The sequence below is a fragment of the Streptomyces sp. NPDC090106 genome (genome assembly GCF_044747265.1).
Classification (GTDB): domain Bacteria; phylum Actinomycetota; class Actinomycetes; order Streptomycetales; family Streptomycetaceae; genus Streptomyces.
Genome location: NZ_JBIVDS010000001.1, coordinates 1,152,737 through 1,209,892, shown reverse-complemented (window position 1 = coordinate 1,209,892; position 57,156 = coordinate 1,152,737). Strand labels below are relative to the sequence as shown.

Here is a 57,156-nt window from a genome sequence, read left to right as displayed (position 1 = left end):
CGAGCCGGGTGCTGCGCTGGTCCCAGCCCGTGGTGCTGCTGGCGCTGCTCGGGGTCGGGGCCGGGGAGTCTACGGTCGAACTCGGCGTCTCGCTCGCCGCGTTCGGGCTGGCCGTGGGTGCGCTCGACGCCTCGATGAACATGCTCGGGGTCAGCCTGCAACGGTCGTACGGGCGCAGCATCATGCTCAGTTTCCACGCGGTGTTCAGCCTGGGCGGGATTCTCGGGGCCTCGCTCGCGTGGGTGGGGGCGCACTGGGACCTGGCGCTGTTCGTGTCGTATCTGCCGGTCGTCGTCGTGCTGTTGCCGGCGGCGTTCGTCGGGAGCCGGTGGTACGTCGACGGGGGTGCCGCCGAGGACGCCGTCGAGAAGGACGGGGGTGAGGGCGGGGCCCTGGCCTTCAAGCTGCTGCTGCCGCTGTGCCTGGTGATGTCCTTCGCGTACATCGGGGACTCGACCGTCTCCAACTGGAGCGCCAAGTACCTCCAGGACGTGCTCGGGAGCAGTGAGCAGCTGGCCACCGTGCCCTACAACGTCTACATGGTCACCACGCTGATCGGGCGGGCCGTCGGGGACTTCGGGGTGCGGAGGTTCGGGGCGGCGGCCGTGGTGCGGATCGGTGCGGTGGTCGCCGCGATCGGGTTCGCCGTGGTCGCGGCGGCGCCCGGGGCGTGGGTCGGGATGCTCGGGTTCACCCTGCTGGGACTGGGGCTGTGTGTGCTGGTGCCGCAGACCTTCGCGGCGGCCGGGCGGCTGTTCCCGGGGGCCTCCGATGCGGCCATCGCCCGGCTCAACGTCTTCAACTATGTCGGGTTTCTGGTCGGTTCGCCCCTGGTCGGTGCGCTCGGCGACGCGTGGAGCTACCGCGGGGCGATGCTGGTGCCGATGGTGTTGGTGCTGGTGACGCTCGTGTACGCCAAGTCGTTCGCCGCTCAACCGGACCGATACGGTGGCGGGCATGAGCGGCCGCGCACAGCTGATGTGGGACGAGGCAGTAACGGGCTATGACTTCGGTCCGGACCATCCGATGGATCCGGTCCGGCTGGCCCTGACCCGGAGCCTGGTCGACGCCTTCGGGCTGGACCGGGGGCTGGAGGTCGTGGCCGCCAAGCCGGCCGGGGAGTCGACGCTTCGGCTGGTGCACCGCGAGGACTACATCGATGCGGTGAAGGCGGCGTCGGAGAATCCCGACGCGGCCGACCAGTCGTACGGTCTCGGGACCGTGGACGATCCGGCCTTCGCCGGGATGCACGAGGTGTCCGCGATGATCGCGGGGCAGTCGGTGGGGGCGGCGGAGGCCGTGTGGGCCGGGGACGCGCTGCACGCGGTGAACTTCGCGGGCGGGCTGCATCACGCGATGCCCGGGGGCGCCTCCGGGTTCTGCATCTACAACGACGCCTCGCTGGCCATCGCGCGGCTGCTGGAGCTGGGGGCCGAGCGGGTCGCCTACATCGACGTCGACGTGCATCACGGGGACGGGGTCCAGGCCGCGTTCTGGGAGGACCCGCGGGTTCTGACGATCTCGCTGCACGAGCATCCCCGTACGTTGTTCCCGCAGACCGGGTGGCCCGAGGAGACCGGGGCGGCGGGGGCCGAGGGGAGCGCGGTGAACGTCGCCCTGCCGGCGGGGACCGGGGACGCCGGGTGGCTGCGGGCGTTCCACGCCGTGGTGCCGGAGCTGATCGCGGACTTCCGGCCGCAGGTGCTGGTCACGCAGCACGGGGCCGACACGCACTTCGAGGATCCGCTGGCTCATCTCGCCGTGTCGTTGGACGCGCAGCGGGCCGTGCAGGTCGCCTGTCACGAGTTGGCGCATTCGTACGCCGAGGGGCGGTGGGTCGCGCTCGGTGGGGGTGGGTACGCGGTCGTCGATGTCGTTCCCCGGTCGTGGACGCATCTGGTGGCGATCGCCGCGGGGCGGGAGTTGGCGCCGGAGACGGTGATTCCTGAGAGCTGGCGGCAGGAAGTGTTCGCTCGGACGCGGCAGTTGGGGCCGGGGCGGATGACCGACGGGCGGTGGCCGGTGGGGTGGGGGGACTGGGAGGCGGGGTACGACCCTGCGGACCGGTTGGACCAGGCGGTGTTGGCTGCCCGGCGGGCGGCGTTTCCCCTGCGGGGGTTGCTGGCGTAGGGGGTACCGGCCTTGAGGTGGGTGGGCGTTGCTCGCCGCCGTTGGGCGGGTGCCGCTGCGCTCACCTGTGCCGCCCCAAGCGGCACGACTGCCCGCAGCTGGGTGAGTGGGTAGGTGGGTGGGGTGCGGCACGACTGCCCGCAGCCAGGTAGGTGGGTAGGTAGGCGGGGTGCGGGGAGCGTTACGCCAACCGTGGGGTGTTGGGGGGTTTCCCGGGTCGGTCGGGGTGGGGTGCGGCAGCATCGGGGGGTGGTGTCCGTCGGGGCGATGCGTGCTCATCTGCTGGCTGCTCGGCTTGCCGGGGTCGTGGCGACCTCGCGGGAGGAGAGCCTGCGGAGCTATCGGCTGTTCGCGGCTCGGGACCCCCGGATGACGATCGGGATCGATCCCGAACGGACATGGGGACAGCGGGACCTGATCGGTCTCATGGCGGACAAGTGCGGGGTTTCGAGCGATCCGCGGGTCACTTCGGGCCAGGATGTGATCGATCCTGAACGGACGTTGGCCGCCCTCGACGCCTTCGCCGGTCGGATCGCCGACGTCGCGCAGCGTGGCGCCCCCGTGCTGATCGGCACCGGGCACCCGCACCGGCTGCTCGGGTTCTACGCCGCGTTGGCGGACGCGCTGTCGGCGGCGGGATGTGCCGTCCTCACCCCCGCGCATGGTCGCTGTGTCGACATAACGACCCGGTTCGGTCTACGCACGTACAACCTCGACTACGTACGAGGAGTCGCGTTCGTGCGAGACGCCGACGCCGTGGGCGACGGTCGTGCGACCGGCGCACACACGCATTCACCGCTCCCGGTTCGGGTCGCCCTGGAGGCCGCGGCGGATGCCTGCGGGGTGCTGCCCGGGCTGGTGATCGGGGATCACGGGTGGGTCTGCGGAGCAGGTCAGCTGGGGTTTGAGGCCATTGGGCTGGCCGATACCGATGACCCCGCGCTCTTCGTGGGGGAGGCGGAGGGGGTCGTGTCCGTCGTCGTTCCACTTGATGACGCTGTGCGGTCTGATTACTACCGGCCGCTTACCCGCTACGTACTCAATCGAGCGTGTCTGTCACAGTAGGCCGTTGATGGGTGCACCTCTTCCCCACTCGCATCACCCGCCCCTACATTGGGGAGTGAGCACGCAGCGACGAAGAGTCACCGGAAGGGGAAGCCGGTGGCCGTCGAGTGCGGAAGGTTCAGGTGTGTGATGGCTGCAGCAGGCGAGAGGCCTCTGAACGAGGTTCAGTTCCTTACCGTGGCGGAAGTAGCCTCGGTGATGCGAGTGTCGAAGATGACCGTGTACCGGCTGGTGCACAGCGGTCATCTGCCCGCGATCCGGGTGGGGCGGTCGTTCCGTGTCCCGGAGCAAGCGGTCCACGAGTACCTTCGCGAGAGTTATGTGGGGGTGGAAACCGCCTGATCAACGGTCGGCGACGCCCTCGATTACGACCTCAGCGCTCGGGCGGGTAGGCTGGCCCCTTGTAGGTCGTATGGGCCCATGGCGCCCAGCACCGAGTGATGAGAAGTGAGCGAGGGTAGTCGTGGGCTCTGTTATCAAGAAGCGGCGCAAGCGGATGGCCAAGAAGAAGCACCGCAAGCTGCTCAAGCGCACGCGCGTTCAGCGTCGCAACAAGAAGTAAGCGACGCTGCGCAGGCAGTGTGACTGTGGCCCCCCACCGGACCCGGTGGGGGGCCACACGCATATCCGGAGCGGGTGTCCGTCCGGCGGGGAGCGAGCGGCCGGCCGGCCCGTCCGGGCCTCGCCGACCTGGCCGGCCGTCACATGCCACTGCACATGGCACTTCACATGGCCTGGTCTGGTCGTACGACTGTGGATGTCGTCACTTCGTGCATTGGGTGGTCATCACAGCGCAACATCGACCCGCTAGGTTGGCGGCAGGCGGGGAACCCGGCAGGGTACGCAGTGACGAGTGAGTGCTGGACGAAGGAAGGCGCTGATCTTGGGCAAGGTCGTGCTCGTGACCGGAGTGGCCCGTCAACTGGGGGGCCGGTTCGTACGACGCATTCAGCGTGACCCTCAGGTGGACCGGGTGATCGCCGTGGACGCGGTGCCGCCCGAGCATCATCTGGGCGGCGCGGACTTCGTCCAGGCCGACATCCGGCAGCCGGCCATAGCCCGCGTGCTGGCCGAGACGGCCGCCGACACCGTCGTACACCTGGACGTCACGGCGATGGCGCTCGGCAGCGGCAGCCGGACCACGGTCAAGGAGACCAACGTCATCGGCACCATGCAGCTGCTGGGTGCCTGTCAGAAGTCGCCGACGGTCAAGCGGCTGGTGATCAAGTCCAGTACGAACGTGTACGGGTCGGCGCCGCGGGATCCGGCCGTGTTCACCGAGGGCACCCCGCCCAAGTCGCTGCCCAGCGGCGGGTTCGCCAAGGACACCGTCGAGGTCGAGGGGTATGTGCGCGGGTTCGCTCGGAGGCGTCCCGACGTGGCCGTGTGCGTGCTGCGGTTCGCCAACATCCTCGGGCCGAGCGCCGATACACCGCTCGCCTCGTACTTCTCGCTGCCCGTGCTGCCGACCGTGTTCGGGTACGACCCGAGGCTCCAGTTCGTCCACGAGGACGACGTGATCGAGGTGCTGCGCCGGGCCTCGCACGACCCGGAGCGGTCCACGCTGAACAGCGGCACGTTCAACATCGCCGGAGACGGGGTGCTGTTGCTGTCGCAGTGCGCGCGGCGGCTCGGGCGGCCGACGGTGCCGCTGCTGCTGCCCGCCGTCAACTGGGCGGGCACGCTGGTCCGTACGCTGGGCGTGACGGACTTCTCGCCCGAGCAGATCCGGCTGCTCACCCACGGCCGGGTCGTGGCCACCGGGCAGATGCGGGAGACCCTCGGGTTCCGGCCCAAGTACACGACGGCGGAGACGTTCGCGGACTTCGTGCGGGGCCGCGGACCGGGGCTGCTGCCGCCCGAGGCCCTCGCGGGGGCCGTGGACCGGATCGCCGCGCTGCCCGTCCTGGGCGGCGGGCACCTCCCGACGCAGAGCGCCAACTGAGGAGCGCATCAACGATGGCGGACGCCAAGGTCATTCCGTTCGACGACGACCGGTCCCGTGGGGCTGCCGTGCAGCGGCCGTCGCGGCGCCGGGGTGTGGGGAGCAGGCGCAAGGCCGCGGAGCCCGCGGTGGTGCGCGAGGTCCGTGAGGTACGTGAGGTTCATGAGGTCCAGCCCCTGCCCACGGCGGGTTCGGGCCACGATGATGTTCAGGTGACCGAAAAGGAACCGGAGAGCGGTGGGCTCGAGCGGCGGATCGCCGGCGGCCTGTCGTTCCTGCGCCGCCGCCTCACCGGGGACTACGACGTCGACGACTTCGGGTACGACGAGGAGCTCACCGACCAGGTCCTGATGTCGCTGCTGCGGCCGGTGTACGAGAAGTACTTCCGGGTCGAGGTGAAGGGCATCGAGAACATCCCGGCGGAGGGCGGCGCGCTGATCGTCGCCAACCACTCGGGGACGATCCCGATGGACGGCCTGATGATGCAGGTCGCCGTCCACGACAACCACCCGGCGGACCGGCATCTGCGCCTGCTGGCCGCCGACCTGGTCTTCATGCTGCCGGTGGTCAACGAGCTGGCCCGCAAGCTGGGGCACACGCTGGCCTGCGCGGAGGACGCGGAACGGCTGCTCGGGCAGGGCGAGTTGGTCGGGGTGATGCCGGAGGGCTTCAAGGGCATCGGCAAGCCCTTCAGCGAGCGCTACAAGCTCCAGCGGTTCGGCCGCGGCGGCTTCGTCTCCACGGCTCTGCGCAAGGGTGCCCCGATCATTCCGTGCTCGATCGTGGGCGCGGAGGAGATCTACCCGATGATCGGCAACGCCAAGACGCTGGCCCGCGTCCTCGGCTTCCCCTACTTCCCGATCACCCCCACCTTCCCGTGGCTCGGCCCTCTCGGCGCGATCCCGCTCCCCACCAAGTGGACGATCCAGTTCGGCGAACCGATCCCCACGAACGGCTACCCGCCGGAGGCCGCCGAGGATCCCATGCTCATGTTCAACCTCACGGACCAGGTGAGGGAGCAGATCCAGCACACGTTGTACAAGCTGCTGGTGCAGCGGCGGTCGGTGTTCTTCTGACTGGTTCCGCCTGGTTCCGCCTGGTTCCGCGTGGTGGTACGTCGATGGGGCGCCCTTCCGAGAAGGGCGCCCCATCGGTGTGTCGCTGCTAGCCCGCGTCCTCGCTGTCGATGCCCAGGCCGGGGAGGAGGCCGGGGAGGAGGGGCGGGAGGGTGACGTCGGGGTCGGTCGGGTCGGTCGTCGCGGACGGCGTGGAGCTGGTGCCGCTGGTGGCCGGGGGGTCCAGGAGGCCGCCGGTGTTGCCGCCGAGGAGACCGTCGCCGGTGTCGGAGGACGCGGAGCTGCTGGGGCTCCGGGTGTCCGAGCCGGTGGTGTCCGGGGCGGAGTCGCTCGGCGGGACGGAACGGTCCGAGCCCGTGCTGCCGGGCGCGGACGTGCCGGGACCCTGCCGCCGGCCTTCGCCGCCCCGGGCGGGCGGCTGGGGGAGCAGCGACTGGAGCGGGGCGACCTCTTCGTCTATGGCGTCGAAGACCGAGCTGACCTGCTCGCTCACGTCGCCGAGCTGGACCGGCAGCCGGTCGCGCAGGGCGCCCCAGGCCTCGCGGTGCGAGTTGGAGAACGCGGAGAGCGCCTGGATGGGGCCGAGCGAGTCCGGGTCGCGCTCATAGGCGGCGTGCAGGAGACGGTGGCCCTCGGTGGCGTCGTGCTGTACCCCGGACAGGGTGCGGCGGATCTCGCCGAGGGACTCGTGGTCGAGGTGGCCGCCGCGCCCGCGGTCCATCAGGCGACGGGCCTCGTTGAGCCGGGTGGAGGCCTGGTCGAGGAAGGCCTCGCCGCGCTGGTCGTCCCCGTCGGACAGATAGTTGAGCTTGAAGTCCTCGATGCCGCGCTTGAGTCCGTAGAGCGAGTCACCGGGGAGTGCGTCGGAGCTGGCCGCGGCCACTCCGCCGAACGCGCCCGCGGCGACGCCGACACTGAGTCCGCCGGCCGCGAGGCCCTTGGTCAGTCTCGACTTCGGGCGCAGTTTGCCCAGCGCGGACGCCCGGTGGGCGCCTCGCGCGCGGTGCGAGCGCTGTTCGGGGACCGCGGGGCCGCCCGCCCCACCCCCGACAGCGCCTTCCTGGAGCATGGCCTCGAACGCGGCTACTAGCTGGGCCCGCTGGACGACCTTGACCTCGGGATCCAGCTTCGGCTTCGGCAGCTCGTCGAGACACTCCGTCAGGGCCAGCATGCGGCCCCGTTCGGAGTGTTCGGCGGCGGCCGGGTCGGGCGCCGGTCCTTCGGCCTCTTCGGCCGCCGTGCCCTGGTCGGACTGGTCCTCCAGGGCCTGGGCGAAGGCGTTCGCCCGCCGGTGCGCCGATACGTTCGCGATCACGGGCGGCACCTCCTCTCGTCATGACGGTCGACTCCCCAGGGGGTCCTGAGGGTTGCACGCCCCGACCACGTCCACACGATCGGGTGATCGACGTGGGTCAGGGAGTGACCACAGGGAGCCTGCATCCCGCACAACGAGCGGCGCGGCACTTGGGTTACGGACGGCGGATGATCGGATCGGGAAGTCAACGGACTTTAACCGAGCGCGAGTTGTTCGTCGCCCTGAGTCGCCGAGCGCTGCGGGGGTGCCGGGGTCAGCGGGCGTCGTCCGGGAGCAGCCGGGCGAGGGTGCGGACGGCCCGGTACTGCAGGGTCTTGATCGCGCCCTCGTTCTTCCCCATCACCCGGGCGGTCTCGGCGACCGAGAGGCCCTGGAGGAAGCGGAGCGTGACGCACTCCTGCTGCTGCGGGTTGAGCCGGCGCACGGCTTCGAGGAGCGCGGCGTTGGAGAGGGACTCCAGGACGGAGTCCTCCGGTGACCGCTCGACCTCGTTGGCGTCGAGCATCTCGCCGGTCGTCACCTCCAGGCGGAAGCGGCTCGACTTGAAGTGGTCGGCGACGAGGTTGCGGGCGATCGTCACCAGCCAGGCGCCGAAGTCACGGCCCTGCCAGGTGAACGTCCCGATGCGGCGCAGCGCGCGCAGGAACGTCTCACTGGTGAGGTCCTCGGCCGTCGCCTTTCCGCCCACCCGGTAATAGATGTACCGGTAGACGGTGTCGCTGTACTGGTCGTAGAGCCGCCCGAACGCGTCGGCCTCGCCGGCCTGGGCGCGTTCGACCAGATCCATCATGCGCGCGCTGTCGCTGTCCGCGGCCGGACGGCGTGCGGTGGTGGTGCCGGTCGAACGCCCTCGTCTGCCGACAGCCGCGCTGCCGTCGGCCAGTGCGTAGCACGGGCCGGCCGGTGCGGTGGCTACGGCGAGGGCGGGGACGGCGTACGCGGTGGGGACGAAGCGCAGGAGGTTGTGAACCGTTGCGCGCAGCGTAGCCAGGCCCGAGGCGTCAACCCCGACGTGTGCATACACGGGACTCCCAGAGGCAGAGCTTCCATCACGTGCAGTGCGGGACCGTTCACCCGTCGTAGCGACGGAGGGGTACCGGTTTGCGTCTGAGGAGAATAACGCTTCGTACAGGCCCTGCTACACCCAGTTGCTCTATTCATCGATTACGTCGCTTCTGTAACCGATTGAGACCCCATCAAGTGCCGGAGAGTGACCGCTTGTTGATCGATTCGGATCGAGATTCGGTCATGGTCGGGGCGTGTTGTGGCTGTGCCCCGACAAGATGAGTGCCGGGGCGGGGAGAGGGGTATCTCCTGAGTTTTGGGCGGCATCCGCCAGTTGGTGATCCGTCAGCGACGGCGGCGGTGCAGAGCGATCGCCGCCGCCGTGCCGCCGGCCACCGCGCCCACGCCCGCCGCGGCCGGGATGCCCACCTTGGCCGCCTTGCGGCCGGTGCGGTAATCACGCAAACGCCAGTCGAGTCGGCGCGCGTGCTTGCGCAGCTTGGCGTCCGGGTTGATCGCGTAGGGGTGCCCGACCAGGGACAGCATCGGGATGTCGTTGTGGCTGTCGCTGTACGCGGCGCAGCGCGAGAGGTCGAGGCCCTCCGCCGCGGCCAGGGCGCGTACCGCCTCCGCCTTCGCCGGACCGTGCAGGGGTTCGCCGACGAGCTTGCCGGTGTAGACGCCGTCGACGGACTCGGCGACCGTGCCGAGCGCGCCGGTGAGGCCGAGGCGGCGGGCGATCACCTGGGCGATCTCCACCGGGGCGGCCGTGACGAGCCACACCTTCTGGCCCGCGTCGAGATGGGCCTGCGCGAGGGCGCGGGTGCCCGGCCAGATGCGCTCGGCCATGTACTCGTCGTAGATCTCCTCGCCGATGGACATCAGCTCGGCGACGCGGTGGCCCTGGACGATGGAGAGGGCCGAGTCGCGGGCCTCCTGCATGTGCTCGGGGTCCTCGACGCCGGCCAGCCGGAACCAGGCCTGCTGCCAGGCGAACCGGGCGAGGTCGCGGGTCTCGAAGAACTTCCGCTTGTACAGACCCCGGCCGAAGTGGAAGAGGGCTGCGCCCTGCATCACGGTGTTGTCCAGGTCGAAGAACGCGGCTGCCCGGTCGTCGCCGAGCACCGGGAACTCCGGCTCCTGGTCCGGTGCCGAGGTCTCGGGGACCTCCTGGCCTTCCAGTTCCTGCGACGACTTGCGTGCGGCCTCCGCCGACGCCTCGCCTGCCAACACGCTCCGCGCCGTGGCGGAGCGCCTACGGGGAGTGAGCCATCCGAGAGCGGCCATGGCGTGAGCATAGCCAGTTTGTTCGGTGCCCTTGGAGCCGAGAGGTTCGGAGGGTGTGAACTCTCCGCGACCGCACCGTTAAAGCACTGCTGGAGAGCCCCTCGTGGCGCGGGGGAGAATGGCCGGTATGAGTCCTCTTTTCCGCCGGAAGCCGCCGGCGCCCCAGGATCGGCTGGTCACTCTCATTCGCAAACCCGGCTGTCATCTGTGTGATGACGCACAGACGGCGGTCGAAAAAGTCTGCGGCGAGCTCGGCGTGCGCTGGGAGCCGAAGGACATCACCGAGGACCAGGCCCTGCACGACCAGTACTGGGAGCAGATTCCGGTCGTACTCGTCGATGGTGAACAGCACACGTTCTGGCGGGTGAACGAAGATCGACTGCGGCAGGCACTGACCGAGTAGTCCAAACGGTCCGCAAACTCGCTTAGGATCGTTGGCGGCTTGGCCTTGGGGGTGGGAATCGTGAGGAGAGTGACCGGTTTTGCCCCCGAGACAGCAGTGCGTGACCCCGGTCACGTTGGCCGGGCAAATCGGACACCATCTTTGTGCACGCGTTCACAAAGACATAGCCTGCTTTCGACGGGGCGGTCTGGGTAAGTGTGACCGCCTGCAGCCCCGCTCTACCCGCAGGAGCACCGTGGCAACTGGCCGAACTCACCGACCGGCGACCCGTAGCCGAGGGATTCCCGAGGCCACCGTCGCCCGCCTTCCGCTGTACCTCCGCGCGCTGACCGGGCTGTCGGAGCGCTCGGTGCCCACGGTCTCCTCCGAGGAGCTCGCGGCCGCCGCCGGGGTCAACTCCGCGAAGCTGCGCAAGGACTTCTCCTACCTCGGCTCCTACGGGACCCGCGGTGTGGGGTACGACGTGGAGTACCTCGTCTATCAGATCTCCCGCGAACTGGGGCTGACCCAGGACTGGCCCGTCGTCATCGTCGGTATCGGCAACCTCGGCGCCGCCCTCGCCAACTACGGCGGGTTCGCCTCCCGCGGCTTCCGGGTCGCGGCGCTCATCGACGCCGACCCCGCCATGGCCGGGAAGCCCGTCGCCGGCATCCCCGTGCAGCACTCGGACGATCTGGAGAAGATCATCGAGGACAACGGGGTCAGCATCGGCGTCATCGCGACGCCCGCCGGCGCCGCCCAGCCCGTCTGCGACCGGCTCGTGGCCGCCGGGGTCACCTCCATCCTGAACTTCGCGCCGACCGTGCTGACCGTCCCGGACGGGGTGGACGTGCGCAAGGTCGACCTCTCCATCGAGCTCCAGATCCTCGCCTTCCACGAGCAGCGCAAGGCCGGTGAGGAGAGCGCCGCCGCCGCGGACGAGCGCGGCCCGGCCGCCGCCCGCAAGGAGTCCACCGAGCAGGGCCCGGACGGGGACGTACCCGCCGTGATGCCGGCATGAGTCTCCTCGTCGTAGGGCTGAGCCACCGCAGCGCTCCGGTGAGCGTGCTGGAGCGGGCCGCGCTGACCACGGACGCGCAGGTCAAGCTCCTCCAGGACACCGTCGCCGCCGAGCCGGCCGCCGAGGCCGCGCTGCTCGCCACCTGCAACCGCATCGAGCTGTACGCCGACGTGGACAAGTTCCACGCCGGTGTCGCCGAGCTGTCCACCCTGCTCGCCCAGCACAGCGGGGTCGGACTCGACGAGCTCACCCCCTATCTGTACGTCCACTACGAGGACCGGGCGGTGCACCACCTGTTCTCGGTGGCCTGCGGGCTCGACTCCATGGTCGTCGGCGAGGGGCAGATCCTCGGCCAGATCAAGGACTCGCTCGCCAGGGGCCAGGAGCTGCACACCGCCGGGCGGCTGCTGAACGACCTCTTCCAGCAGGCCCTGCGGGTCGGCAAGCGCGCGCACTCCGAGACCGGCATCGACCGGGCCGGGCAGTCGCTGGTGACCTTCGGCCTCGAACAGCTCGCCGCGGGGGCGGACGTCCCCGGGTGGGCCCGCGGCAGGAAGGCGCTGGTCATCGGCGCCGGTTCGATGTCCTCGCTGGCCGCGGCGACGCTGGCGCGGGCCGGGGTCGGCGAGATCGTGATCGCCAACCGCACCGCCGAGCGGGCCTCGCGGCTCGCCGAGATCCTCACCGAGGGCGCGGACACGGACGTGGTGGCCCGTGCGGTACCGATGGAATCGGTGTCGGACGAGCTGACACGTGCCGACGTCGTCGTGTCCTGCACGGGAGCCACCGGACTGGTGCTGACCGTCGACGCCGTCGCCGAGGCCGTGGGGGCCGAGCGGGGACCGGGCGCGCGGTCCGGCGCCGGACTGCTCCCCGCGCCCGCCCGCGCCGCCCAGGCCGTACGGCCGTCCGCGGCCCCGGGCGAGTCCGGGGACGAGAACTGTCCGCTCGACCTGTCCCCCGTGCCCGCCACCGCCGGGTTCTCCGTCCTCGGGGAGGCCGCGGTCGCCGGGATGGGCGCCGCCGAGCTGGAGCAGCACGCCGCCTGGGTGGACAACGCCCCCGGCCCGCAGCTCGTCGCCGACGAGGCCGAGGCGATCGCGGCGCTCGCCGCCGCCGTCGCGACCGTCGGACGGATCCCCGAGCGGCGCCGGCCCGAACCGGTCGCCACCGGGCCCGCGCCCACGTTCTTCCTGCTCGACCTCGCGATGCCCCGGGACATCGACGCCGCCGTGCACCGGCTGCCCGGGGTCCGGCTCGTCGACATCGAGTCGCTCGCCGAGGCGTCCGCCGACGCGCCCATGGCCTCCGACGTGGACCAGGTCCGGCGGATCGTCGCCGACGAGGTCGCCGCCTTCGGGGCCGCGCTGCGCGCCGCGCACATCACCCCCACCGTCGTCGCGCTGCGCACCATGGCCGCCGATGTCGTCGCCCTGGAGATCGCCCGCCTCGAAGGGCGGCTGCCCGGGCTCGACGACAAGCACCGCAGCGAGATCACGCAGACCGTCAGGCGCGTGGTCGACAAGCTGCTGCACGCACCGACCGTACGGGTCAAGCAGCTCGCCGCCGAGCCCGGCGGTGCCGGGTACGCGGACGCGCTGCGGACCCTGTTCGACCTCGACCAGGAGACGGTGGACGCCGTCTCGCGTGCCGAGGACAGCAACAGCAATGAGAAAGACCGAGGGCCGGCATGAGGGAGAAGGCGCTACGGCTCGGGACCAGGCGGAGCAAGCTCGCCATGGCCCAGTCCGGGCAGGTGGCGGACGCCGTGAGCCAGGTGACCGGGCGGCCCGTCGAGCTCGTCGAGATCACCACGTACGGAGACGTCTCCAGGGAGCAGCTCGCGCAGATCGGCGGGACGGGTGTGTTCGTCGCCGCCCTGCGCGAGGCGCTGCTCAGGGGTGAGGTGGACTTCGCGGTGCACTCGCTCAAGGACCTGCCGACCGGGCAGCCCGACGAGCTCGCGCTCGCCGCGATTCCGCTGCGCGAGGACCCGCGGGACGTCGTCGTCGCGCGGGACGCGCTGAAGTTCACCGATCTGCCCCGAGGGGCCCGCATCGGTACGGGTTCGCCCCGGCGCATGGCCCAGCTCAACGCGTACGCGCGGACGCACGGGCTTGATATCGAGACCGTACCGATTCGCGGGAATGTCGACACGCGGCTTGGGTTCGTACGCGATGGTGCGTTGGATGCTGTTGTGCTGGCCGCCGCCGGGCTGACCCGCATCGGCCGCATCGACGAAGTGACCGACTTCCTGTCGGTCGACACGGTTTTGCCCGCTCCCGGCCAGGGAGCACTCGCGATCGAGTGTGCCGCGGACAACGCGGACCTCATCGCCGCGCTCGGTGAGCTCGACGACCCGTTCACGCGGGCCGCCGTGACCGCCGAGCGGTCACTGCTCGCCGCCCTGGAGGCCGGTTGCAGCGCACCTGTGGGCGCGCTGGCCGACCTTCTGGCCGACGGGCAGATTGTCAAGGAAATGCGCCTGCGGGGCGTCGTCGGCACCACCGACGGCTCTCGCACGGTGCAGTTGTCAACCACCGGTCCCGTGCCCGAGACGTACGACCAGGCAATGTCGCTCGGCCGTGAACTCGCGGCCGAGATGCTTGCCCAGGGCGCGGCCGGTCTGATGGGGGAGCGAGCACAGTGAGCCCCACCGCCCTTCCTGCCGCCGGTCCTGAACACGGGCACGTCACCTTCCTGGGTGCCGGACCCGGAGATCCGGGGCTGCTTACCTTGCGCGCCGTGGAGGCGCTGGCGAGCGCGGACGTCCTCGTCGCCGAGCACGAGGTGCTCGACGTCGTACGCGTCCACGCCCGGTCCGGCGTCGCCGTCGTGAACACGGATCCCGGTTCCTCCGCGGATCCGGTTCCGGGCACAGGCACGCCTCAGCTGACGGTTGTTGACGGCACGTCAGCAACCGTGGGTGTCCCCGCCGTGAGGGATGCCGCACATCTTGTCATGGAGGCCGCGCGGGGCGGCAGGCGGGTCGTCCGTGCGGTGTCCGGGGACCCCGGGCTCGACGCGTACGCCGCCGAGGAGATGCTGGCGTGCGCCGCGGCCGGGGTGCCGTTCGAGGTCGTGCCCGGTGTCGCCGCCGCCGTCGGCGTACCCGCCTACGCCGGTGTCCCGCTGCGGGACGCCCAGGGCGCCGACGTCCGCTTCGTGGACGCGCGGACCGCTTCCGACCGGTGCTGGACGGAGGTGGGGGCGTCCGACGGGACCGTCGTCGTGTCGACCACCCTCGACTCCGTGGGCGCCGCGGCCGGAGAGCTGGTCGCCGCCGGGCGCAAGCCCGACACCCCGCTGACGGTCACCGTCGGCGGGACGACCACCCGGCAGCGCACCTGGACCGCCACCCTCGGGACCATCGCGCAGACCCTCAAGCAGGCCAAGGTGCTGCCCTCGCCCGAGGGCGGCCGGCCGGTGATAGCCGTGGTCGGTGAGCGTTCCGCCGCTGCCCAGCGCGAGCAGCTGTCCTGGTTCGAGTCCAAGCCCCTGTTCGGGTGGCGGGTGCTCGTGCCGCGGACCAAGGAGCAGGCGGCCTCGCTCTCCGACCAGCTGCGCTCGTACGGCGCCGTGCCGCACGAGGTGCCGACCATCGCCGTCGAGCCGCCGCGCACGCCCCAGCAGATGGAACGTGCCGTCAAGGGCCTCGTCACCGGACGCTACGAGTGGATCGCCTTCACCTCGGTCAACGCCGTCAAGGCCGTCCGGGAGAAGTTCGAGGAGTACGGGCTCGACGCGCGGGCGTTCGCCGGGATCAAGGTCGCGGCCGTCGGCGAGCAGACCGCCAAGGCGCTCATCGCGTTCGGTGTGAAGCCGGACCTGGTGCCCAGCGGTGAGCAGTCCGCGGCCGGACTCCTGGAGGACTGGCCGCCCTACGACCCGGTCTTCGACCCGATCGACCGGGTGTTCCTGCCGCGCGCCGACATCGCCACGGAGACCCTGGTCGCCGGGCTCATCGAGCTCGGCTGGGAGGTCGACGACGTCACGGCCTACCGGACCGTGCGGGCCTCGCCGCCGCCGGCGGAGACCCGCGAGGCGATCAAGGGCGGTGGCTTCGACGCCGTGCTCTTCACCTCCTCGTCCACCGTGCGGAACCTGGTCGGCATCGCCGGCAAGCCGCACAACGTGACCGTCATCGCCTGTATCGGGCCCGCCACGGCGAAGACCGCCGAGGAGCACGGGCTGCGGGTGGACGTGATGGCTCCCGAGCCGTCCGTGCACAGGCTGGCCGAGGCGCTCGCGGACTTCGGGATGAAGCGCCGGGCCGCCGCGCTGGAGGCCGGGGACGCGGTCACCCGGCCGAGCGAACGGCGACCGGGCGCCCGCAGACGGCGTACCACCACCTGAGGTGCCGGGGGCGGGCCGGCGGGGTTCACGGCGTTCGAATCCCCGCCCGCACCCGCCCCTCCGCGGGGGCCGCGGCTCCGACTTCCCGTCGGTAAAGGTGCCCCCGGGGCGGGCGTAGCCTCGGGGGTATGACGACGTACGGATCCTTTCCCGGTGCCCGGCCGCGGCGGTTGCGGACCACCCCCGTCATGCGGCGCATGGTCGCCGAGACCCGGCTGCACCCGGCCGACTTCATCCTGCCCGCGTTCGTGCGGGAGGGCGTGAGCGAGCCGGTGCCGATCGGCGCCATGCCGGGCGTGGTCCAGCACACGCGGGACAGCCTGAAGAAGGCCGCCGCGGAGGCGGTCGAGGCCGGGATCTCCGGGATCATGCTCTTCGGCGTGCCGGAGGACTCCAAGAAGGACGCCCTCGGCACCGCAGGGACCGACCCCGACGGCATCCTCCAGGTCGCCCTGCGGGACGTACGGGCCGAGGTCGGCGACGACCTCCTCGTCATGTCCGACCTGTGCCTGGACGAGACCACCGACCACGGGCACTGCGGGGTCCTGGACGCCGAGGGGCGCGTCGACAACGACGCCACCCTGGAGCGGTACGCCGAGATGGCCCAGGTCCAGGCCGACGCCGGAGCCCATGTCGTGGGGCCCAGCGGGATGATGGACGGGCAGATCGGGGTCGTCCGCGACGCCCTCGACCAGATCGGGCGGGAGGACGTCGCGATCCTCGCCTACACCGCCAAGTACGCCTCGGCGTTCTACGGGCCGTTCCGGGAGGCCGTCGGCTCGTCCCTGCGCGGGGACCGCAAGACCTATCAGCAGGACCCCGCCAACGCGCGGGACTCGCTGCGGGAGCTGGCCCTCGACCTGGAGGAGGGCGCCGACATGGTGATGGTGAAGCCGGCCGGACCCTACCTCGACATCCTCGCGAAGGTCGCGGAGGCCGTGGACGTGCCCGTCGCCGCCTACCAGATCTCCGGTGAGTACTCGATGGTCGAGGCCGCCGCCGAGAAGGGCTGGATCGACCGGGAGCGGGCGATCCTGGAGACCCTGACCGGGATCAGGCGCGCCGGGGCGCGGAACATCCTCACCTACTGGGCCGTCGAGGCGGCCCGGATGGTCACGGACGGCGGACGGTAGTCCCGCGCCGCGGAGGAGGGCGTCGCCGGGGAGGGCGTCCCGAGGGAGGCTGTCCTCGGTGAGGGCGGCTCCTGTCGCCCGCCCGACGACCGCGCGGGGCCCTCGTCCCTGGTGCCCGTCCCGTCCTCGCACGCCGTGAGGGCGAGAGCCGCGAGGGCGGCGCCCGCGGCGGCCAGGAGGCGGGGATGACGGAAGCTGCGCATGGTCGGACCTCGTGGGTAGGGGACGCGGCGGTCGTGATCGGCGGACGGGGACAGCTTGGTCCGGCCCCCGTCCCACGCGCAGCCCTCAGCTCCCCATCAGGGACGCCGGAACGCCCGCACCCCCTGCGACCTGCTCGGACGTCACCTCTCTGGAACGCCGGACGGGACGCCCCCGGGCCCCGGTCGGGTCCGGCACCGCGGAGTTCCGGCGCGACGCGTCAGCCGCTCGGGCTCAGTCCCACCAGAAGTGCCAGGCCGGCTGGGCGCGCACATGGCGCTCGGCGTAGGCGTCCAGGGTCGGGGTGCTGCCCTGCCAGAGGTTGTCCGGGCAGAACGCGAAGTGCTCGGCGGCGACCGCCCGTGCCTCGGCCCCGGTGACGGGCGGGACGGCCACCGACACGACCAGCTCGTCGAAGCCGAGGGCCACCAGCCGTATGCCGAAGCGGTCCTCCCAGGAGCGGAGCACCGCGCCGAGGCGGCCCGCGTCGTCGGCGTGGTTCACCGCGCCCAGCCAGCCCAGCGCCGCCGGGATGTCCGCGGAGCGGCGGGCGGGCACCAGGGCGAGGCGGGGTTCCTTCAACGCGCCGCCGGCGGAGAGGAGTTCGTCGGCGACCCGTTCCGCGACGGCGTCCGGGTCGTCGGCGTCCGAGTTGCCGACGGGCGAGCTGCCGGGGTCCGAGTTGCCGGCGGGCGGCGCGGGGGCGGCCAGGCCGGGCCAGTCGCCGCCCTCCTCCGCGCAGCACTCGTCCCAGAAGTCCGCGAGGACCTCCTCCGGGTCGTGGTCCCCGGGGTAGGACATCTCGTCGGGCGCCGACTCCCAGTGCTCCAGGGCGCCGTGCCGCGCGTCCAGGTCGAGGAGGACGGGGAGCAGGCCGACGGGGCGGGACACGGCCCGCAGCTTCGCGAAGGCCCCGGGCACCGGTCTGTCGGAGCCGAGCCACAGCAACGGGCCGTCGGAACCGACCAGTTCGCCCGGGGGCAGGTCGAGGCCGAGGGAGTGCAGCCGGGGCAGCGGATCGGGAAGTGTCGCCATGCCGGTGACTGTAGAGGCCGCCACTGACAGCGGCGCGGGCACCGGGCGCGTCCGGAAGCCGCCCTGGCGTGGTTGCGGGGGCAGGAGGCAGTCCCGATCCTGAGAGCGGGTCCTCACACGGCACGCGGGGCAGTGGTCCGGCGGCTCACGGGGCAGGGGGAGACGTGATGGCGGTCGACAAGAGGCTCGCCCGACGGCACGAGGAGACACCCTCCGGACCGCCCCGGTACCCCGGCCCGGAGAACGGGCCGCGCGAGGTCACGGCCGTCACCGGCGCCGTCCGTGCCCTGCGTGACGTGGCCCCGCGCGTGCGGCTCGCCGCCCGGCGGGACCCGCTGATCGCCGCCTGCGTCTCCGGTGAACTGCTCCGGCGGTCACTGGACGTCCTCACCGAGGTCTGCGCCGACGCGGGGCCCGGTGCCTCCTGCCACGCGCGTTACACGGACGTCCTCGTGAGCTTCGCCCGCGCACGGAACTTCACCGCGCGCCCGCCGACGGCTCCGCCCGGCGCCGCACAGGTACTGGAACTGGCCAACGTCCTCACCCGCGCCGTCGCCCACGATCTCGACGAGGCCGCGCTCGGCCACGATCTCGCCGCCGAACTGGTCGTGGTCCTCGACGAGGCCGCCCGCGCGCGCGATCCCGCCCGGGTCCTGAGCCTCGCGCCGGTCGCCGCCGTCCTCGCCGCGGACCTCGCCCGCGAGGCCGCCGACCGGCTCGGCCTGCCCTCGGCCGACGGACTCGCCGACGCCGTCCTCGACGGCGCCCTCGACGACTTCACCGACGCCGACCTCACCGACGTCGACCCGGCCGACTTCCGCCTCACGGGCATCCACTGGACCGAGGACGGCACCCGCTGGCCCCCCGGCACGGACCTGGACGCCCTGCGCCGACGCTCCCGGGAGACGACACCGCACTCGGGCGTGCGTGTCCTGGGGCGCCGGCGGTCCGTCAGAGACGCTCGGGGGTCCTGATGCCCAGCAGGGCCATGCCCTGGTGGAGGGTGCGGGCCGTCAGGTCGCTGAGGAACAGGCGGTTCTCCTTCTGCTCCTCCGTGTCCGCCTTCAGGACCGGGCACTGGTCGTAGAACGTCGTGAACAGGGACGCCAGTTGGTACAGGTACGCGGCCAGCTTGTGCGGGGCGTACTCGGCCGCCGCCTCGAAGACCGTGTCCCCGAACGTGTCCAGGTGCAGACCCAGCGTCCGCTCGGCCGGGGCCAGTTCCAGCTCCGGGTGGGCGACCGGGCCCGCGCCCTCCGCCTTGCGCAGGATCGACCTGATACGGGCGTAGGCGTACTGGAGGTAGACGGACGTGTCGCCGTTCAGCGAGACCATCTGGTCCAGGTCGAACTTGTAGTCCCGGTTCGCCGAGGTCGACAGGTCCGCGTACTTGACCGCGCCGATACCGACGTAGCGGCCGTTCTCGGTGATCTCCTCCTCGGTCAGGCCCACCTTCTCGGCCTTCTCGCGGACCACCGCCGTGGCGCGCTCCACCGCCTCGTCGAGCAGGTCCTCCAGCTTGACCGTCTCGCCCTCACGCGTCTTGAACGGCTTGCCGTCCGCGCCCAGCACGGTGCCGTAGCCCATGTTGTGCGCGGTGACCTCGTCGGTCAGCCAGCCGGCGCGGCGGGCCGTCTCGAAGACCATCTTGAAGTGCAGGGACTGACGTACGTCCACGACATAGATCAGGGACGTGGCATTCAGGTCCTGGACCCTGTCGCGGATCGCCGTCAGGTCGGAGGCCGCGTAGCCGAAGCCGCCGTCCGCCTTCCGCACGATCAGCGGGACCCTCTCGTCGTCCTTGCCGCGGATCTCGTCGAAGAAGACGACGAGCGCGCCCTTGGACTCCTCCGCTACGCCCATCTCCTCCAGGAGGCGGGCCGTCTCGGGCATGCCGTCGTTGTACGCCGACTCGCCGACGATCTCGTCGTCCCGGATCTCCATGTCCAGCTTCTCGAAGACCGAGTAGAAGTAGACCTTCGACTCGTCGACGAACCGCTGCCACAGGTCCAGGGTCTCCTTGTCGCCGGACTGGAGGGCGACCACCCGCTTGCGGGCCCGCTCCTTGAACTCCTCGTCCGCGTCGAAGACCGCGCGCGACGCCTTGTAGACCCGGTTCAGGTTCGACATGGCCTGCTCGCCGTCCGTGTCGGTCTCCGCGGACAGTTCGTCCGGGTTCTCGATCAGGTACTGGATGAGCATGCCGAACTGGGTTCCCCAGTCGCCGATGTGGTGGCGGCCGATCGTCCGCTCACCGGTGAAGTCCAGCATCCCGCGCAGGGCGTCGCCGATGACCGCCGAGCGGAGATGGCCCACGTGCATCTCCTTCGCCACGTTCGGCTGGGCGTAGTCGATGACCGTGAGGCCCGGGTCGGCCTTCGTGGGCACGCCGAGGCGGTCGCCGTCCTCGTACCGGGCGGCGAGGTTCTCGGTGATCGCGCGGTCGGTGAGGGTGATGTTCAGGAAGCCGGGGCCGGAGACCTCGATGTCCTCGATCACCTCACCGGTGGTGATCCCGGCGACGACGGTCGTGGCCAGCTCGCGGGGGTTGGCCTTGTTCTTCTTCGCGAGGGCGAGGATCCCGTTGGCCTGGTAGTCGGCCCGGTCGCTGCGTCGGAGCAAGGGGTCGACGTCGGCCTCCGGCAGTACGGCGGAGATCGCGGACGTGAGCTGCTGCTCGACGGTGGCGCTGAGGGGCTTGACCGAGGTCATGGGGTGGGAGCCGTTCTCCTCGTGGGTTGCTCGGGACGTGGCCAGTATCCCACGGGGGCGCAAAGGGGTTTCTCGGAGCGGGCCCTGGGCGGGGCCTGGGGTGATGATGCCGGGTGCGGGCCCTGGGCGGGGCCCGGGCGATGCCGGGTGCGGGCCGTGGGGGCTGCGCCGCCATGTCTCGGGTGCGGGCCGTGGGGGCTGGTCGCGCAGTTCCCCGCGCCCCCTTGAGAGGCGGCTGCGCCGCCATCGCCGGGTTGCCTCCCCTGGGCTGGTCGTGCTCACGCGGCGGGGCCGTATGCCGGGTGCGGCTCCGCGCCCCTTGGCAGGCGGCTGCGCCGCCATGTCTCGGGTGCCGTCTCTCGGGTGCGGGTCGTGGGGGCTGGTCGCGCAGTTCCTCGCGCCCCTTTGGAGGCGGCTGCGCCGCCGTCCCTCGGGTGTGGTCCCTCGGGCTGGTCGTGCTCACGCCGTGGAGCCGTATGCCGGGTACAGGCCCGCGCGCCGAATATGCGGCTGCGTCGCGTGGCGGGTCTGGGAGAATGGGGGTGGCCGTTGACCGTACGGCTGCCCCGTGTCAGAAAGAAGGACGTGCCGACGTGGCTCAGAGCACCGAGACCACCGACTGGGTCTCCCGTTTCGCGGATGAGGTCATCGAGGAGTCGGAGCGTCGGGCCCCGGGCAAACCGGTTGTCGTCGCGTCCGGGCTGTCGCCGTCGGGGCCGATCCACCTGGGGAACCTCAGGGAGGTCATGACCCCGCATCTCGTCGCCGACGAGATCCGCCGTCGCGGGATCGAGGTGCGGCACCTGATCTCCTGGGACGACTTCGACCGGTACCGGAAGGTGCCCAAGGGCATCGCCGGGGTCACGGAGGAGAGCCACACCCGGCACATCGGCAAGCCGCTGACCTCCGTGCCCGCGCCCGCCGGGTCGCCGTACCCGAACTGGGCCGAGCACTTCAAGGCCGCGATGGTCGAGGCGCTCGCCGAGCTCGGCGTGGAGTTCGACGGGATCAGCCAGACCGCGCAGTACACCGCCGGGGTCTACCGCGAGCAGATCCTGCACGCCATGCGGCACCGCGCCGACATCGACGCGATCCTCGCCCAGTACCGGACGAAGAAGGCGCCCGCCAAGCAGTCGCAGAAGCCGCTCGACGAGGCCGAGGTCGAGGCCGCCGAGGGGTCCGGCGCGGCCGGTGAGGACGACGGGTCCTCCGGGTCGGCCGGGTACTTCCCGTACAAGCCGTTCTGCGGCAACTGCGCGAAGGACCTGACCACCGTCACCGCGTACGACGACGACACCACCGAACTGGCGTACACCTGCAACGAGTGCGGCTTCGCCGAGACCGTCCGGCTCAGCGAGTTCAACCGCGGCAAGCTGGTCTGGAAGGTCGACTGGCCGATGCGCTGGGCGTTCGAGGGCGTCGTCTTCGAGCCGTCCGGTGTCGACCACTCCTCGCCCGGGTCCAGCTTCCAGGTGGGCGGGCAGATCGTCGGGATCTTCGGCGGGAAGCAGCCCATCGGACCCATGTACGCCTTCGTGGGGATCTCCGGGATGGCGAAGATGTCGTCCAGCAAGGGCGGGGTGCCGACCCCCGGCGACGCGCTGCAGATCATGGAGCCGCAGATCCTGCGCTGGCTGTACGCCCGCCGCCGCCCCAACCAGTCCTTCAAGATCGCCTTCGACCAGGAGATCCAGCGGCTCTACGACGAGTGGGACAAGCTCGACGCGAAGGTGGCCGACGGCTCCGCCCTGCCCGCCGACGTCGCCGCCCACTCCCGTGCGGTGCGGACCGCCGGCGGTGAGCTGCCGCGCACCCCGCACCCGCTGCCGTACCGGACGCTGGCCTCCGTCGCCGACGTCACCGCCGGGCACGAGGACCAGGCGCTGCGCATCCTCAGCGAGCTCGACCCGGCCGACCCGATCGGCGCGCTCGACCAGGCGCGGCCCCGGTACGACAAGGCCGAGGCCTGGATCAACACGCACGTCCCCGCCGACCAGCGGACCATCGTGCGCGAGGAGGCCGACGCCGAGCTGCTGAAGTCCCTCGACAAGGAGTCCCAGGACTCGCTGCGGCTGCTCCTCGACGGGCTCGCCGGGCACTGGTCGCTCGACGGGCTCACGCACCTCGTGTACGGCGTGCCCAAGGTGCAGGCCGGGTTCTCGGCCGACGCCGGGCCCAAGGAGCTGCCCGCCGAGATCAAGACGGCTCAGCGGACCTTCTTCGCCCTGCTGTACCGGCTGCTGGTCAGCCGGGACACCGGGCCGCGTCTGCCCACGCTGCTGCTTGCGGTGGGGCAGGAGCGGGTGCGGGTCCTGCTCGGCGAGTAGGCGACCAGGGTTCACGACGATGGGGGCGCCCGGCATCCGCCGGGCGCCCCCATCGTCGTACCGGATGGACCGGGTTACGCGATGTGGTCCTCCTCCAGCTCCGCGTTGTAGCGGTTCGTGAAGCGGTTGACCATGCGCTTGGCCTCGTCCGGCGCGAGCTGGATGCTGAACTCGGCCTCCGAGTTCTCGCCGAACTCGCGCGGCGTCGGGTAACCGCTGCCGCTTATCGACTTCTTGAAGACCTGGTAGTACGCCTCTTCGTCCGGCTCCGGGTTGCCGCCGCCCTCACCGAGCTCACGGGTACGGCCGGGGCTCACCGGGATCGGGAAGCTGCCCGTCTCCTCCGACGGCGACTCCTGGTACGGCTCCTCGTACTGCTGCGTGTACTGCTGGGCGTACTGCTCCGCCTGGAGCTGCTCCTGGTACCACTGCTCGTACTGCTGCTGCGGGTCGTAGGAGGGGTCGTAGCCGCCCTGGTAGTCGATCTGCCGGGGGTCGTTGAACCAGGGGCTCTGGTCCTCCTGCTCCGGGTCCGGCGCCTGCTGGGCCTGGGGCTGCTGCTGCGGCCGGGGCTCCTCGGTCGTCTGGCGCGGGAGGGGCGCGGCCTCGACGGCCGGGAGCGCCACCGGTGCCTCGACCTCCGCGCGGGGCGGGGACGGGGGCAGCAGCGCCGGTTCGATGCCGGCGGCGGCGAGGCCCGCCGGGGCCGTCTCCGCGAGGGGCACGCCGTAGCGGGCCAGGCGCAGCGGCATCAGGGACTCCACCGGGGCCTTGCGGCGCCAGGCGCGGCCGAAGCGGGAGTGCAGGCGGGCCTGGTAGATGAGGCGGTCCTGCTCCAGCTTGATGACCTGCTCGTAGGAGCGCAGCTCCCACAGCTTCATCCGGCGCCAGAGGAGGAAGGTGGGGACGGGGGAGAGCAGCCAGCGGGTGAGCCGGACGCCCTCCATGTGCTTGTCGGCCGTGATGTCCGCGATCCGCCCGATCGCGTGCCGGGCTGCCTCGACGGCGACCACGAACAGGATCGGGATCACCGCGTGCATGCCCACGCCGAGCGGGTCCGGCCAGGCCGCCGCGCCGTTGAAGGCGATCGTGGCGGCCGTCAGCAGCCACGCCGTCTGGCGCAGCAGCGGGAAGGGGATCCGGATCCAGGTCAGCAGGAGGTCCAGCGCGAGCAGCACACAGATGCCCGCGTCGATACCGATCGGGAAGACGTAACTGAAGTTCCCGAAGCCCTTTTTGATGGCGAGTTCACGGACCGCCGCGTACGACCCGGCGAAGCCGATACCGGCGATGATCACGGCGCCGAACACGACCACGCCGATGAGAATCCGGTGCGTCCGGGTCAACTGAACTGGCGCGGCCACTCTTGCTCCCCTCCCCTTGCGTGTTGTTGCGCGCAACAGAGTGGCACATGTGTGCGGCGCACGCGTTGCCGGTGGGGTCCGTCAGCTCTTCTGCGCAGCCGACTTGGACGCGGAAGCGGACGCCGAAGCGGACGGCGCGGACGACTTGGAGGGGGCCGGGCTCGCCGAACCGGAGCCGCCCGCGTTCGCCTTCGTCACCGATGCCACCGCCTCCTTCGCGGCGGACTTCACCAGCTTGACGAGGGTGTCGACGCTCGGGCTCTTCTCACCTGCGAGGCCCGCGCCGTTGTAGTCGATCGTCACGACGACGTTCTCGACCCGGGTGACGAGGGTCTGCTGCTTGAAGGAGCCCTCTTTCTTCTTCAAGTCGTAACGCACCAGGGACGCCTGGTCGCCCGTACCGGTCACCGGTTCCGTCTTGGAGTCCTTCGCGCCCTCCACCGCCTGGGCGTCCTGGACCTGCTTGTCGAAGTAGTCCTGCGCCAGCTTGTCGCCCTCGCCGCGGGTGGCGTCCGAGTCGAAGCGGAGCAGCGAGATGTTCAGCCAGCGGAACTGCGAGCCCTTGACGCCGTTGTTGTCGAGGCTCGACCAGGAGCAACTGCCGCGCGTCGCCACGTCGTCCGAAGAACCCTGCTTGCCGGACTTCGACGCCTTCGGTACGAGATCGGCCAGAGTGTCCTTGGTCACGGTGTCGCAGGCGTCCGGCAGCGAGTTGAACGCGGCGGCCTGGACGGTCGGCGACGCGCTCGCGGAAGGGCTGGCGGCCGACCCCGAGCCGGAGCTGTCGCCGCTCGCGCCGTCCGAGCCGGAGTCCGAGGAACAGCCGGCTGCCAGCAGGATCACGGGGACGGCGACCGCGCCCGCAAGGACACGGTTCATTCGCTGGGCTCGGTGGTCTCGCTGTGCTGCTCGCTGCATGGTTCCTTCGCTCTTCACGCTGCTCGTGCTCCTGCGGTCGGATCGGGTCCGAGGGGTCACGGTACGCGGTGAGGAAGCTGTGCGGTTCTGGTTCACGGGGACGGGAGAGACCCGCACAAGGGCCCCGTCACGTCAGCGCGTCGGCCAGTTCGGAGGCCAGTTTCCTTGCCCTGTCCTGCATTTCCTCGCTGTCCGGCACCGTGCCGACGGTCGCCGGCTGCTCCTCGTACTCGATCGTCACGATCACGTTGGACGTGCGGAACGCCACAGTCACGGTGCGCTGGCGGGCCGTCGAACCGGACGCCGCGAGCACGTCGTTCAGGAACGCCTGGTCGCCCAGATCGTCCAGGGTGCGCGGCTGGAGGCCGGTCGGGGTGGCGCTGGGGGAGGCGGACACGGACGCCGACGCGGAGGCGGACGCGCTGGGGGTGGCCGAGGGGCTCTCGCTCGCGTCGGAGGTCGCGGACTCCGACACGGTCGGCTCGGGGAGGTCGGCGGCCGTCTGCTTCTCGCTGAACAGGCTCTCCGCCCGGGTGGCGTCGCTGACGGTGTTGTCGTAGGACACGACCCGTTCGAGGTCGACGAGGAGGTGGTCGGTGGCGTCCGCGGACTCCACCTTCCACTGGCAGCCGACCTTGCGGTCCGTGTCGAACGTCACCGTCGGCTCGCCCTCGTACGCCTTCGCGCGCTGCGTCTCGTTCGCGATCTGCGGGATGCCGGGCAGGAGGGAGTCCAGCGTGGACTGGCCGACGGCGGCGCAGGGCTCCGGGAGCGTGCGGTACTTGCCGGGTTCGGCCACGGCGGAGGCGGTGCCCGCGTCGCCGGGGTTGCTGTTGTCCGTGCCGCCCGCGTCGTCCGTGCCGCTCGTGCAGCCGGCCGCGAGCGCCACCAGGAGCGCCGCGACGCCGGGTACATACGCCTTCCGCTGCACGGTCGGCTCCTCTCCTGCGCTGCTGTTTATTGCCTTGCCGATCAGGGGTGGTCCCTGGGTTCAATGTGTATCGCACGCACAGCCGTAAACGCCGGTCCGTCGTCCCTTTCGTTGACCTTGGCGATGGTTTTTGCGATTTGCGAATTCAGTGGTCCAGCGGGGGAATGAGGATTGCCATGTCGTACGTGGAGATGCCGGGCGCGAAGGTTCCGATCCGGATGTGGGCCGACCCGGCGAGCGTCGAGGAGGGCGCGCTCCAGCAGCTGAGGAACGTGGCCACCCTGCCCTGGATCAAAGGGCTGGCGGTCATGCCGGACGTGCACTACGGCAAGGGCGCGACCGTCGGGTCCGTCATCGCCATGCGCGGTGCGGTCTGCCCGGCGGCGGTGGGTGTGGACATCGGCTGCGGCATGTCGGCCGTCCGGACGTCCCTGACGGCCAACGACCTTCCCGGCGACCTGTCCCGGCTGCGCTCGAAGGTGGAGCAGGCGATTCCGGTGGGCCGGGGCATGCACGACGACCCGGTCGACCCGGGCCGCTTCCACGGCCTGCCCACCGGTGGCTGGGACGATTTCTGGGGGCGGTTCGACGGGGTCGCGGAGGCGGTGAAGTTCCGCCACGAGCGTGCCGGAAAGCAAATGGGGACGCTCGGCAGCGGCAACCACTACATCGAACTCCTGCTCGATGAGGCGGGTGTTGTGTGGCTCACGCTGCACTCCGGATCCCGGAACATCGGCAAGGAGCTGGCCGAGCATCACATCGGTGTCGCGCAGAAGCTTTCGCACAACCAGGGCCTGGTCGACCGTGACCTCGCCGTCTTCATCGCGGACACCCCGCAGATGGCGGCGTACCGCAACGACCTGTTCTGGGCGCAGGAATACGCGAAGTACAACCGCACGATCATGATGGCGCTCCTCAAGGACGTGATCCGCAAGGAGTTCAAGAAGGCGAGGCCGACCTTCGAGCCGGAGATCTCCTGCCATCACAACTACGTCGCCGAGGAGCGGTACGAAGGCATGGACCTGCTGGTCACCCGCAAGGGCGCGATCCGCGCGGGCTCCGGCGAGTACGGGATCATTCCCGGTTCCATGGGCACCAGTTCGTACATCGTGAAGGGTCTCGGCAACGAGAAGGCCTTCAACTCGGCGTCGCACGGCGCGGGTCGGCGGATGAGCCGTAACGCGGCCAAGCGGCGCTTCTCGGTACGGGATCTGGAGGAGCAGACGCGGGGCGTGGAGTGCCGCAAGGACTCCGGTGTCGTGGACGAGATCCCGGGCGCCTACAAGCCGATCGAGCAGGTGATGGACCAGCAGCGGGACCTGGTGGAGGTCGTGGCGAAGCTGAAGCAGTTCGTCTGTGTGAAGGGCTGATGTGAGGGACCCGGCGGCCTCGGGTCCCTCACGGTCAACCCTCGACCGGATCGCTCGACGGAACACAGGCTCCAGACGGCAGAGGTATGTGCCTCGGCGAAGTTCGTGGACCGGGTGCGCTCGGCGATGTTGCTGTAGTACGGCGTCAGTTTCTGGAACCGGCGCAGGATGTCGATGTCGATGTCGTGGGCGTGGAGATCGACGGTCAACTTGCCCTTCCGGCCCGCCCCTTGGCCCGGACGGCCGCGATCGATGTCGTTCGCTCCTCCGGGCTAGTCCAGCCGCTTCTCCATGAGCGTCACCGCGTACGGGCTGCCCGAGCCGTCCCGTTTCGCGGGCTGTTCGCCGACGGCCCGGTAGCCGGCGGACTCGTAGTACGCGCGCAGGCGGGGGTTGGTGGAGAGGCAGTCCAGGCGGGTGTAGGGGCGGGTGGCGGCTCTGGTGCGGGACTCGGCGTGGGTCAGGAGGGACGCGCCGGTGCCGGGCGGGGACAGGTGCGGGGTGGTCATGAGGCGGTGGATGTAGGCGGCCTCGGGGGGACGGGGGCCCCAGGCCGCCTCGTCGCTCCACCAGAGTTCGTAGGCGCCGGCCAGGGTGTCCCCGGCGTGGGCCAGCCACACCTCGCCCTCCTGCACCCGGCGGACGAAGTGGGCCTCCGTCTTCTCGCCCGGCTTCCACTGGTCGATCCCCCGCGCCAGCATCCACAGGGCGCCGGAGTCGCGGAGCCGGACCAGGGCGGGGGCGTCCTCGGGGGTCGCCTCGCGGTACGTCAGGGGCGGCCAGGTCGCGGGGGAGGGTTCCAGGAGGCGTTCGCGCAGGGTGGCGGCGAGGGCCTCGGGGTCCAGGCCGAGGGCGTCGCGCACGTACGCGTCGACCGAGCCGTACCGGGATTTCAGGAGCGTGAGGAACGCGCGCATCGCGCCCGCCGGGGCGCGGCCGAAGGCGGGCCAGTCCGGGGCGCGGCCGTCGTTGCGGCGTGTCCAGTCGGCGAGGAGGGACGCGGTGGCGAGTTCGGTCAGGCTGAAGTCCTCGGCGATCGTCGGCTCGTCGACGCCGAGCAACGACAGGATCAGGGCCGCCAGTTGGCCGGTGCGGTCCTTGCCGGACGCGCAGTGGAAGACCAGGGGAGCGGTCGCCGAGGACACCAGTTCCAGGGCCTCGCGCAGTTCCTCCGTGCCGTCCTGCGCCACCTCCATGTAGCGGTCGGCGAGATACGGCACCGGGTCCGTGTCCGGGCTCAACCCGGCCTGGTGGTAGGGGCGGTGCTCGACGCTGAGGTTCGTGTAGGTGAAGGAGCCGGCCGCCGGGATCCGGCCCCACTTCGCGATCTCCGCCGGGTAGCGCAGGTCGATCACCGTGCCGATGCCCAGCGACAGGAAGCGGGACCAGTCGGCCGTGCCCTCGTCCAGCCTGCCCAGGGAGTCCGAGCGGTACAGCAGGCCGGGGCGGACCCGGCGGCCGTCCGCCGTCGGATAGCCGCCCAGGTCACGGAAGTTGTGCAGGCCGTCGAAGGTCAGATGTCTGTCCACACCGGGTGACCCTACGGTCCCGCCGCGGCTCACAGGTCGCGGTGCACCTTGGTGTTGGACGCCTGCGCACGGGGGCGCAGGACCAGCAGGTCGACGTTGACGTGGCTGGGGCGGGTGACGGCCCAGGTGATCGTCTCGGCGACGTCGTCGGCGGTCAGGGGCTCGGCCACGCCCTGGTAGACCTTCGCCGCCTTCGACTCGTCGCCGCCGAACCGGGTCAGGGCGAACTCGTCCGTCTTGACCATGCCGGGGGCGATCTCGATGACACGGACCGGCTGGCCGACGATCTCCAGGCGGAGCGTCTCGGCGAGGACGTGGGCGCCGTGCTTGGCGGCGACATAGCCCGCGCCGCCCTCGTAGGTGCCGTGCCCCGCGGTGGAGGAGACGACCACGACCGTGCCGTCGCCGCTCGCGACGAGCTTGGGGAGCAGCGCCTGGGTGAGGTTCAGGGTGCCGATGACGTTCGTCTCGTACATCGTGCGCCAGTCGGCCGGGTCGCCGGTGGCCACCGGGTCCGCGCCGAGGGCGCCGCCCGCGTTGTTGACGAGGACGCCGATCGCGCCGAAGGCCGTCGCGAACTCGTCGACCGCGGCGCGGTCCGTCACGTCGAGCTGGTAGGCCGTCGCCTGGTGACCGGCCTCGTTGATCTCCTTGGCGAGCGCCTCGATACGGTCCTCGCGGCGGGCCGTGAGGACGACGCGGTAGCCGGCGGCGGCGAGCCCGCGGGCCGTCGCGGCGCCGATTCCGCTGCTCGCACCGGTGACGACGGCGATGCGGGACGGTGCGGCGGGGGCCATGGGTGCTCCTCGTGCGGACGTGCGGGTGAACGGACGGCTGGCTGCTGCCCAGGATAGGCGGGGCGGGCGGACGGTCCCCTGGGCGTCCGGATCGCGAGCCCGCCCGGGCCGGTACGCGGGTGCTAGGGGCGTCTGGCGGGGTCCGCGGGGGGCCTGCCGCGTGGCCGGTACGTCAGTTGCCGCGCGGCGCGTACATGATCACCGCCATGCCGGCCAGGCAGATCAGGGCGCCCGTCACGTCGTAGCGGTCCGGGCGGTAGCCGTCCGCGGCCATGCCCCAGAGGATCGACCCCGCCACGAAGATGCCGCCGTACGCCGCGAGGATGCGGCCGAAGTGGGCGTCCGGCTGGAAGGTGGCCACGAAGCCGTACGCGCCCAGGGCGAGGACGCCGCCGGTGATCCACAGCCAGCCCCGGTGTTCCCGTACGCCCTGCCAGACCAGCCAGGCGCCGCCGATCTCGAACAGGGCGGCGACGACGAACAGGGCGGCTGAGCGGAGGACGGACATGCCGAGCAGGTTCGCACATCGGGGGGCGTGGGATACATGCGCCGTACTGACCGGCAGGCGGAGCGGAGGAACGGGCGGATGCGGGTACTGGGTGCGGCTTGTCTCGCGGGTGTGCTGGGCGTGCTGGGGGTGACCGGGGCCGGGGCGGCGGAGGTCCCGGAGGCCGATCTCGCCTATCACGGGGCCGCCGCGATGGCGGGCGGGATCGTCGACGTGCGGTTCACGCCGCGCAACCACGGGCCGTCGGCGGTGCCGGACGCGACCGTGCGGCTGCGCTGGTCGGAGCCGCTCGCGATCCGGCAGGTGCTGCCGGGCGGGTGCGCGCGGGCGGGGGCGCGGGTGGTGCTGTGCCGGGTGGGGGCGCTGGCGGCGGACGAGGTGGGGGAGCGGATCGCGCTCAAGGCGCGGCTGCTCGGGGAGCCGTCGGAGGTGCTGCTGGAGATCGACACGGTGTGGAGCAGCGGGGCGGTCGACCGGAACCGGTTCAACGACCGGCAGCGGGTGCTGGTGCTGGACACGGGGGACTCGTACTACTTCTGACCGTCCGGGACCGGGCGGCTTCGGACGGCTCCGGGCGGTCCCGGGTTCTGCCGGAGTTCCGCCGGGCCCCGTGGTGGGTCCGGGGTGGCCCCGTGGTGGGTCCGTCGTGGGTCCGTCGTGGGTCCTTCGGGGTTCCGTCGGGGGTTCCGTCGTGGGTTCCGGAATACGTGGCGAGGGCTCGTCGTTCTGCGGGTATAGTTGAAGAATCAACAACCTGGAGGGTGAGCGGCCATGCAGTTCGGGATCTTCAGCGTCGGAGACGTCACTCCGGATCCGACCACGGGACGGACGCCGACCGAGCGCGAGCGGATCAAGGCCATGGTGGCGATCGCGCTCAAGGCGGAAGAGGTCGGGCTCGACGTCTTCGCCACCGGCGAGCACCACAACCCGCCGTTCGTGCCGTCGTCGCCGACGACCATGCTCGGCTACATCGCCGCGCAGACGGAACGGCTGGTCCTGTCCACGTCGACCACCCTCATCACCACCAACGACCCGGTGAAGATCGCCGAGGACTTCGCGATGCTCCAGCACCTGGCCGACGGCCGGGTGGACCTCATGATGGGGCGCGGCAACACCGGGCCCGTCTACCCGTGGTTCGGGAAGGACATCCGCGAGGGCATCAACCTCGCCATCGAGAACTACGCCCTGCTGCGCCGGCTGTGGCGCGAGGACGTCGTGACCTGGGAGGGCAAGTTCCGCACCCCGCTCCAGGGCTTCACGTCCACCCCGCGTCCGCTGGACGGAGTGGCGCCGTTCGTCTGGCACGGGTCGATCCGCTCGCCCGAGATCGCCGAGCAGGCGGCCTACTACGGCGACGGGTTCTTCCACAACAACATCTTCTGGCCCGCCGACCACACCAAGCGGATGGTCGAGCTGTACCGGTCCCGGTACGCCCACTACGGGCACGGCACGGAGGAGCAGGCGATCGTCGGCCTCGGCGGCCAGGTGTTCATGCGCAAGAACTCGCAGGACGCCGTGCGCGAGTTCCGGCCCTACTTCGACGTCGCCCCGGTCTACGGCCACGGGCCCACGCTGGAGGAGTTCACCGAGCAGACCCCGCTGACCGTCGGCTCCCCCGAGCAGGTCATCGAGAAGACGCTCGCCTTCCGCGAGTACGCCGGTGACTACCAGCGCCAGCTCTTCCTGCTGGACCACGCCGGACTGCCGCTGAAGACCGTCCTGGAACAGCTCGACCTGCTCGGCGAGGAGGTCGTGCCGGTGCTGCGCAAGGAGTTCGCGAACGGCCGCCCGGCCACCGTGCCGGAGGCCCCCACCCACGCGTCCCTGCTCGCCGGCCAGCGCAAGGAGGGATCCGCGTGAAGCTCGTCGTCGTGTCGGCGGGGCTGAGCGTCCCGTCGTCCACGCGGCTGCTGGGTGACCGGCTGGCCGCGGCGGTGGGGCGGCAGGTGCCGTCCGAGGTGGAGGTCGTCGAGCTGCGCGACCTCGCCGTGGAGATCGCCCACAACTTCACCAACGGGTTCGCGGGCAAGCGGCTGGGCGCCGCGCTCGACGCGGTGGCCGGGGCCGACGGGCTGATCGTCGTCACGCCGGTGTTCTCCGCCTCCTACAGCGGGCTGTTCAAGTCGTTCTTCGACGTGCTGGAGCCGGACGCGCTGGCCGGGAAACCGGTGCTGGTCGCCGCGACCGGCGGGACGGCCCGGCACTCGCTCGTGCTGGAGCACGCGCTGCGCCCCCTGTTCGCCTACCTCAAGGCCGTCGTGGTGCCCACCGGGGTGTACGCCGCGTCCGAGGACTGGGGCGCGGAGGGGCTGGAGGCGCGGGTCGAGCGGGCCGGCGGTGAGCTGGCCGCGCTGATGCGCGGGCTGGCCGGGGTTCCTCGTCCGGCGACGGAGGAGGAGCGGGTCGTGCCGTTCGAGGAGCAGCTGGCTGCGTTGCGCTCCGCTGGGTGAGCGGGACGTAGGGCGGGGTGGGGCGGGGTTCGTTGCCGGGTGCGGGGCGGTGGGGGCTGGTCGCGCAGTTCCCCGCGCCCCTGGACGGCTCGCGGCTGCGCCGCCTCGTCCCTCGTCGCCTGGGACGGCTCGCGGCTGCGCCGCCTCGCAGACCCCGCGCCGTATCGTCCCCGTCCTCGCCTCCGAGCGGGTGAGAGGCGAGTAAGAAGGCGGGGTGGTGAGCTGCTCATCACGTCGTAGGACTCGGTCGGGGCGGCAGACTGAGGGGGTGTCCCAGACTGTGCTGCTCGCCGAAGACGACCGTGCCATCCGTCACGCGCTGGAGCGTGCCCTGACCCTGGAGGGCTACCGCGTCACCGCCGTCGCCGACGGGGTGGAGGCGCTGGCGCAGGCGCACCGGACGCCGCCGGACGTGCTGCTCCTCGACGTGATGATGCCCGGCATCGACGGGCTCCAGGTGTGCCGGGTGCTGCGCGCCGAGGGGGACCGTACGCCGATCCTGATGCTGACGGCCCTCGTGGAGACCCAGGACCGGATCGCGGGGCTGGACGCGGGCGCCGACGACTACGTCGTCAAGCCGTTCGACGTCGAGGAGGTCTTCGCCCGGCTGCGGGCCCTGCTGCGGCGCACCGGCAAGGGCGACGGCGCCGAGGTCGAGGCGCCGGTCAGGGCGGTCTCCGACGAGCGGTTCCTGGAGGCGGCCGGCCTGCGCATGGACCCGCAGGCGCGGCGGGCCTGGCGCGGCGGCCGGGAGCTGGAACTGACCCGCACGGAGTTCGAGCTGCTGGAGCTGCTCGTCCGCAACAGCGGGATCGTGCTGGACCACTCCACCATCTACGACCGGATCTGGGGCTACGACTTCGGGCCCGGGTCCAAGAACCTCGCCGTCTACGTGGGCTATCTGCGCCGCAAGCTGGACGAGCCGGGCTCCCCGCAGCTCATCCACACGGTGCGGGGCGTGGGTTACGTGCTGCGGGAGGACTGAGTGGGGCGCCTCGCGCGGCTGCTGCGCCGGCGGCGGCCCGGGCTCGCCTCGCTCGGTACGACGTTCGCGGTGTCCTTCGCGGTCGTCACGGCCGCGGTGACCGTGCTCGTCGGCATCCTGTCGTACAGCGCCGCCGCGCGGCTCGTGCGGGTGGACCAGCAGACCGTGTTCGACGAGGTCGTGCAGGACCTGCGGGACGAGGTGCGGCAGCACCGGATGGCGCCGGCGGACTTCTCCTCCTCGGCGCCCGGCCACGACCTGGTGCGCCCCGCCCGCACCGATGTGCAGGTGCTCGGGCCGGACGGGTCGGTCGTCGATCCGGGGGACCCGGGGCTGCCCGTCGTGGACGCGGACCGGGACATCGCCGCCGCGAGCACCGCCGGGCAGGTCGCCGAGCACAAGGACGTCGACGTCGGCAGCGACGTGTACCGGGTCGCGACCGTGTCCCTCGGGGGCGGGCGCGGGGCCGTGCAGGTCGCGCAGGAGTTCAGCGACACCGAGGACCTGCTCCAGGCGCTCCAGCAGCGGACGCTGATCCTGATGGCCGCCGTCGTGATCGGCGCCGGGCTGTTCGGCTGGTGGCTGGCCCGGCGGATCACCCGGAGGCTGGTCGTGCTCACGGACGCCGCGGAGGACGTGGCCCGCACCCGCCGGCTCGGCATCGACGTACCGGTCACCGGATACGACGAGGTGGGGCGGCTCGGGCGGGCCTTCGACCGGATGCTGGGGCGGCTCGCGCAGTCCGAGGAGGACCAGCGCCGGCTCGTCCAGGACGCCGGGCACGAGCTGCGCACCCCGCTGACCTCCCTGCGCACCAACATCTCGCTGCTGCGGCGCATCGACGAACTGCCGCCCGGCGCGCGCGAGGAACTCGTCGCCGACCTCGGCCAGGAGGCACGGGAGCTGACCGACCTCGTCAACGAGCTGGTCGATCTCGCGGCCGGGCAGTCCGACACCGAGCCCACCCAGCGCGTCGACATCGCCGACATCGCCGAGGACGTGGCCGCGGTGGCCCGGCGCCGCACCGGGCGGGACGTCGTGGTGCGGGCCGGTGGCGAGACGTCGACCCAGGCGCGGCCCGCGATGCTGACCCGCGCGGTGACCAACCTGGTGGAGAACGCCGCCAAGTTCGACCGGGCGGCGGGACGCACCGGCGCGCCCATCGAGATCCGGGTCTCCGGGCCCGCCCGCGCCGGGACGGTGAAGGTCGAGGTCCTCGACCGGGGGCCGGGCATCGCCGACGCCGACCTGGTCCGTGTCTTCGACCGCTTCTACCGCGCCGCCGACGCCCGCTCGCTGCCCGGGTCCGGGCTCGGTCTGTCCATCGTGCGCGAGGTCGCGCTCGCCCACGGGGGAGCGCCCTTCGCCGTGCGCAGGGAGGGCGGCGGCATGGTCATCGGGTTCACCGTGGGAGGCAGCGGCTGAGCGGGTCCGTTCGCGGACGGATCAGCCTCCGGCCTTCGTGAGTGCGCGGGTGACCGCCGCCGCGTCCTGGCCGAGCACCGCCTTCTCCAGGCTGTGGTCGTCGCTCCGCGAGAAGCGTTCGGCGCTCGCCACGTCCTCCTTGCCCAGCTCCCGGCCGCACCACTCGCCCTGGTCGCCGACGCCGTCGTCGAAGGGGACGGCGGCGCCCTCGCCGAGGACGGTCCAGCCGTCGTCGCTCCAGCGCAGGGCGAGCAGATAGGTGTGGCCGGGCTCCAGACGGGAGGCGTTGGGGGCGGTGCGTTTGACGCGGGTGCCGCCGCGGGTGACCTGCCAGCCCGGGGCCGTCATCGTGAACTCCTTGTCCAGGGACCGGTCGGGCTGCCGCGCGGACCACAGGACCTGGTCGGCGCGGAACGTCACCTCACGGTCGGTGGCGTAGGCGTACTGGCCCGCGGTGTAGTCGCGCCGGTTGGTGTCCTTCTCGGCGGTGGGGCTCGCCACGACGACGTGATCGGCGTGGGTCACCCAGTCCTTGGCCGTCTGGGACGGCCGGTCGTCGACGGCGATGCCGCAGCCCACCACCGTCTCCAGGCTGGACCAGCCGACGAGTACACCGGCGACGAGGCCCGCGGCGGCGAGTCCGGCGACGACAGGGCGGCCGGGCAGCCGGAACGTCGAGATGGGCATGGTGATGGTTCCCCCGTGCAGCTGAGCGAGTGTGCGTGTGCGTGTGAGCACGCGTGTGCGTACGCGTGTGTGTCCCCCGCGGCGGTGGGCCCTGGTCAGGGCCCGTCCGACGCGTTGATCACGATAGGCGTGCGCGGATGACGTGCGGCGACGCTCCGGCCGGACTGTTTCAGAACCGTCGACTGGCGGAGGGAGGGAGGGAGAGGGGCGAGGGGGGGGAGAAGGGGGACGAGCCGGTCGGTCGTCTCGGTTCAGGCCGGACAGGCGTGCGTCTCGGCTCAGGCCGGACAGGCGTGCGTCTCGGTTCAGGCCGGATAGGCGTGCGTCTGGGCCGCCTTCACCGTCGCCCACACCTCGACGCCCGGATGCAGGTCGAGTTCGGCGGCGGCGACCGTCGTCAGGTCGGCGGCGAGGGGGAGTTCACCGGTGAGGTCCGCGCGGATCTGGTCGCCGTGGGTCTCCAGGCCGGCCACCTCGCAGCGCCACAGGTTGCGGGCGCTGGACCCGGTGGGCCGGTCCCGGAAGAGGGTGACCGCGCTCGGCGGGAACGCGACGAACACCTGGCCGGTGAGGTCCTCGGTGGTGGTGAGGGCGGGCCCGTCGGCCAGCCGGACGGAGTGGCCGTCCGCCTCGCCCCGGTAGAGGTTGAGGCCGACCAGATGGGCGATGTAGTCGGTCCGCGGACGGCGGGCGATGTCGGCGGGCGCGCCCTCCTGCACCACCCGGCCCTGCTCCACGACGACCAGACGGTCGGCCAGCACCATCGCGTCCAGCGGGTCGTGCGTGACGAGTACGGCGACCGCCTCGAACTCGGCCAGGTGACGCCTGAGTTGGGAGCGCACGTCCAGACGGGTGCGGGCGTCGAGCGCGGCGAGCGGCTCGTCGAGGAGGAGCAGCCGGGGGTTGGTCGCCAGGGCGCGGGCGAGCGCCACACGCTGGGCCTGACCGCCGGACAGCCGCCGGGGCTTGGCGCCCGCGTGCCCGGCCAGCCCCATCCGCTCCAGCCAGGTCGCCGCCAGGGCGCGGGAGTCCGCCTTCGACGCCCCCTGGCAGCGGGGGCCGAACGCCACGTTGTCCAGGGCGGTGAGGTGCGGGAAGAGCAGATAGTCCTGGAACACGACCCCGACCGGCCGCGACTCCGGCGGCGTACGGTCCAACTCCTCGCCGTCCAGCCGCAGATGCCCCTCGGTCAACGGGACGAGCCCGGCGAGCGCCCGCAGTGCCGTCGTCTTCCCGGCGCCGTTGGGTCCGAGCAGCGCGACGACGTCGCCGGGCGCGGCCGTGAGCGCCACGTCGAGGCGGAACGCTCCGCGGTCGACGACGAGGCGGGCGTCGAGGCCCGCGGCGGCCGTGGCGGCGTCGGCCGTGGAGACGGGCGCGGAGTCGGGGCCGGGGCGGGTTGCTCGGGTCTCGGTCATGAGGGCGTCCTGCGGGAGTGGGGCGCGGTCCGGGGGCGGGGCGGTGTCGGTGGGCGGTGATGGTCCGGCCTCGTAGGGCGGTGGTGTTCCGGCCTCGTACGGCCCGTCATGGCGTCCTCATCCCGCCGTCATCCAGCGGTCCCGCAACCCCGCGAGGACCGCGATCGAGACCGCGAGCAGGACCAGGCTGAGGGCGATCGCGGCCTCGGGGTCGCTCTGGAGGGCGAGGTAGACGGCCAGCGGCATGGTCTGGGTGCGGCCGGGGAAGTTGCCGGCGAAGGTGATCGTCGCCCCGAACTCGCCGAGCGCGCGGGCCCAGGCGAGGACCGCGCCTGCGGCGATGCCGGGGGCGATGAGGGGGAGGGTGACCCGGCGGAACGCTGTGAAGCGGGAGGCGCCCAGGGTGGTGGCGGCCTCCTCGTAGCGGGGGTCGGCGGCGCGGAGCGTGCCCTCGACGCTGATGACGAGGAACGGCATCGCGACGAACGCCTCCGCGATGATCACGCCGGTGGTGGTGAAGGGCAGCGTCAGCCCGAACCAGGAGTCCAGCCAGCGGCCCACCACGCCGTTGCGGCCGAGCGCCATCAGCAGGGCGACACCGCCGACCACCGGCGGCAGGACCAGCGGCAGGGTGACCAGTGCCCGGACGATCCCGCGGCCGGGGAAGTCGACCCGGGCCAGCAGCCAGGCCAGCGGCACCCCGATGACCAGGCAGGCCGCGGTCGCCGCCGTCGCGCACACCAGCGACAGCCGCAGCGCCTGCCACACCTCGGCGCTGGTCAGCAGGTCGGGCATGCTGCTCCACGGCGCCCGGATCAGCAGCGCGACCAGCGGCAGCACCAGGAACGCGAAGCCGACCAGGGCCGGTACGAGCAGCGGCAGGGGGACCGTCGTACGGACACGGCGGCGGCGCCGCGGGCCACCCGTGAGGGTGTCCGCGGCGGCTGCCTTCGTCGGACCGGTCACGGCTGGAGGAAGCCGGCCGCCGTCAGCACCTTCTGGCCCTCGGCGGACTGCACCAGCGCGATGAACGCCTTGGCCGCCTCGGTGTTCTTCGACTCCTTGAGCAGGGCGATCGGGTAGTCGTTGACGGCGTCGGCCGATTCGGGGAACTCCACGCCCTCCACCTTGTCACCGGCGGCCTTCACGTCGGTCTTGTACACGACCGCCGCGTCGGCCTCCTTGAGGACGACCTTGTTCAGCGCGGCCTTGACGTCCTCCTCGTAGGAGACCGGCGTGAGCTTCAGGTCGCTGGCGTCCAGGGCCTTCTGCGCGGCGGCACCGCACGGCACGGCCTCGTCGCACAGGACGACCTTCAGGTCGGAGTCGGTGAGGTCCTTGAGGGAGGAGACCTTGTCGGGGTTGCCCGGCAGGGTGGCGATCTCCAGCTGGTTGCGGACGAACGTGGCGGGCTCGGCCGCGTTGTCGCCCGCGTCCGTCACGATCTTCATCGTCTTGGGGCTCGCCGAGGCGAAGACGTCCGCCGGGGCGCCGCCGGTGATGCTCGCGGCGAGCGCGTCGCTGCCGCCGAAACTGAAGGTGACCTTCGTCCCGGGGTGCGCCTTCTCGAACTGCCCGCCCAGGGTCGTGAAGCTCTCCTTGAGGGAGGCGGCGGCGAAGACGGTCACCTCACCGGACAGCTCGTCCGAGGAGGCGCTCGCCTTCGGCGAGGAGGAGCCGGCGTCGGAGTCGTCCGAGGACGAGCAGGCACTCAGCGCCAGCAGGGCGGCCACGCCCACACCGGCCGTCCGAAGCATCCGGGTCCGGTGCGCGGAACAGGTCATCACGGGTCCACTCCCTCAAGTCGCTTACTCCGATCATACTTCCGCAGATGCCAGGTGAAAGTCTCTCGTCGCATTGCATGAGCTGGGATGATCAGGGAATGGCATCGCATGTGCGTTTGTACGGGAGGGTGGTCCGGGTACGTCCTTCCAGGAGGTGCAGCCCATGTCCCGGACCAGGTCCCACGCCCAGGCACAGCCCTCGTCACCGCCCCCGCCGGTCGCCCGGCTCGCCCTCACCGGCGATCTCGCCCGCCCGGCCCGGCTGACCGTCTCCGACCTGCACGGCTGGCGGCAGCACCGCACCCGCGTCGCCTTCGAGTGCCGGACCAGCGGAGTCCAGCACCACTGCTTCGAGGGACCCCTCCTGTACGACGTGCTCCGCGACGCCGGACCCGGCTTCGACCCCGCCCGCCGCAAGGACCGGCTGCGCTTCCTGATCGCGGTGAGCGGCGCGGACGGGCACCACACGCTGTTGTCCTGGGCCGAGATCGACCCGGACTTCGCCGACGCGCCCGTCCTGCTCGCCGTCGCCATCGACGACACTCCGCTCGACCGGGCCGGACCCCAGCTGGTGCTGCCCCAGGACCGGTGCGGGGCGCGGTACGTCAGCGGGATCGAGGCGATCCGGGTGGACGGCGGGTACGAGCCGGCTCGGTAGGTCTTCTTCCGGGCTCCGGGTTCCGGGCTCGGGGCTCGGGGCTCGGGGTCAGACGCGGTCGATGTGCACGTTCGTCGACTTCACCCGGGCCGTGGCCTCCATGCCGACCTCCAGGCCCAGCTCCTCCACGGCCTCCCGGGTGAGCAGCGAGACCAGACGGTGCGGTCCCGCCTGGATCTCCACCTGGGCGGCGACGTCACCGAGTTTGATGGCGGTGACGATGCCGGGGAACGCGTTGCGCACCGACGTGTAGGAGGCGTCCTCCTCGCCGGCCCCGCCCTTGGCCAGCTCCACCGAGAAGGCGGCGAGGTCCGTCCCGTCGATGAGCCGCTTGCCGGTCTCGTCCCGATGGGTCGCCACCCGCCCGGCGTCCGCCCACCGGCGGGCCGTGTCGGGACTGACGCCGAGCAGCCGCGCCGCCTGGCCGATCGTGTATGCCTGCATGGGCGCCAAGATAGATCAAGGGGTCAGGGGCGGGCGCGCGGGAACGCGAGAAGGACAGCGTTCACCTCACCGGGCCGCTCCTGCTGGGTCCAGTGCCCGCACCCCGGCAGGACGAGACCGGGTCGCGCGTCAGGCCCGGCATCAACTCCGGCAGCCGCGCGATGAGTTCGGGGGTTCCCGGGAAGGTGGCGACGAGGTCGCGGTCGCGGTCGCCGTGGACGTACAGCGAGGGCGGGGCGACCACGGCGTCGGCCCAGGGCGCGGTCGGCTCCCGGACATCCCGGCAGCCGCGTCCACCCTCTGGGCAGAGCTACTCGCGGACCCCGTCCGCCCGCCATGTCATCGTCACGTTGAGCTGGGCCTCGCCCTGGGACTTGGCGATGACGGCGCCGAACTCGGCGTTGAACCGGATGCCGAACTCCAGGCTGATCTCGTCGGGGCGGCTGGGCATGTCCCGCAGGCGGCGCAGGGCGGATGTCGCGGCGTTCCGGATGCGGTCGATGCCCTCCTCGAAGGACGCGGTGGCATCGGCCACGGCATTCCCGAGCCGGGAGACCTCCACGACTCCTGGCTGGTCGTCCGTCACCTCCACGACCAGGAAACCCGGACCGTCTTCCGCCGGAAACCGTAGGAATTGCGTCATGTCGTCCCCTCGCGATGTCGGCCGCGCGTGTCCGGCAGGCGCAGGCGGTATGACCTGCGGCCCACTTCCGCTCCCGGAGTGGAGCAGCCACCATGGAATCGCACCCGGAGCCGCCGAATCACCATGTCAGGGGGAACCACGGTATGGCAGACCCTGCGAAGGACATCTGTTCCGACCTTCTCGATCTGTCCGAGGTCTCTTTGGCGGAGCTGCACTCCAGTGACGACCCCGCACTTCAACGCGCGTTGAGCCGGGTGAACGTCATGGCGACCCTGGCTTTCGGGACGCTGACGGGCGACAGCGACAGCGAGGGGATGAGGATCGTCCGCAGCAGGCGTCGGGATCAGTGCGGGTCGTGACCTCCGCGACGCTCGATTTCCACCGCGTGTCGGCTGACTCGTTCTGTTCCATCGCGGCGGGCGACGCGAACGAAGGCGCTCTCCGAGAGCTGTGTTCTGCTCAGCGAAGTCAGCTCCTACTGGTGTTGCGTGACCTCCTGGACCGCGTGGACACGAAGTCCAGGAGCACTCGCCATGCCCGCGGTGTGTCCGCGCGGACGGCCTGGCAACTGCTGTCCACGGTCCAGGAACGGGCTCCCGAGGCGCTGGAGAGCGTGCTCGCCGATCCCACGGTCATGGCCTGGGCCCTGCGTCTGTCCAGGCGCCTCGGCAGACCGGCCGACGGCACTTCGTCCGCCGCTCCGCTGTGGGCGGACCTCGGTCAGTTTCACGCGCTGGCCGCGGCGGCGGCGCTGCTCGCCGGGGTTCCCTGCGCGCTGCGGGTGCCCGCCCACCGCGGCATGGTCTGGCTGCCGGGCGCGGGGATGGCCGGTCCGGTGGCGCGGCGCCGGTGGAGCGAGGCGGAGATCCGGGTGGACGCCGAGGGCGCCGTCGTGAGAGGGGAACGCGGAAACGTATCTCTGCACCGCGCCCGGCCCGCTCGCGTTCCTGAGCGGGCGCCGGGCTGGTTTCCGCTGCGAAGGCTGCGCGCCGCGGACGGAGTGACGGAATGCGGGCCGTGGCTCGACATGGTGAGCCCTTACCGGGACTTCACGCGCTATCCGAGGTCTCCCGACCGCATGGACGACCGTCGATTCCGGGTGTGGGAGACCCGTCTGGCCGACGCGTACGCCCTGTTGGACCGGGAGTCCCCGGCGGAGGCGACCGCCCTCGGTGCGATGGTTCGGGCCCTCGTGCCACGGTCGTTCAGCACGGCGGAGGGCGGTCTGGTGGCCAGCGCGTCCTCGCTCGACGCCTTCGGCCTGGTCACCCTGTCGCTGCCCCACGACGAGACCCAGACCGCGGCGATCCTCGTCCACGAGACACGTCATCAGCAGCTCAACGCACTGCTCAGCCTGGTGAAGCTGGTCCGGATTCCCGTGGATGCCGACGGAACGCCGGCAGCACAGAGGCGGCTCCATTTCGCGCCATGGCGCAGTGACCCTCGCCCTGTCAGGGGACTCCTGCACGGAGTGTTCGCGTTCGCGGGCGTCGGACGCTTCTGGCTGGCGCACCGCGGGCATGTGACCGGGACAGAGGCGCAGCGAGCCGACTTCGAGTTCGCCGTCCTCAGGGAACAGCTCGGCGAGGCGGTGGCCGCGCTGCTCGGCGACGAGGACCTCACCGAGGAGGGCCGGCTGTTCGTCGGCGAGGTCGCTCGCACGGTGGCCGCCTGGGAGGGCGAGGACGTGGCGGCCGCACCCGCCGCACTGGCCCGTCACCACTGCGCGTTGCGGCGGGCGGTCTGGAGGGCACGGCACCTTGAGCTGCCTGCCTCCGTGGCGGATCGATTCGCCAGAGCCTGGACGGCCGGAGCCGCAGCTCCCGAACTGCCGCCCTCCACCCTGCGCCCGCGCCCCGAACTGATCCGGCCCGACACGTTCGGGTCGCTGGCCAGACTCCGCCTGTCCGCGCCGACCGCCTTCACCCGTCGGCGCCGGAGGGCGGACAGCGCCGGTGAGTTCGTGCTCCGTGCCGGGGCCGCCGCCGTCGCGGGCGATGCCGAAGAGGCCGTACGCGGGTACGCCAGGTGGGCCGCGCGGGATCCCTCGGATCCCGAGGCATGGATCGGCGCGGCGCTGGCGCTGCCCGACCCTGACCGAAGCGCGGGCACGGCCCTGCTGCTGGAGCGCCCGGAGGCCGTGCGCGGCGTTCTCAGGGCCCTGGAGGCGGCCGGAGACAGCCGCTGTCCCGCCCCCGGCGAGATCGCCGGGTGGCTGGGCGGGAGCAGGGACTAGAGCGACAGCAGGTCGGTGTCCCCGTTGGCTCGAAGCCTCTTCTGGGCATTGAGCGTGGCGGGGTGGGAGGGACCCAGAACCTCCCTGTAGCGGTCCAGGGTCTCGGCATACAGATCTTCGCTTTCCGCGGTCCTTTGCAGCGCTTTCAGGTCGTAGCTCAGATTGAGTCCGACCGCCAGGTTCGCCGGGTGGTTCTCCCGCAGCCGCTCCGACTCCTCCGCCACGGCCTCGTCGAGGTCGTGCGCCTCCTCGAAGCGGCCGAGAGCGGAGTAGTCGCTCGCCAGGTTCATCCGGGCGAGCAGGGTTCGCGGGTGCCCCTGACCGAGGGTGCGGGTCAGGCCTTCGACCGATTCCTCGTTCAGCGCGAGCGCGTCTTCGAGCTGACCCAGCAGCCTCAGAGTCACCGCCAGGTTCATGGCGATGGCATAGCTGTGAGGGTGCTCCCTGCCGTACCGTTCCCGGCTCATCGTCAGCATCTGCTCGGTCAGAGCGCGAGACTCCGGGAGCTTCCCCACCTGCCTCAGGTCGGTGGCGTGACTGACGCCGATCAGGTGGTAGTAGCGGCTGTCGGTACCCAGGGTCTCGGCGATCAGTTTCAGGTACGTGCCCGACAGTTCGTAGGCTCGCTGGTGGTCGCCCATCTTGCGCAGCGTGACGCACCAGTTGCGGTTCACCAGGGCCACGAACGGGTGTTGCTCGCCGAGCCTGCCGGTGACCTCCTGGGCCAGGGTCGCGTAGCCGTCGTTCGCGTCCGCGTAGCGCCCGACTTCCTGGAGGTCGAGCAGATAGGCCTCGCGGGTGGCGAGTGTCTGCCTGTGGTCCTCGCCCAGGATCTCGATCCGGCTCTGCCAGGTGTTGTAGTCGAGTTCGAGAGCTCGGTCCGAGTCACCTGCCAGCCGCAGACTCACGGCGTAGTTGTGCGCGGCGAGAAGAGTGGCCGGGTCCTCTTCGCCGAACTCCCGCATGCTCGTGTCGTAGACGCGCTGGTCCATCTCACGGGCCTCGTTGAAGTGCCCTCGGTTGCGGTGGTGGATGGCCATGTAGCTCTGCGCCCGCAGCGAGTCCTCGTGTTCCTCGCCGAGGACCCTGCGATAGCGCTCCACGAGCCCGGACTGCAGGGTGTAGGCACGGCTGAGGTCGGTGCCCAGTTCGCGCAGCGTCTCGGCGATCTGCTGATCGACTGCCAGGACGTCGGCGTGGTCTTCTCCCAGGGCCGCGCGCCAGGTCGCCGCGGCTCGTTCTCCCAGTTCCAGTGCTGCCGCGTGGTCGCCGCGCGCACGCAGGAACCGCACCTCGTTCAGGACGAGCTGGCGGGTCCAGCCGTCCTCGCAGGCCACCGCGTTGGAGGTGCGCAGATGGCTGAGCAGGGACGAGTACCGCGGCCAGGACACGGGCCGCTCAGGATTCCGTGGATCCGCGTGGGAGAGCAACTGATGTGCGGCATGCCGCATCATCGCCTGTTCCTGGGGGTTCATCTGCTCGACCAGCACCCGCTGCACCAATCGGTGCATGAGCAGGGTGTTCTGCCGGTGGTCGATCCGCGCCAGGGCGTAGCGCCCGATCTCGCGCACCGCCCGGCCCAGTTTCACCGGATCCTCCAGTGCGGACTGCAGTTCCGGTGGGACGGAGATTCCGCGCACTGCCGAGAAAAAGTCCCAGTCGATGGGCTCCGGAGCGAAGAAGGCACAGACCTGGAGCAGTTGCAGGGCGTCCGGACGGGTCTCCCGCAGCCGTCCCAGAGACACGTTCCACGCGGCCGCGACCGACCGGTTGTAGTCACTGGGAGGGTCGGACTGCATCAACTCGGTGAAGTTGCGCTCGTAGACCTCCAGGTACTGCTGTACCGGCATGCCCGTCTCGGCCAGCCAGACGGCGGCCTGTTCGACGGCCAGGGGCAGGTCTCCGAGGGCGGCCGCCAGATGGTCGACAGCCTCGTCGGGGAGGCCCGGACTGCGGCGGCGCAGCAGGGCTACGCTCTCCTCGCGAGCGAAGACGTCCACTTCGAGGGAACTGAGGTCGTTGGACCATTGGGAATTGCGGGATGTCACTACGATGCTGCCTGGTCCGTCGCTCGGGAAGTATTTGCGTACAGTTCTGGGGTCTTCCGCGTTATCGAACACCAGTAGCCATTCGTCGTACGGTTCCCCGCGGCGCAGGGCGTCCAGTACGGCCGGTACCGCGCTGATCTCGGAGCCCGCCTGTAGGCCCATCTGGTCGCCCAGCTCGACAAGGGACTGGATTATCTGACTTTCCTGCTCGGACGGGATCCACCATACGAGCCGATATTCGCGATTGTGGCGGTAAACGTACTCGACGGCGATTTGGGACTTCCCCACTCCACCCATGCCGTGCAGGGCTTCGGGCAGTACCGCGGCGACGCCACCCCGAAGTCGCTCGTTCAGGCGTTCGAGCAGGGCTGCTCGACCGGTGAAGTTCCGGTTCCTCTGCGGGACATTTCCCCAGATGCGCGGAGAGGCGGGTTGACCTTTCGGGCGGGAGGCGGTTGTGGGGCCGTCGGGCACAGGTATGCCTCCTTGTTGTGGAGAGGGGGGAGCGGGGCGGGCGACCGTGGGTGTCGGTGCTGGTGTCGAAGTCCCCTCGGAGTGCTGGGCGTTGGCGGCCTCCGATGCCTGTGATGGCGAGGGGGTGTGCAACCTGCCTTCGGGGACTATATTCAACTTTGCCTGCTTTTCCCGAGATGGATGCTGTGGGTGAGCTGTGTCTCCACGTGGAGGTGTTCCGCGTGGAGATGTCGTGCCGATGTCGAGCTGCCTGTTGCGCTCGGGCGTATTCTGCTGCAGCAGCCGCCCCAAGTGATCTGCTTGCGTCAAGTAGGGACCCGACAAGGCACAGAGCACGGTATGAAGGTGCTTGACAAATGGCCGGGTCTGCTCCGTTATCGGGGGGTCGGCGTGATTGCCGTCCGTTGCCACGAGCCCCTGAGCGGCTTCACCCCATTGTGTTTCCAGCCGAGGGCCGACGTATTGCTCGACCTGGCGCAGGGTGCGCAAGGTCTCTGCCCGAGAGCTGAGTGTGAGAAGTTCCTCCCTCACACCTTCGGAGTAGTTCAGTGACACCCGGTAGACATCTTCGGCGCCGGTGGTTCCGTCCGTGTGGTGGACGAGCCCCAAAAGCATGATCTCCGCAAGATTCCAGAACTCCGCCCCCGGCAGGGACTGCTGGATGAGTCTCATGATGGGGAGGTTCAGGGGCACCGCCGCAAGGGCCTTGGCCAGCGTGAAGGCCGTGGGGGAAGCCGTTGCCCTGAACCGCTGTACGACGCCCGCGGCCCTTTCCTCCCGCAGGGCTCCTGCGGACTCGTCCGGGAGTGGGCCAACCGGCTGATCGCTCCGCGGTTCGGCCACGAGGGTGGCCAGTTCGCCCGTGGTGGGGCCGACCGCGGCGGAGCGCAGGTCCCCGGCGGGGGTGGTCCACAGGGCTGCCAGAGCGTGCCACTCGCCGTCCGTGGCGGCCACCAGCCGAGCCCAGCGGTTCAGCGCGCCTGACCGCAGTTCGACGACGGGTACCGGTATCGCGTGACTCTCCGGGCCGACGAGCTCACCGTCGGGGTGGGCAGCCGGTTCCGGTGAGTCCGTGTGCGGGTTCTTCCAGTCCGTGTCGTACGTCCGGTTGGGCGCGGCGGGCGACGGGGCCCGTAACCGGGTGCGGGTGACGGTGGGCAGCGTGAGGTCCCACAACTGCTGGGGCATGAGACTGAGTACGGCGACCGGGGCGTGCCGGGCCAGCCGGTGCAGGTGGGCGGCGGCGCGGCCGGTCCGCCAGGCGCGGTGGCCGCCGTCCGTGATCGTCAGCAGCAACTGCCTGTCGGTTGAACGGGTTTCGTTCGAGGGGAAGCCGGCGCCGGAGTCGGTGTCCGGGTCCCAGCGGATCAGCCGCACGGTCCGGAACGCCGCTGTCTGTTCCATCAGTTCGGCGATCTGCCGTATCACGGGCGACCACAGGGCCATCGACTCGCTCGTGTCCACCACGAGCACCAGGTCCAGTCGGCGCTCCTGGGCCTGCCGGAGGACAGGTGTCCATAAGCCTGTCGTCGCCGCTTGTTCGGCCGTCGCCTCCTCGTCCAGGGTGACCTCGTGGGGCGAGTCCCAGGTCAGACGCAGCGGGCGCAGGGACCTGCCGAGCGCCAGAGCGTCGCTCAGTGGTGGCGACGTGGGCCACTCGGCCTGTTCGGGAGCGGTCGGCGGACGCGTGAGGGCGGTGTCCTGCCGGGGCGGGGGAGGTGGCTGCCGTGGCGGAGGCGTGTCGGGTCCGGGGCGAGGGCCTGCCGGCCGGTCCTCCTCGGCTGCGGCATGGGCGGCGGTGAGATGCTCGCTCCGTTCGGCGGAGGGGTGCTGACCGGTGTGACCGGTCCTTGGGTCCCTGGCCGCCGCCCGCTCGGCACGACGGAGTCCGGTCTGCCGTAACCACTCCGTCAGGGCTTCGCGGCTCGGTGCGTCGAACTCCGGCACCCTGACGTCCTGCCAGGCCGCCAGGTAGAGGATGTCGGCCAGCTCCGCCCAGGTCGGCGCGTCCTGGTTCGGGACAGCACTGTGCCCCTCCTCCCGTGGTGCGGAGGGGGGTGGGGGCTCGGTGGACGCTGATGTCATCCGGACCTCGATTCCGCCCCCGCCCCGTCGAGCCGGTGCCACAAGGAGTCCACCAGCTCTTCCAGTGCCTCCTCGTCGCCGGAGAAGCGCCCCGAGGTCGCCATGAACGTGGCGTTCAACAGCTGGTCTATGGCCAGACCGCCCCGCTCCCGGCTGCTGCGGAGGAACTGGTCGATCAGGCCTTCCGCTTCTGTGGACCCTGATGGGCCGGACCCCGCCAGATGGGCCATGACCATGTTGACGAGCTGCGTCCGGTCGGGATCGGGCATCCGCAGCCGCAGACAGCGCCGGAGGAAGGCCGGTGGGAACTCCCGTTCCCCGTTGGATGTGATGACCACGATCGGGAACGCCCGGCACTTGACGATGCCGTCGACGATCTCTGCGCTGCGGCCGGGATCGTCGGTCATGACGGTCATGCTGGGGTGCAGCCGCCTGGCCCGCACCAGTTCGGGTATCGGGAACTGCCCTTCCTCGAACACGCTCAGCAGGTCGTTCGCCAGGTCCAGGTCGCTTTTGTCCAGTTCATCGACGAGCAGCACCCGAGGCAGCTCGTGCGGCAGCAACGCGGTTCCCAGCGGCCCCAGTTGGAGATAGTGGCCGATGCCGGGAAGCTCGTCACCGGCCGTGGTCGGCTGGACCGCCTCGCCGGCGGTCCCGTCCGGCCGGTCCAGATTCCGTACGGTCGCCGCGTCCTGGACCCGCCCGATGGCGTCGTAGTCGTACAGGCCGCTGCGCAGGGTGGTGCGGCTGGTGATGTGCCAGCGCAGCACCCGGCCCAGCCGGAGTTCACTGCTGATGCGGTACGCGAGCGACGATTTGCCGGTACCGGGGCGACCTGTCACCAGCAGCGGCCGGCGTAACAGCAGAGCCGCGTTCACCATGTCCACCTCGCGGCGGAGCTGGTCGGAGCTGCCCGACTGAGAGGTGACGCGTCCCAGCCGACGCTCGATCTCCTCGTCGTCCGACGGGGGAGAGGGCACGGCGGGGCCGCCGGTGAAGCGGCGCCAAGGCGGTGGCGGCGGGAGCAATTTGCGCAGATTGACGTCGTACTGGGGCTGCCCCGTGCCGCGGTACACCCACCATCGGTCGTTCGATCCGTTGCGTGGCGGAGCGTCGGTGCCGGGCCCGGCGGCGCCTTCCGGCTCCGGGTCAGGCGTGTGCTGCTCCGTGGACGAGCCCTGCGTGTCCTCTGCCGGACGCGTCCTTCCGGTCTCGCTGTCCTCGGGAAGCATCTCGTCCTACTCTCCCCCCTGCGCGGAAGACTCCGCCGCCTCTCCCCGCCCGCCCGGAAGGCGGGAAGGGTCGTCCCAGAGCAGTGCCGCGTGGCTGCCGAGTGGAGAAGAGCCACCCCCAGCAGCATCCCCGCCTTCGGCCGCTATGCGCAACGACCTGACTTCGTCAGGTAACCGGTGAATGCCCTTGCCCAAGGCGAGTTCGAGCAATTCGCTGCGAAAGCCCGGGTCGATGCCCCCACGGCGATCCCAGACCACAACGGGCACCCCGGCACGAAGCGACGCATCCAGCTCTCTGGCCCCCGCACTCGCGCCTCTCAGGCCACCGGGCGGCTCGCTCAGGACGACCATGACGGGGTGCGGTGCGGAGAGCAGGCGGTCGGGGTGCTCGTCGGGGAACCAGTGGACCGGGCCGCGGCAGCCGGGCTTCAGGGCGTCCCACCGCCTGATCCAGCGTCCATGGGTGGCCCGGCCCTCCGCTCTCTCCAGGCTGCGCAGCACCACGGGATGGTCCTTGCCGAGCGTGGCCTCCGCGTCCCCGAATGCCTCCTTCGCCCAGGTTTCGACCGGTAGATCCATCAGATCCCGCGGCAGGACGAACTCCAGGGCGAGGTCTTCCGTGCAGGCGTAGGCCCACCCGGTCTCGGCCTCCTGGATGAGCGACTTCACGCGTTCGGGCAGGTCGGCCAAGTCGACCTCCACGTCGCCGCCCTTGACCGGATAGGCGTGCGAACCGCTGCCGCTCCGATACCAGTAGGTCAGCTGCCGCATGCCCTCGTGGTCCGAGTAGAACAGGGGACGCAGCCGGATCAGCAGCCAGGTGGAGGGAGCCCAGACGGTCTCCTCGTCGATCTCGGGCAACGGCATGGGGAGCATCGAGTCCTGCGGAGGCGCGAACTCCTCCGAGTCTGGGTCAGACTGACGAACGCTCCCCCCGTCAACGTTCGCAGGCCGGTCGGAGGTCCCCGCCGTTCCAGTGGCATACGCCTCCGGCCGCCCCCGCCACTCCGCCGCCCACTCCCGCAACTCCTGCTGCTGCTGCCCCTTCGCGTACCGCGCGAGGTGTTCGACCAGGAGGACGCAGGGCAGGGGGCGGCCGGGGCGGGCGTTGAGGGTCGCGGCGTGCAGCACCGCCGACCACGGTTCCGCGCAGTGCGCCGGCAGGGGATCGGGGCGGTCGCCCAGGGCCTCGCGGAACACCTCCGTGATGTCGAGCACTTCCAGGCCGCCGAGGAGAGCCATGAGCTGTTCCCATGCGCTCGCCGGGAAGAGTGGTACCTCGGCGAGGGCGATGGCCGTGCGCAGACGGGCCATCTCGCGGGTCTCCCCCTCCAGCAACGAGACCGCCCCACCCACCACTTGGAGGCCATTGGGGTACTGCATCGCGGCACGCAGCAGGGACAGCAGCGCGACGCGGCGGCGGCTGGTCTCGGGCAGTGTGATCCTGATGCCCAGTGCCCGGCCCACATGGCGTGCGCACTCGTGCAGCAGCGCCGGTTCCTCGAAGGACGGGACGGCGTCCAGTGCGTCGAGGAGAATCTTGGGCGGTCCCCATGAGTTCTGGTCGTGTGTCATGACGACCCGCCCCCCTGGACGGTCGGCCAGAGCTTCTCGACGAGGTCCAGGACGGCCCTGGCGGGTTGCGACTCGTCGTCGAGCAGCCGCACGGACTCGACCAGGGCCCGCCTGCCGTCCGGGTGCTGGACGCAGGCCTGGACGAGGAAGAAGAGCTGGAGCCGGGGCCGGGCATGGGTGCGGACGGAACGCCGTATGCGCGGCGGCAGCAGGCTGCGCAGGGTGGCTCCGTCGTCCTCCTCGACCAGCGCGATGTTCAGGAGGGCGTCCGCGAGGGCGAACTGGTCCCGGTCCGAGGGGGGTGACGACCGCTCCCCGGGTGATGTCGGAGACTCCAGTGCCGCCGTCAGGGCCGGCCACCTGCGTGCCGCGGCCTCCAGCGGCAGCATCCACGCCGCCCTGGTCTGCGGGTCGGTGTACGCCGCGGTGATCATGCCGACGACGTGACGGGCGACCGGGTCCCACACCCCCGCGCCGCTGAACCCCCGCCCGATGCGCGCGCCGCCGGTGCCGATCCCCTCCAGCTGGATCCAGTCCCGGTGGGGACCCCCGCGACCCACCAGCCTGGCTCTGGACCACAGCCCTTCGGGCGCTCCGGCCGGGAAGCCGTACACGTGCACCTCACGCCGGTCCGGTTCGCCGCACGGTCCGGCCCGCGCCACGGTGGTGCCGTCGGGAGGGGTCCACGCCGTGTGCAGCACGGCGAGGTCGACCCCGGACCCCCCGGCGAGCGGCCCCGGGAACCAGGCGTCCGCCGCGACGACGGCCTCACCCGCCGCGCTGCCCGCGTGCCCCGGCACGTCGATCCGTACGGGACCCGGCGGCGGCGCATCCGGACGTCCCTGACCCTGGCCGGCAGCCGATGCCGACGCCACGACATGCGCGCAGGTCAGCACCGTTCCGGGCAGCACCAGAATGCCCGCTCCCTGCACGGCTCCCCGCGATGACAGAACGCGGACTCTTCCTGAGGCCCCCACCTCAGCGGTGTCCCCCTTGGCCACTGACAGGTCCCCTCCCCCGCACGGAGCCGTCGACGGACAACTCCGTGAACGAGCCTGCGTACGAAGCGTGGGCGCTCGGTACACGGGCTGTGCGTATTCCGGAGTTTTACCGGTCGCGGCACCGGCGAATCATGGCCAGGGGCACGAGCACCCGCAAGCCCCTTTCAGGCAGCAAAAAGGGCGAGGTCCGAAGACCTCGCCCGATCCGTCCGGCGATCCGCAAGAAACCCCAGATCAGAGCCGATCAGGGCCACACCAGGCAATAAGGCTGATGCCCCGCCTCGTGCAACCGGTGGCTGAAGTCCTGCCATTCGTGGAGCAGCTGGTACACGTTGAACGCGTCCCGCGGGCCGCCCCGGTCCGGGACCGTGGACCAGATGAACGCCGCCGCGCCGACGGCCTCCTCGCCGATGCCGCGGAGCGGGTCGACGACCGTCATGGGGAGCTTGACCACGGCGTAGTCCGGGTGCAGGACGACCAGTTCGAGCGGCGGGACCTTGTGCAGGGGGACGCCCTCTATGCCGGTCAGGACCATCGCGGCCATCGTCTCCGGCTTGATCTTGGTGAACATGCCGTTCATGCCGAGCTCGTCGCCGCCGAGTTCCTCGGGGCGCATCGAGATCGGGACGCGGGCCGCGGTCGCGCCGTCGGGCGCGCCGAAGTACTTGTACGTCACCCCCACCCGACCACCATTCCTGCTCCCCGGGTTCAGCCGGTCGATCCGACGTTCGATACGTCGCTCGTCCCGTTCTGACTCACTCGGTACGTGTGCTGTTTCCGCGGCTTCCTCCGCTTCGCGCCGGTGCTTTCCCCGCCGGGCACGTCGAGGACCCAGGTCGTCAGTCCCCTCGCCCAGTCCGCCACCGCGATGCATATCTCCACCCGACTGCTTTTCTAGGACGCGTGGCCCCCGCCGCGCAACCCGATCATCGTGTCAGTGACCTCCCCCACGGCCGCCCGCCGAAACGTGCGGTGAAACACCTGTCCGCGGGATGCTCACCAGGATCCGGGGATCCTTCGACGGGCACCGACCGCCAGGGCACCCCGAGGGTCGTACGACCTGTGTGTATCAGAAGCCAGTCAGAAGCCGGTCAGGATTCAGTTTCGCAGATGGCGGTGGACAGCGGGCCGCGGTGGGCCGGGGAGCCTGGCCTACCCTGAGGAGGAACGTCGGCAACCGGAGTCCGAGAAGTCGGAGAAGTCGCAGGTCATGAGCGAAACGCCTAATACATCGCCGTATCCGTACGATGCGCCCGCCTCGCAGGCACTGTTCGACCGTGCGGCCACTGTCACACCGGGCGGCGTGAACTCCCCGGTGCGCGCCTTCCGTGCCGTGGGCGGCACGCCCCGGTTCATGGTGTCGGGCAAGGGCGCGTATCTGACCGACGCCGACGGGCGCGAGTACGTCGACCTCGTCTGCTCCTGGGGCCCCATGATCCTCGGGCACTCCCACCCGGAGGTGATCGCGGCCGTCCAGGACGCCGTCTCCCGGGGCACCTCCTTCGGCACGCCCGGCGAGGGAGAGGTCGCCCTCGCCGAGGAGATGGTCGCCCGCATCGCCCCGCTGGAGCAGGTCCGGCTCGTCTCCAGCGGCACCGAGGCGACCATGTCGGCCATCCGCCTCGCCCGCGGGTTCACCCGGCGTACCAAGGTCGTCAAGTTCGCCGGGTGCTACCACGGCCATGTCGACTCGCTCCTCGCCGCCGCGGGGTCCGGGGTCGCCACCTTCGCGCTGCCCGACACCCCCGGCGTCACCGGTGCCCAGGCCGGCGACACCATCGTCCTGCCGTACAACGACCTCGAAGCCGTGCAGGAGGCCTTCCACCGGCACCCCGGCGAGATCGCCTGTGTGATCACCGAGGCCTCGCCCGGCAACATGGGTGTCGTGCCGCCGCTGCCCGGCTTCAACCAGGGACTCAAGGACGCCTGCGCCGCCAACGGGGCTCTCTACATCTCCGACGAGGTCATGACCGGGTTCCGTACCAGCCGCGCCGGCTGGTACGGCATCGACGGGGTGCGGCCCGACCTGATGACCTTCGGCAAGGTCATGGGCGGCGGCTTCCCGGCCGCGGCCTTCGGCGGCCGTGCCGACGTCATGGCGCACCTCGCGCCCGCCGGCCCCGTCTACCAGGCCGGCACTCTCTCCGGTAACCCGGTCGCCACCGCCGCGGGCCTCGCCCAGCTGCGCCTGCTCGACGACGCCGCCTACGCCAAGGTCGACGCGGTCTCCGCGACCCTCCAGGGGCTCGTCTCCGAGGCGCTCGCCAAGGAAGGCGTCGCGCACACCGTCCAGAACGCGTCCAACATGTTCTCCGTGTTCTTCACCGACCGTCCGGTGCGCGACTACGAGGACGCCAAGAAGCAGGAGTCGTTCCGCTTCACCGCCTTCTTCCACTCGCTCCTCGCGCACGGCGTCTATCTGCCGCCGTCGTCCTTCGAGTCGTGGTTCGTGTCCACCGCCCACGACGACCAGGCGGTGCAGAAGATCGCCGACGCCCTTCCGGCGGCGGCCCGTGCGGCAGCGGAGGCCACGGCAGCATGACCAGCAACCCCGACATCACCGTCGTCCACCTCATGCGGCACGGCGAGGTCGCCAACCCCGACGGAGTGCTCTACGGGCGGCTCCCCGGGTACCACCTCTCCGAACTGGGCCGGCAGATGGCCGACCGCGTCGCCGAGCACCTCGCCCCGCGCGACGTGACGTACGTGTGCGCCTCGCCGCTGGAGCGGGCGCAGGAGACGGCGACGCCCATCGCCAAGGCGCACGGGCTGGACCTGGCGAGCGACGGGCGGCTCATCGAGGCCGACAACGTCTTCCAGGGCAAGACCTTCGGCGTCGGCGACGGCGCCCTGAAGCGGCCCGAGAACTGGAAGCACCTGGTCAACCCGTTCAAGCCGTCCTGGGGCGAGCCGTACGTCGACCAGGTCGTCCGGATGAAGGGCGCGCTCGACGCCGCGAAGGACGCCGCCCGGGGCCACGAGGCCGTGCTCGTCAGCCATCAGCTGCCGATCTGGATCGTGCGCTCCTACGTCGAGCGGCGGCGGCTATGGCACGACCCGCGCCGCCGGCAGTGCACGCTCGCCTCGCTGACCAGCTTCACGTACCAGGGCGACACGATCGTGTCCGTCGGCTACTCCGAGCCCGCGATCGACCTGGTGCCCGCGCATCTGCGGGCCGGGGCCAAGCCGGTCAAGGGCCAGGACAAGGCCTTCGGGGCGTAACACCCCTGGTTCACCGGCGCGTTCACGGGCGGGTCGCGGGGAGGCTCGGAGGCTCACCGGCGGGTGCGTGCAGGGTCATGCGCCGCTCCGCGGGCGGGTTGATACCCGCTCGTGACATATGTGACCGAATCTGTGCGATCGCTAGGAACCTCCCCGTCCGTCAAGTCCTCTGAATGGGTGACCATTCGCAGGACGTGACGGAACGGGGATGCCATGCGCACTCTCACCCGAAGGGGAGCACTCGGACTCGGCGCGGGAGGTGCCGCCGCCCTCGGACTCGCGGGATGCGGCACCCTCACCTCGTCGGACGGGCCGAGCCGGGCCGGAGGTTCCACACCCGGTGACAAAGCCGGTTCCTCGGCGAGCCCCACGGGTCACCCCGTGCGCCCTCTCGGTGACGGTTCCACCTCCTACACCGGCAAGCAGCCCGGCCAGCCCGCCCGGCCCGAGCCGCTGGAGCCGGGGCAGACGCCGCCGCAGTTCGTCGTCTTCTCCTGGGACGGGGCGGGCGAGGTCGGCAACGGGCTCTTCCCGCGCTTCCTGGACCTCGCCAAGGAACACGGCGCCCACATGACGTTCTTCCTGTCCGGGCTGTATCTCCTGCCCGAGTCGAAGAAACGGCTCTACACCCCGCCCAACAACCCCGTCGGCGCCTCCGACATCGGCTACCTCACCGACGAGCACGTCAAGGCCACACTGACCAACGTCCGCCGCGCCTGGCTCGAAGGCCACGAGATAGGCACCCACTTCAACGGCCACTTCTGCGCCGGACACGGCAGCGTCGGCAACTGGACGCCCCAGCAGTGGAAGAGCGAGATCGAGCAGGCCAAGTCCTTCGTCAAGGAGTGGCGGACCAACACCGGCTGGACCGACCTCCCGGCGCTCCCCTTCGACTACGACAAGGAACTCGTCGGCGGACGCACCCCCTGCCTCCTCGGCCAGGACAACCTGCTGCCCACCGCCCGCGAGCTCGGCTGGCGCTACGACGCCTCCTCGCCCGGCGGCCGGCAGGTCTGGCCGCAGAAGAAGGAAGGCCTGTGGGACCTCCCGCTCCAGCAGATCCCGTTCCCCGGGCACAGCTTCGAGGTCCTGTCCATGGACTACAACATGCTCGCCAACCAGTCGGTCAACTCCACCAACGCCCCCGCCCACAACTACCCGGCCTGGCGCAAGCAGGCCGCCGACGCCTACATATCCGGCTTCCGCCGCGCCTACGAGACCAACCGCGCCCCCTTCTTCGTCGGCAACCACTTCGAACAGTGGAACGGCGGCATCTACATGGACGCCGTCGAACAGGCCCTCCAGCACATCGCCGCCGAGAAGGACGCGGGCGAGGACGTCCGCCTCGTCTCCTTCCGCCAGTTCACCGACTGGATGGACGTCCAGAAGCCCGAGGTACTGGACCAGCTCCGCACCCTCGACGTCGGACAGGCCCCGGCCGGCGGCTGGAACACCTACCTCAAGGACACCACCGGGACCGGGACCGGGACCGGGACCGGGGAAGGGACGGCGGACGCCGCCTGAAATGCGGGTTTCCGCCCGCAAGGCGCCCAGAAGGGGGGTGCGCAAGATCCCCAGAACGGGCATGCGAAACTTTTCACATGAGTGCCCCGACCCGCTCCGGCCGTCGTGCCGTCCTGCTCACCGCCACCGTCGCGACCGCCGCGCTCGCGCTGTCCGCGTGCGGCTCGGGCGGCGCCGAGGGAGGCGGCGGTGACACCGGCTTCATCACCGGCAAGAACGGCATCGCCACGGTCGAGAAGGACAAGCGGACCGACGCGCCCGTGCTGTCCGGCAAGACCATCGACGGCAAGCAGCTCTCCACCGCCGACTACAAGGGCAAGGTCCTCGTCGTCAACGTGTGGGGCTCGTGGTGCTCGCCCTGCCGGGCCGAGGCGGAGAACCTCCAGAAGGTCTACGAGCAGTACCAGGACAAGGGCGTCGAGTTCGTCGGCATCAACACCCGGGACACCAACACCACCTCGGCGATCAACTTCGAGAAGGAGTTCGGGGTCACCTACCCGAGCCTGTACGACCCGACGGGCAAGCAGATGCTCCGCTTCGAGAAGGGCACGCTCAACCCGCAGCTCATCCCCTCCACCCTCGTCATCGACAAGGACGGGAAGATCGCCGCGCGGGCCCTCCAGGCGCTCGGCGAGGACACCCTGCGCGGCATGATCAAGCCCGTCCTCGCGGAGAAGTGACGTGAGCGCGGTCACCACGCTCGCGGCGGACACGTACAACGGCACCGTCATGAACGGCACCGTCATGAACGGCGCCCTGCTGCTCGCGCTGCCCGTCGCCGTCCTCGGCGGACTCGTCTCCTTCTTCTCCCCGTGCGTCCTCCCGCTGGTCCCCGGCTATCTCTCGTACGTCACCGGC

The 57,156-nt window shown here is 71.1% G+C and carries 50 protein-coding genes and 1 pseudogene (2 of these 51 only partly in view); 28 read left to right on the top strand and 23 right to left on the bottom strand.

Annotation, left to right across the window (positions count from 1 at the left end; translation table 11 throughout):
• The 7 genes from ACIPSE_RS05410 to ACIPSE_RS05380 form a co-directional block, all read left to right on the top strand.
• On the top strand, positions 1-1,007 hold the 3' portion of the coding sequence (locus ACIPSE_RS05410) for an MFS transporter (RefSeq protein WP_401657592.1). It extends 211 nt beyond the left edge of the window; the window shows 1,007 of its 1,218 coding nt (coding positions 212-1,218); its start codon lies beyond the left edge, outside the window; the stop codon is at positions 1,005-1,007.
• Positions 958-2,130 (top strand): acetoin utilization protein AcuC, encoded by a 1,173-nt coding sequence (locus ACIPSE_RS05405; protein ID WP_401657590.1) that lies wholly within the window; start codon positions 958-960, stop codon positions 2,128-2,130. The genes ACIPSE_RS05410 and ACIPSE_RS05405 overlap by 50 nt, the downstream gene beginning before the upstream one ends.
• Positions 2,131-2,379: 249 nt before the next feature.
• Entirely contained in the window at positions 2,380-3,195 is an 816-nt protein-coding gene (locus tag ACIPSE_RS05400) for a phosphatase (protein WP_401657588.1), read from the top strand.
• A gap of 129 nt (positions 3,196-3,324) precedes the next feature.
• Positions 3,325-3,537, top strand: a complete 213-nt coding sequence (locus tag ACIPSE_RS05395; protein ID WP_004984898.1) for a helix-turn-helix domain-containing protein — start codon at positions 3,325-3,327, stop codon at positions 3,535-3,537.
• Between the two features lie 121 nt (positions 3,538-3,658).
• Positions 3,659-3,757 carry a 30S ribosomal protein bS22 gene (locus ACIPSE_RS05390; RefSeq protein ID WP_003948845.1) on the top strand — a complete coding sequence of 33 codons (99 nt, stop codon included), beginning with the start codon at positions 3,659-3,661 and terminating at the stop codon, positions 3,755-3,757.
• A 321-nt stretch (positions 3,758-4,078) separates the two neighbouring features.
• A complete protein-coding gene (locus tag ACIPSE_RS05385; RefSeq protein WP_401657698.1) occupies positions 4,079-5,140 on the top strand; it encodes an NAD-dependent epimerase/dehydratase family protein in 1,062 nt (353 codons plus the stop codon).
• A 14-nt stretch (positions 5,141-5,154) separates the two neighbouring features.
• Positions 5,155-6,216: a lysophospholipid acyltransferase family protein gene (locus ACIPSE_RS05380; RefSeq protein ID WP_401657586.1), complete on the top strand. Its 1,062-nt coding sequence runs from the start codon at positions 5,155-5,157 to the stop codon at positions 6,214-6,216.
• Positions 6,217-6,304: 88 nt separating this feature from the next.
• On the opposite strand, the gene ACIPSE_RS05375 is transcribed toward ACIPSE_RS05380, so the two are convergent.
• The 3 genes from ACIPSE_RS05375 to ACIPSE_RS05365 form a co-directional block, all read right to left on the bottom strand.
• Positions 6,305-7,531 (bottom strand): DUF5667 domain-containing protein, encoded by a 1,227-nt coding sequence (locus ACIPSE_RS05375; RefSeq protein WP_401657585.1) that lies wholly within the window; start codon positions 7,529-7,531, stop codon positions 6,305-6,307.
• Between the two features lie 253 nt (positions 7,532-7,784).
• On the bottom strand, positions 7,785-8,555 hold the full coding sequence (locus ACIPSE_RS05370) for an ECF subfamily RNA polymerase sigma factor, BldN family (protein WP_401657583.1): 771 nt from the start codon (positions 8,553-8,555) through the stop codon (positions 7,785-7,787).
• Positions 8,556-8,881: 326 nt separating this feature from the next.
• On the bottom strand, positions 8,882-9,823 hold the full coding sequence (locus ACIPSE_RS05365; RefSeq protein WP_401657581.1) for an HAD family hydrolase: 942 nt from the start codon (positions 9,821-9,823) through the stop codon (positions 8,882-8,884).
• A gap of 118 nt (positions 9,824-9,941) precedes the next feature.
• Between ACIPSE_RS05365 and ACIPSE_RS05360 the strand changes: the two genes are divergently transcribed.
• From ACIPSE_RS05360 to hemB, 6 genes are all read left to right on the top strand, one after another.
• Positions 9,942-10,226, top strand: coding sequence for a glutaredoxin family protein (locus ACIPSE_RS05360; RefSeq protein WP_401657579.1), 285 nt, complete (start codon positions 9,942-9,944; stop codon positions 10,224-10,226).
• A 235-nt stretch (positions 10,227-10,461) separates the two neighbouring features.
• Positions 10,462-11,226 (top strand): redox-sensing transcriptional repressor Rex, encoded by a 765-nt coding sequence (locus ACIPSE_RS05355; RefSeq protein WP_401657577.1) that lies wholly within the window; start codon positions 10,462-10,464, stop codon positions 11,224-11,226.
• The gene (locus ACIPSE_RS05350) at positions 11,223-12,920 is read left to right on the top strand and encodes a glutamyl-tRNA reductase (RefSeq protein WP_401657575.1); all 1,698 of its coding nucleotides are present in this window, start codon (positions 11,223-11,225) and stop codon (positions 12,918-12,920) included. The genes ACIPSE_RS05355 and ACIPSE_RS05350 overlap by 4 nt, the downstream gene beginning before the upstream one ends.
• Positions 12,917-13,876 carry a hydroxymethylbilane synthase gene (gene hemC, locus ACIPSE_RS05345; RefSeq protein WP_401657573.1) on the top strand — a complete coding sequence of 320 codons (960 nt, stop codon included), beginning with the start codon at positions 12,917-12,919 and terminating at the stop codon, positions 13,874-13,876. Before ACIPSE_RS05350 ends, hemC begins: the two co-directional genes overlap by 4 nt.
• Positions 13,873-15,582 (top strand): uroporphyrinogen-III synthase, encoded by a 1,710-nt coding sequence (locus tag ACIPSE_RS05340; protein ID WP_401657571.1) that lies wholly within the window; start codon positions 13,873-13,875, stop codon positions 15,580-15,582. Before hemC ends, ACIPSE_RS05340 begins: the two co-directional genes overlap by 4 nt.
• Positions 15,583-15,710: 128 nt before the next feature.
• Complete coding sequence (gene hemB, locus ACIPSE_RS05335) at positions 15,711-16,715, top strand: porphobilinogen synthase (RefSeq protein WP_401657569.1); 1,005 nt, start codon at positions 15,711-15,713, stop codon at positions 16,713-16,715.
• 435 nt (positions 16,716-17,150) lie between these two features.
• On the opposite strand, the gene ACIPSE_RS05330 is transcribed toward hemB, so the two are convergent.
• Positions 17,151-17,951: a DUF4253 domain-containing protein gene (locus ACIPSE_RS05330; protein ID WP_401657567.1), complete on the bottom strand. Its 801-nt coding sequence runs from the start codon at positions 17,949-17,951 to the stop codon at positions 17,151-17,153.
• 167 nt (positions 17,952-18,118) lie between these two features.
• On the opposite strand from ACIPSE_RS05330, the gene ACIPSE_RS05325 reads away from it, so the two are divergent.
• Positions 18,119-18,925 carry a hypothetical protein gene (locus ACIPSE_RS05325; protein WP_401657565.1) on the top strand — a complete coding sequence of 269 codons (807 nt, stop codon included), beginning with the start codon at positions 18,119-18,121 and terminating at the stop codon, positions 18,923-18,925.
• On the opposite strand, the gene argS is transcribed toward ACIPSE_RS05325, so the two are convergent.
• Entirely contained in the window at positions 18,903-20,663 is a 1,761-nt protein-coding gene (argS, locus tag ACIPSE_RS05320; protein WP_401657563.1) for an arginine--tRNA ligase, read from the bottom strand. The two genes, ACIPSE_RS05325 and argS, sit on opposite strands and share 23 nt — an antisense overlap.
• A 536-nt stretch (positions 20,664-21,199) precedes the next feature.
• Here argS and lysS point away from each other — a divergent pair.
• The gene (gene lysS, locus ACIPSE_RS05315) at positions 21,200-22,990 is read left to right on the top strand and encodes a lysine--tRNA ligase (protein ID WP_401657561.1); all 1,791 of its coding nucleotides are present in this window, start codon (positions 21,200-21,202) and stop codon (positions 22,988-22,990) included.
• A gap of 74 nt (positions 22,991-23,064) precedes the next feature.
• On the opposite strand, the gene ACIPSE_RS05310 is transcribed toward lysS, so the two are convergent.
• The 3 genes from ACIPSE_RS05310 to ACIPSE_RS05300 all read right to left on the bottom strand — a co-directional run bounded on the left by ACIPSE_RS05310 (position 23,065) and on the right by ACIPSE_RS05300 (position 26,203).
• Positions 23,065-24,354 (bottom strand): DUF2637 domain-containing protein, encoded by a 1,290-nt coding sequence (locus tag ACIPSE_RS05310; RefSeq protein WP_401657559.1) that lies wholly within the window; start codon positions 24,352-24,354, stop codon positions 23,065-23,067.
• Positions 24,355-24,435: 81 nt separating this feature from the next.
• Positions 24,436-25,233, bottom strand: a complete 798-nt coding sequence (locus tag ACIPSE_RS05305; RefSeq protein ID WP_401657557.1) for a DUF3558 family protein — start codon at positions 25,231-25,233, stop codon at positions 24,436-24,438.
• A gap of 166 nt (positions 25,234-25,399) precedes the next feature.
• Positions 25,400-26,203: a DUF3558 domain-containing protein gene (locus ACIPSE_RS05300; protein WP_401657555.1), complete on the bottom strand. Its 804-nt coding sequence runs from the start codon at positions 26,201-26,203 to the stop codon at positions 25,400-25,402.
• 176 nt (positions 26,204-26,379) lie between these two features.
• Between ACIPSE_RS05300 and ACIPSE_RS05295 the strand changes: the two genes are divergently transcribed.
• Positions 26,380-27,573, top strand: a complete 1,194-nt coding sequence (locus ACIPSE_RS05295; RefSeq protein WP_401657553.1) for an RtcB family protein — start codon at positions 26,380-26,382, stop codon at positions 27,571-27,573.
• A 272-nt stretch (positions 27,574-27,845) separates the two neighbouring features.
• Here ACIPSE_RS05295 and ACIPSE_RS05290 read toward each other — a convergent pair whose 3' ends face one another.
• The 3 genes from ACIPSE_RS05290 to ACIPSE_RS05280 form a co-directional block, all read right to left on the bottom strand.
• Entirely contained in the window at positions 27,846-29,102 is a 1,257-nt protein-coding gene (locus ACIPSE_RS05290; RefSeq protein ID WP_401657551.1) for a tyrosine-protein phosphatase, read from the bottom strand.
• A 29-nt stretch (positions 29,103-29,131) separates the two neighbouring features.
• A complete protein-coding gene (locus ACIPSE_RS05285) occupies positions 29,132-29,899 on the bottom strand; it encodes an SDR family NAD(P)-dependent oxidoreductase (RefSeq protein ID WP_401657549.1) in 768 nt (255 codons plus the stop codon).
• A 172-nt stretch (positions 29,900-30,071) separates the two neighbouring features.
• Positions 30,072-30,407, bottom strand: a complete 336-nt coding sequence (locus ACIPSE_RS05280; RefSeq protein WP_401657547.1) for a YnfA family protein — start codon at positions 30,405-30,407, stop codon at positions 30,072-30,074.
• Positions 30,408-30,485: 78 nt separating this feature from the next.
• Here ACIPSE_RS05280 and ACIPSE_RS05275 point away from each other — a divergent pair, with 78 nt between their 5' ends.
• The 5 genes from ACIPSE_RS05275 (at position 30,486) to ACIPSE_RS05255 (ending at position 35,267) form a co-directional block, all read left to right on the top strand.
• Positions 30,486-30,947, top strand: a complete 462-nt coding sequence (locus tag ACIPSE_RS05275) for a hypothetical protein (protein ID WP_401657545.1) — start codon at positions 30,486-30,488, stop codon at positions 30,945-30,947.
• Between the two features lie 231 nt (positions 30,948-31,178).
• Positions 31,179-32,267, top strand: a complete 1,089-nt coding sequence (locus ACIPSE_RS05270; protein ID WP_401657543.1) for an LLM class flavin-dependent oxidoreductase — start codon at positions 31,179-31,181, stop codon at positions 32,265-32,267.
• Positions 32,264-32,857 carry an FMN reductase gene (locus ACIPSE_RS05265; RefSeq protein WP_401657541.1) on the top strand — a complete coding sequence of 198 codons (594 nt, stop codon included), beginning with the start codon at positions 32,264-32,266 and terminating at the stop codon, positions 32,855-32,857. Before ACIPSE_RS05270 ends, ACIPSE_RS05265 begins: the two co-directional genes overlap by 4 nt.
• A gap of 268 nt (positions 32,858-33,125) precedes the next feature.
• Positions 33,126-33,842 (top strand): response regulator transcription factor, encoded by a 717-nt coding sequence (locus ACIPSE_RS05260; RefSeq protein ID WP_401657539.1) that lies wholly within the window; start codon positions 33,126-33,128, stop codon positions 33,840-33,842.
• On the top strand, positions 33,843-35,267 hold the full coding sequence (locus ACIPSE_RS05255; protein ID WP_401657537.1) for an ATP-binding protein: 1,425 nt from the start codon (positions 33,843-33,845) through the stop codon (positions 35,265-35,267). It abuts the gene before it with no gap.
• A 21-nt stretch (positions 35,268-35,288) separates the two neighbouring features.
• On the opposite strand, the gene ACIPSE_RS05250 is transcribed toward ACIPSE_RS05255, so the two are convergent.
• From ACIPSE_RS05250 to modA, 4 genes are all read right to left on the bottom strand, one after another.
• A complete protein-coding gene (locus tag ACIPSE_RS05250; protein ID WP_401657535.1) occupies positions 35,289-35,954 on the bottom strand; it encodes a hypothetical protein in 666 nt (221 codons plus the stop codon).
• A gap of 305 nt (positions 35,955-36,259) precedes the next feature.
• A complete protein-coding gene (locus tag ACIPSE_RS05245) occupies positions 36,260-37,372 on the bottom strand; it encodes an ABC transporter ATP-binding protein (protein WP_401657533.1) in 1,113 nt (370 codons plus the stop codon).
• A gap of 117 nt (positions 37,373-37,489) precedes the next feature.
• Positions 37,490-38,338, bottom strand: coding sequence for an ABC transporter permease (locus ACIPSE_RS05240; protein ID WP_401657531.1), 849 nt, complete (start codon positions 38,336-38,338; stop codon positions 37,490-37,492).
• A complete protein-coding gene (gene modA, locus ACIPSE_RS05235) occupies positions 38,335-39,156 on the bottom strand; it encodes a molybdate ABC transporter substrate-binding protein (protein ID WP_401657529.1) in 822 nt (273 codons plus the stop codon). Before modA ends, ACIPSE_RS05240 begins: the two co-directional genes overlap by 4 nt.
• 163 nt (positions 39,157-39,319) lie before the next feature.
• On the opposite strand from modA, the gene ACIPSE_RS05230 reads away from it, so the two are divergent.
• Complete coding sequence (locus ACIPSE_RS05230) at positions 39,320-39,814, top strand: molybdopterin-dependent oxidoreductase (protein WP_401657527.1); 495 nt, start codon at positions 39,320-39,322, stop codon at positions 39,812-39,814.
• Between the two features lie 48 nt (positions 39,815-39,862).
• On the opposite strand, the gene ACIPSE_RS05225 is transcribed toward ACIPSE_RS05230, so the two are convergent.
• The 3 genes and pseudogenes from ACIPSE_RS05225 to ACIPSE_RS05215 all read right to left on the bottom strand — a co-directional run bounded on the left by ACIPSE_RS05225 (position 39,863) and on the right by ACIPSE_RS05215 (position 40,901).
• Positions 39,863-40,258: a molybdopterin-binding protein gene (locus tag ACIPSE_RS05225; RefSeq protein ID WP_401657525.1), complete on the bottom strand. Its 396-nt coding sequence runs from the start codon at positions 40,256-40,258 to the stop codon at positions 39,863-39,865.
• A gap of 23 nt (positions 40,259-40,281) precedes the next feature.
• Positions 40,282-40,529, bottom strand: a pseudogene (locus tag ACIPSE_RS05220) (alpha/beta fold hydrolase); the annotation flags it as partial.
• 39 nt (positions 40,530-40,568) lie between these two features.
• Entirely contained in the window at positions 40,569-40,901 is a 333-nt protein-coding gene (locus tag ACIPSE_RS05215; RefSeq protein ID WP_401657523.1) for a CU044_2847 family protein, read from the bottom strand.
• 544 nt (positions 40,902-41,445) lie between these two features.
• Between ACIPSE_RS05215 and ACIPSE_RS05210 the strand changes: the two genes are divergently transcribed.
• Entirely contained in the window at positions 41,446-43,137 is a 1,692-nt protein-coding gene (locus tag ACIPSE_RS05210) for an aKG-HExxH-type peptide beta-hydroxylase (RefSeq protein ID WP_401657521.1), read from the top strand.
• Here the strand turns inward: ACIPSE_RS05210 and fxsT are convergent.
• From fxsT to ACIPSE_RS05185, 5 genes are all read right to left on the bottom strand, one after another.
• Entirely contained in the window at positions 43,134-47,744 is a 4,611-nt protein-coding gene (gene fxsT, locus ACIPSE_RS05205; RefSeq protein ID WP_401657519.1) for an FxSxx-COOH system tetratricopeptide repeat protein, read from the bottom strand. The genes ACIPSE_RS05210 and fxsT overlap by 4 nt on opposite strands.
• Positions 47,741-48,820 (bottom strand): AAA family ATPase, encoded by a 1,080-nt coding sequence (locus ACIPSE_RS05200; protein ID WP_401657517.1) that lies wholly within the window; start codon positions 48,818-48,820, stop codon positions 47,741-47,743. The genes fxsT and ACIPSE_RS05200 overlap by 4 nt, the downstream gene beginning before the upstream one ends.
• Before the next feature lie 162 nt (positions 48,821-48,982).
• Complete coding sequence (locus ACIPSE_RS05195; RefSeq protein WP_401657515.1) at positions 48,983-50,551, bottom strand: hypothetical protein; 1,569 nt, start codon at positions 50,549-50,551, stop codon at positions 48,983-48,985.
• A complete protein-coding gene (locus ACIPSE_RS05190; protein ID WP_401657513.1) occupies positions 50,548-51,483 on the bottom strand; it encodes a trypsin-like peptidase domain-containing protein in 936 nt (311 codons plus the stop codon). The genes ACIPSE_RS05195 and ACIPSE_RS05190 overlap by 4 nt, the downstream gene beginning before the upstream one ends.
• 313 nt (positions 51,484-51,796) lie before the next feature.
• A complete protein-coding gene (locus ACIPSE_RS05185; protein WP_003974483.1) occupies positions 51,797-52,234 on the bottom strand; it encodes a hypothetical protein in 438 nt (145 codons plus the stop codon).
• Positions 52,235-52,762: 528 nt separating this feature from the next.
• Here ACIPSE_RS05185 and hemL point away from each other — a divergent pair.
• The 5 genes from hemL to ACIPSE_RS05160 all read left to right on the top strand — a co-directional run.
• Positions 52,763-54,094, top strand: a complete 1,332-nt coding sequence (hemL, locus tag ACIPSE_RS05180; protein ID WP_401657511.1) for a glutamate-1-semialdehyde 2,1-aminomutase — start codon at positions 52,763-52,765, stop codon at positions 54,092-54,094.
• On the top strand, positions 54,091-54,774 hold the full coding sequence (locus ACIPSE_RS05175; RefSeq protein WP_401657509.1) for a histidine phosphatase family protein: 684 nt from the start codon (positions 54,091-54,093) through the stop codon (positions 54,772-54,774). The genes hemL and ACIPSE_RS05175 overlap by 4 nt, the downstream gene beginning before the upstream one ends.
• A 213-nt stretch (positions 54,775-54,987) precedes the next feature.
• Complete coding sequence (locus tag ACIPSE_RS05170; RefSeq protein ID WP_401657507.1) at positions 54,988-56,298, top strand: polysaccharide deacetylase family protein; 1,311 nt, start codon at positions 54,988-54,990, stop codon at positions 56,296-56,298.
• 77 nt (positions 56,299-56,375) lie between these two features.
• Complete coding sequence (locus ACIPSE_RS05165) at positions 56,376-56,978, top strand: TlpA family protein disulfide reductase (RefSeq protein ID WP_401657505.1); 603 nt, start codon at positions 56,376-56,378, stop codon at positions 56,976-56,978.
• 1 nt (position 56,979) lies between these two features.
• On the top strand, positions 56,980-57,156 hold the 5' end (the start) of the coding sequence (locus tag ACIPSE_RS05160) for a cytochrome c biogenesis CcdA family protein (RefSeq protein WP_401657503.1). Its footprint extends 609 nt past the window's final position; only the first 177 of its 786 coding nucleotides appear in the window; the start codon lies at positions 56,980-56,982; its stop codon lies beyond the right edge, outside the window.

Coding starts and splice junctions, on each gene's coding strand:
- ACIPSE_RS05405 (WP_401657590.1), top strand. CDS start 958: ATGAGCGGCCGCGCACAGCTGATGTGGGACGAGGCAGTAACGGGCTAT.
- ACIPSE_RS05395 (WP_004984898.1), top strand. CDS start 3,325: ATGGCTGCAGCAGGCGAGAGGCCTCTGAACGAGGTTCAGTTCCTTACC.
- ACIPSE_RS05380 (WP_401657586.1), top strand. CDS start 5,155: ATGGCGGACGCCAAGGTCATTCCGTTCGACGACGACCGGTCCCGTGGG.
- ACIPSE_RS05365 (WP_401657581.1), bottom strand. CDS start 9,823: ATGGCCGCTCTCGGATGGCTCACTCCCCGTAGGCGCTCCGCCACGGCG.
- ACIPSE_RS05360 (WP_401657579.1), top strand. CDS start 9,942: ATGGCCGGTATGAGTCCTCTTTTCCGCCGGAAGCCGCCGGCGCCCCAG.
- ACIPSE_RS05350 (WP_401657575.1), top strand. CDS start 11,223: ATGAGTCTCCTCGTCGTAGGGCTGAGCCACCGCAGCGCTCCGGTGAGC.
- hemC (WP_401657573.1), top strand. CDS start 12,917: ATGAGGGAGAAGGCGCTACGGCTCGGGACCAGGCGGAGCAAGCTCGCC.
- hemB (WP_401657569.1), top strand. CDS start 15,711: ATGACGACGTACGGATCCTTTCCCGGTGCCCGGCCGCGGCGGTTGCGG.
- ACIPSE_RS05330 (WP_401657567.1), bottom strand. CDS start 17,951: ATGGCGACACTTCCCGATCCGCTGCCCCGGCTGCACTCCCTCGGCCTC.
- ACIPSE_RS05325 (WP_401657565.1), top strand. CDS start 18,119: ATGGCGGTCGACAAGAGGCTCGCCCGACGGCACGAGGAGACACCCTCC.
- argS (WP_401657563.1), bottom strand. CDS start 20,663: ATGACCTCGGTCAAGCCCCTCAGCGCCACCGTCGAGCAGCAGCTCACG.
- lysS (WP_401657561.1), top strand. CDS start 21,200: ATGGGGGTGGCCGTTGACCGTACGGCTGCCCCGTGTCAGAAAGAAGGA.
- ACIPSE_RS05305 (WP_401657557.1), bottom strand. CDS start 25,233: ATGAACCGTGTCCTTGCGGGCGCGGTCGCCGTCCCCGTGATCCTGCTG.
- ACIPSE_RS05295 (WP_401657553.1), top strand. CDS start 26,380: ATGTCGTACGTGGAGATGCCGGGCGCGAAGGTTCCGATCCGGATGTGG.
- ACIPSE_RS05285 (WP_401657549.1), bottom strand. CDS start 29,899: ATGGCCCCCGCCGCACCGTCCCGCATCGCCGTCGTCACCGGTGCGAGC.
- ACIPSE_RS05280 (WP_401657547.1), bottom strand. CDS start 30,407: ATGTCCGTCCTCCGCTCAGCCGCCCTGTTCGTCGTCGCCGCCCTGTTC.
- ACIPSE_RS05275 (WP_401657545.1), top strand. CDS start 30,486: ATGCGGGTACTGGGTGCGGCTTGTCTCGCGGGTGTGCTGGGCGTGCTG.
- ACIPSE_RS05270 (WP_401657543.1), top strand. CDS start 31,179: ATGCAGTTCGGGATCTTCAGCGTCGGAGACGTCACTCCGGATCCGACC.
- ACIPSE_RS05250 (WP_401657535.1), bottom strand. CDS start 35,954: ATGCCCATCTCGACGTTCCGGCTGCCCGGCCGCCCTGTCGTCGCCGGA.
- ACIPSE_RS05245 (WP_401657533.1), bottom strand. CDS start 37,372: ATGACCGAGACCCGAGCAACCCGCCCCGGCCCCGACTCCGCGCCCGTC.
- modA (WP_401657529.1), bottom strand. CDS start 39,156: ATGACCTGTTCCGCGCACCGGACCCGGATGCTTCGGACGGCCGGTGTG.
- ACIPSE_RS05230 (WP_401657527.1), top strand. CDS start 39,320: ATGTCCCGGACCAGGTCCCACGCCCAGGCACAGCCCTCGTCACCGCCC.
- ACIPSE_RS05225 (WP_401657525.1), bottom strand. CDS start 40,258: ATGCAGGCATACACGATCGGCCAGGCGGCGCGGCTGCTCGGCGTCAGT.
- ACIPSE_RS05215 (WP_401657523.1), bottom strand. CDS start 40,901: ATGACGCAATTCCTACGGTTTCCGGCGGAAGACGGTCCGGGTTTCCTG.
- fxsT (WP_401657519.1), bottom strand. CDS start 47,744: ATGACATCAGCGTCCACCGAGCCCCCACCCCCCTCCGCACCACGGGAG.
- ACIPSE_RS05195 (WP_401657515.1), bottom strand. CDS start 50,551: ATGACACACGACCAGAACTCATGGGGACCGCCCAAGATTCTCCTCGAC.
- hemL (WP_401657511.1), top strand. CDS start 52,763: ATGAGCGAAACGCCTAATACATCGCCGTATCCGTACGATGCGCCCGCC.
- ACIPSE_RS05175 (WP_401657509.1), top strand. CDS start 54,091: ATGACCAGCAACCCCGACATCACCGTCGTCCACCTCATGCGGCACGGC.
- ACIPSE_RS05170 (WP_401657507.1), top strand. CDS start 54,988: ATGCGCACTCTCACCCGAAGGGGAGCACTCGGACTCGGCGCGGGAGGT.
- ACIPSE_RS05165 (WP_401657505.1), top strand. CDS start 56,376: ATGAGTGCCCCGACCCGCTCCGGCCGTCGTGCCGTCCTGCTCACCGCC.